General features: G+C 72.9%; 56 protein-coding genes, 3 tRNA genes and 1 pseudogene (2 of these 60 running past the window's edge). 28 read left to right on the forward strand and 32 right to left on the reverse strand.

Annotated features, from left to right (window positions below):
- The 6 genes from hutI to AC5RWQ_RS19100 form a co-directional block, all read right to left on the reverse strand.
- Nucleotides 1-730, reverse strand: partial view of an imidazolonepropionase gene (gene hutI / locus AC5RWQ_RS19075; RefSeq protein ID WP_494284057.1) — the 5' portion only. Its footprint begins 443 nt before the window's first position; only the first 730 of its 1173 coding nucleotides appear in the window; it begins with the start codon at nucleotides 728-730; its stop codon lies off the left edge, out of view.
- Nucleotides 731-788: 58 nt separating this feature from the next.
- Nucleotides 789-2141 (reverse strand): formimidoylglutamate deiminase, encoded by a 1353-nt coding sequence (locus AC5RWQ_RS19080; RefSeq protein WP_494284136.1) that lies wholly within the window; start codon nucleotides 2139-2141, stop codon nucleotides 789-791.
- A complete protein-coding gene (locus AC5RWQ_RS19085; protein ID WP_494284058.1) occupies nucleotides 2138-3337 on the reverse strand; it encodes an allantoate amidohydrolase in 1200 nt (399 codons plus the stop codon). The genes AC5RWQ_RS19080 and AC5RWQ_RS19085 overlap by 4 nt, the downstream gene beginning before the upstream one ends.
- Nucleotides 3334-4989, reverse strand: a complete 1656-nt coding sequence (gene hutU, locus AC5RWQ_RS19090) for a urocanate hydratase (RefSeq protein WP_494284059.1) — start codon at nucleotides 4987-4989, stop codon at nucleotides 3334-3336. Before hutU ends, AC5RWQ_RS19085 begins: the two co-directional genes overlap by 4 nt.
- 13 nt (nucleotides 4990-5002) lie before the next feature.
- Nucleotides 5003-5827 (reverse strand): MurR/RpiR family transcriptional regulator, encoded by an 825-nt coding sequence (locus AC5RWQ_RS19095; RefSeq protein ID WP_494284060.1) that lies wholly within the window; start codon nucleotides 5825-5827, stop codon nucleotides 5003-5005.
- A gap of 107 nt (nucleotides 5828-5934) precedes the next feature.
- The gene (locus AC5RWQ_RS19100; RefSeq protein WP_494284061.1) at nucleotides 5935-6756 is read right to left on the reverse strand and encodes a CE1 family esterase; all 822 of its coding nucleotides are present in this window, start codon (nucleotides 6754-6756) and stop codon (nucleotides 5935-5937) included.
- Nucleotides 6757-6978: 222 nt separating this feature from the next.
- Here AC5RWQ_RS19100 and AC5RWQ_RS19105 point away from each other — a divergent pair, with 222 nt between their 5' ends.
- From AC5RWQ_RS19105 to AC5RWQ_RS19130, 6 genes are all read left to right on the forward strand, one after another.
- Nucleotides 6979-8289 carry a hypothetical protein gene (locus AC5RWQ_RS19105; protein WP_494284062.1) on the forward strand — a complete coding sequence of 437 codons (1311 nt, stop codon included), beginning with the start codon at nucleotides 6979-6981 and terminating at the stop codon, nucleotides 8287-8289.
- 148 nt (nucleotides 8290-8437) lie between these two features.
- Nucleotides 8438-9433 carry a glycosyltransferase family 2 protein gene (locus AC5RWQ_RS19110; RefSeq protein ID WP_494284063.1) on the forward strand — a complete coding sequence of 332 codons (996 nt, stop codon included), beginning with the start codon at nucleotides 8438-8440 and terminating at the stop codon, nucleotides 9431-9433.
- The gene (locus AC5RWQ_RS19115) at nucleotides 9418-12135 is read left to right on the forward strand and encodes an O-antigen ligase family protein (protein ID WP_494284064.1); all 2718 of its coding nucleotides are present in this window, start codon (nucleotides 9418-9420) and stop codon (nucleotides 12133-12135) included. Before AC5RWQ_RS19110 ends, AC5RWQ_RS19115 begins: the two co-directional genes overlap by 16 nt.
- 3 nt (nucleotides 12136-12138) lie before the next feature.
- Nucleotides 12139-12996, forward strand: coding sequence for a glycosyltransferase family 2 protein (locus tag AC5RWQ_RS19120; RefSeq protein ID WP_494284065.1), 858 nt, complete (start codon nucleotides 12139-12141; stop codon nucleotides 12994-12996).
- Entirely contained in the window at nucleotides 12993-14153 is a 1161-nt protein-coding gene (locus AC5RWQ_RS19125; protein WP_494284066.1) for a glycosyltransferase, read from the forward strand. Before AC5RWQ_RS19120 ends, AC5RWQ_RS19125 begins: the two co-directional genes overlap by 4 nt.
- A gap of 114 nt (nucleotides 14154-14267) precedes the next feature.
- A complete protein-coding gene (locus AC5RWQ_RS19130) occupies nucleotides 14268-15443 on the forward strand; it encodes an acyltransferase family protein (protein WP_494284067.1) in 1176 nt (391 codons plus the stop codon).
- A gap of 379 nt (nucleotides 15444-15822) precedes the next feature.
- Here AC5RWQ_RS19130 and AC5RWQ_RS19135 read toward each other — a convergent pair whose 3' ends face one another.
- Nucleotides 15823-17298 (reverse strand): sugar transferase, encoded by a 1476-nt coding sequence (locus tag AC5RWQ_RS19135; RefSeq protein ID WP_494284068.1) that lies wholly within the window; start codon nucleotides 17296-17298, stop codon nucleotides 15823-15825.
- A 189-nt stretch (nucleotides 17299-17487) separates the two neighbouring features.
- Nucleotides 17488-18552 carry an LCP family protein gene (locus tag AC5RWQ_RS19140; protein ID WP_494284069.1) on the reverse strand — a complete coding sequence of 355 codons (1065 nt, stop codon included), beginning with the start codon at nucleotides 18550-18552 and terminating at the stop codon, nucleotides 17488-17490.
- 128 nt (nucleotides 18553-18680) lie between these two features.
- On the opposite strand from AC5RWQ_RS19140, the gene AC5RWQ_RS19145 reads away from it, so the two are divergent.
- The 3 genes from AC5RWQ_RS19145 to AC5RWQ_RS19155 all read left to right on the forward strand — a co-directional run bounded on the left by AC5RWQ_RS19145 (nucleotide 18681) and on the right by AC5RWQ_RS19155 (nucleotide 21445).
- Nucleotides 18681-19514: a class I SAM-dependent methyltransferase gene (locus AC5RWQ_RS19145; protein ID WP_494284070.1), complete on the forward strand. Its 834-nt coding sequence runs from the start codon at nucleotides 18681-18683 to the stop codon at nucleotides 19512-19514.
- Nucleotides 19515-19518: 4 nt separating this feature from the next.
- On the forward strand, nucleotides 19519-20334 hold the full coding sequence (locus AC5RWQ_RS19150) for an MOSC domain-containing protein (protein ID WP_494284071.1): 816 nt from the start codon (nucleotides 19519-19521) through the stop codon (nucleotides 20332-20334).
- Nucleotides 20335-20395: 61 nt separating this feature from the next.
- Nucleotides 20396-21445 (forward strand): expansin EXLX1 family cellulose-binding protein, encoded by a 1050-nt coding sequence (locus tag AC5RWQ_RS19155; protein ID WP_494284072.1) that lies wholly within the window; start codon nucleotides 20396-20398, stop codon nucleotides 21443-21445.
- A gap of 58 nt (nucleotides 21446-21503) precedes the next feature.
- Here the strand turns inward: AC5RWQ_RS19155 and AC5RWQ_RS19160 are convergent, their stop codons facing one another.
- The 4 genes from AC5RWQ_RS19160 to bcp form a co-directional block, all read right to left on the reverse strand.
- Entirely contained in the window at nucleotides 21504-22070 is a 567-nt protein-coding gene (locus tag AC5RWQ_RS19160) for a GNAT family N-acetyltransferase (protein ID WP_494284073.1), read from the reverse strand.
- A 66-nt stretch (nucleotides 22071-22136) separates the two neighbouring features.
- Nucleotides 22137-22222: transfer RNA gene (locus tag AC5RWQ_RS19165), tRNA-Leu, on the reverse strand.
- On the reverse strand, nucleotides 22193-22393 hold the full coding sequence (locus AC5RWQ_RS19170) for an IS3 family transposase (protein WP_494284074.1): 201 nt from the start codon (nucleotides 22391-22393) through the stop codon (nucleotides 22193-22195). The genes AC5RWQ_RS19165 and AC5RWQ_RS19170 overlap by 30 nt, the downstream gene beginning before the upstream one ends.
- Before the next feature lie 752 nt (nucleotides 22394-23145).
- Entirely contained in the window at nucleotides 23146-23622 is a 477-nt protein-coding gene (gene bcp, locus AC5RWQ_RS19175) for a thioredoxin-dependent thiol peroxidase (RefSeq protein WP_494284075.1), read from the reverse strand.
- A gap of 123 nt (nucleotides 23623-23745) precedes the next feature.
- Here bcp and AC5RWQ_RS19180 point away from each other — a divergent pair, with 123 nt between their 5' ends.
- From AC5RWQ_RS19180 to AC5RWQ_RS19195, 4 genes are read left to right on the forward strand one after another with little or no spacing between them, the layout of a single operon-like run.
- Nucleotides 23746-24462, forward strand: coding sequence for an energy-coupling factor ABC transporter permease (locus AC5RWQ_RS19180; protein WP_494284076.1), 717 nt, complete (start codon nucleotides 23746-23748; stop codon nucleotides 24460-24462).
- The gene (locus AC5RWQ_RS19185) at nucleotides 24459-24893 is read left to right on the forward strand and encodes a PDGLE domain-containing protein (protein WP_494284077.1); all 435 of its coding nucleotides are present in this window, start codon (nucleotides 24459-24461) and stop codon (nucleotides 24891-24893) included. The genes AC5RWQ_RS19180 and AC5RWQ_RS19185 overlap by 4 nt, the downstream gene beginning before the upstream one ends.
- A gap of 15 nt (nucleotides 24894-24908) precedes the next feature.
- Nucleotides 24909-25679, forward strand: coding sequence for a cobalt ECF transporter T component CbiQ (cbiQ, locus tag AC5RWQ_RS19190; protein WP_334492710.1), 771 nt, complete (start codon nucleotides 24909-24911; stop codon nucleotides 25677-25679).
- 14 nt (nucleotides 25680-25693) lie between these two features.
- Nucleotides 25694-26467 (forward strand): energy-coupling factor ABC transporter ATP-binding protein, encoded by a 774-nt coding sequence (locus AC5RWQ_RS19195; protein ID WP_494284137.1) that lies wholly within the window; start codon nucleotides 25694-25696, stop codon nucleotides 26465-26467.
- Between the two features lie 170 nt (nucleotides 26468-26637).
- Here the strand turns inward: AC5RWQ_RS19195 and AC5RWQ_RS19200 are convergent, their stop codons facing one another.
- The 4 genes from AC5RWQ_RS19200 to AC5RWQ_RS19215 are packed head-to-tail and all read right to left on the reverse strand — an operon-like array spanning nucleotide 26638 to nucleotide 29595.
- Nucleotides 26638-27741, reverse strand: a complete 1104-nt coding sequence (locus AC5RWQ_RS19200) for a hypothetical protein (protein ID WP_494284078.1) — start codon at nucleotides 27739-27741, stop codon at nucleotides 26638-26640.
- A complete protein-coding gene (locus tag AC5RWQ_RS19205) occupies nucleotides 27738-28454 on the reverse strand; it encodes a DsbA family protein (RefSeq protein WP_494284079.1) in 717 nt (238 codons plus the stop codon). The genes AC5RWQ_RS19200 and AC5RWQ_RS19205 overlap by 4 nt, the downstream gene beginning before the upstream one ends.
- Nucleotides 28447-28965, reverse strand: coding sequence for a MauE/DoxX family redox-associated membrane protein (locus tag AC5RWQ_RS19210; protein WP_494284080.1), 519 nt, complete (start codon nucleotides 28963-28965; stop codon nucleotides 28447-28449). The genes AC5RWQ_RS19205 and AC5RWQ_RS19210 overlap by 8 nt, the downstream gene beginning before the upstream one ends.
- Before the next feature lie 39 nt (nucleotides 28966-29004).
- Nucleotides 29005-29595 carry a sigma-70 family RNA polymerase sigma factor gene (locus tag AC5RWQ_RS19215; RefSeq protein WP_494284081.1) on the reverse strand — a complete coding sequence of 197 codons (591 nt, stop codon included), beginning with the start codon at nucleotides 29593-29595 and terminating at the stop codon, nucleotides 29005-29007.
- Nucleotides 29596-29703: 108 nt separating this feature from the next.
- Here AC5RWQ_RS19215 and AC5RWQ_RS19220 point away from each other — a divergent pair, with 108 nt between their 5' ends.
- The 4 genes from AC5RWQ_RS19220 (at nucleotide 29704) to AC5RWQ_RS19235 (ending at nucleotide 33887) form a co-directional block, all read left to right on the forward strand.
- Complete coding sequence (locus tag AC5RWQ_RS19220; protein ID WP_494284082.1) at nucleotides 29704-30348, forward strand: zf-HC2 domain-containing protein; 645 nt, start codon at nucleotides 29704-29706, stop codon at nucleotides 30346-30348.
- 107 nt (nucleotides 30349-30455) lie between these two features.
- Nucleotides 30456-32120 carry a copper resistance CopC/CopD family protein gene (locus AC5RWQ_RS19225; RefSeq protein WP_494284083.1) on the forward strand — a complete coding sequence of 555 codons (1665 nt, stop codon included), beginning with the start codon at nucleotides 30456-30458 and terminating at the stop codon, nucleotides 32118-32120.
- 18 nt (nucleotides 32121-32138) lie between these two features.
- Nucleotides 32139-32849 (forward strand): YcnI family copper-binding membrane protein, encoded by a 711-nt coding sequence (locus AC5RWQ_RS19230; RefSeq protein ID WP_494284084.1) that lies wholly within the window; start codon nucleotides 32139-32141, stop codon nucleotides 32847-32849.
- Nucleotides 32850-32990: 141 nt separating this feature from the next.
- Nucleotides 32991-33887, forward strand: a complete 897-nt coding sequence (locus tag AC5RWQ_RS19235) for a hypothetical protein (protein ID WP_494284085.1) — start codon at nucleotides 32991-32993, stop codon at nucleotides 33885-33887.
- A 150-nt stretch (nucleotides 33888-34037) separates the two neighbouring features.
- Here the strand turns inward: AC5RWQ_RS19235 and AC5RWQ_RS19240 are convergent, their stop codons facing one another.
- The gene (locus AC5RWQ_RS19240) at nucleotides 34038-35291 is read right to left on the reverse strand and encodes a glycosyltransferase 87 family protein (protein ID WP_494284086.1); all 1254 of its coding nucleotides are present in this window, start codon (nucleotides 35289-35291) and stop codon (nucleotides 34038-34040) included.
- A gap of 73 nt (nucleotides 35292-35364) precedes the next feature.
- On the opposite strand from AC5RWQ_RS19240, the gene orn reads away from it, so the two are divergent.
- Both orn and AC5RWQ_RS19250 read left to right on the forward strand, forming a co-directional pair.
- Nucleotides 35365-35955 (forward strand): oligoribonuclease, encoded by a 591-nt coding sequence (orn, locus tag AC5RWQ_RS19245; RefSeq protein ID WP_494284087.1) that lies wholly within the window; start codon nucleotides 35365-35367, stop codon nucleotides 35953-35955.
- Nucleotides 35956-36065: 110 nt separating this feature from the next.
- Nucleotides 36066-36141, forward strand: a tRNA-His gene (locus AC5RWQ_RS19250).
- A 51-nt stretch (nucleotides 36142-36192) separates the two neighbouring features.
- Here AC5RWQ_RS19250 and AC5RWQ_RS19255 read toward each other — a convergent pair.
- Entirely contained in the window at nucleotides 36193-37479 is a 1287-nt protein-coding gene (locus AC5RWQ_RS19255; protein ID WP_494284088.1) for a L,D-transpeptidase, read from the reverse strand.
- 187 nt (nucleotides 37480-37666) lie between these two features.
- The gene (locus tag AC5RWQ_RS19260; protein ID WP_494284089.1) at nucleotides 37667-38935 is read right to left on the reverse strand and encodes a L,D-transpeptidase; all 1269 of its coding nucleotides are present in this window, start codon (nucleotides 38933-38935) and stop codon (nucleotides 37667-37669) included.
- A gap of 187 nt (nucleotides 38936-39122) precedes the next feature.
- Here AC5RWQ_RS19260 and AC5RWQ_RS19265 point away from each other — a divergent pair.
- Nucleotides 39123-39198: transfer RNA gene (locus AC5RWQ_RS19265), tRNA-Lys, on the forward strand.
- A gap of 85 nt (nucleotides 39199-39283) precedes the next feature.
- Here the strand turns inward: AC5RWQ_RS19265 and AC5RWQ_RS19270 are convergent.
- A complete protein-coding gene (locus AC5RWQ_RS19270; RefSeq protein WP_494284090.1) occupies nucleotides 39284-39892 on the reverse strand; it encodes a hypothetical protein in 609 nt (202 codons plus the stop codon).
- Nucleotides 39893-40052: 160 nt separating this feature from the next.
- Here AC5RWQ_RS19270 and AC5RWQ_RS19275 point away from each other — a divergent pair, with 160 nt between their 5' ends.
- Nucleotides 40053-40328, forward strand: a complete 276-nt coding sequence (locus AC5RWQ_RS19275; RefSeq protein ID WP_494284091.1) for a hypothetical protein — start codon at nucleotides 40053-40055, stop codon at nucleotides 40326-40328.
- 40 nt (nucleotides 40329-40368) lie between these two features.
- Nucleotides 40369-40479 (forward strand): annotated as a pseudogene (locus AC5RWQ_RS19280) (kinase); the annotation flags it as partial.
- 87 nt (nucleotides 40480-40566) lie between these two features.
- On the opposite strand, the gene AC5RWQ_RS19285 reads toward AC5RWQ_RS19280, so the two are convergent.
- From AC5RWQ_RS19285 to AC5RWQ_RS19300, 4 genes are all read right to left on the reverse strand, one after another.
- Complete coding sequence (locus AC5RWQ_RS19285) at nucleotides 40567-41076, reverse strand: HAD domain-containing protein (protein WP_494284092.1); 510 nt, start codon at nucleotides 41074-41076, stop codon at nucleotides 40567-40569.
- Between the two features lie 189 nt (nucleotides 41077-41265).
- Nucleotides 41266-41577, reverse strand: coding sequence for an NIPSNAP family protein (locus tag AC5RWQ_RS19290; RefSeq protein WP_494284093.1), 312 nt, complete (start codon nucleotides 41575-41577; stop codon nucleotides 41266-41268).
- Between the two features lie 73 nt (nucleotides 41578-41650).
- Nucleotides 41651-42535 carry an aminoglycoside phosphotransferase family protein gene (locus AC5RWQ_RS19295; RefSeq protein ID WP_494284094.1) on the reverse strand — a complete coding sequence of 295 codons (885 nt, stop codon included), beginning with the start codon at nucleotides 42533-42535 and terminating at the stop codon, nucleotides 41651-41653.
- A gap of 29 nt (nucleotides 42536-42564) precedes the next feature.
- Entirely contained in the window at nucleotides 42565-43143 is a 579-nt protein-coding gene (locus AC5RWQ_RS19300) for a TetR/AcrR family transcriptional regulator (RefSeq protein ID WP_420884076.1), read from the reverse strand.
- Nucleotides 43144-43395: 252 nt separating this feature from the next.
- Between AC5RWQ_RS19300 and AC5RWQ_RS19305 the strand changes: the two genes are divergently transcribed.
- Nucleotides 43396-44850, forward strand: coding sequence for an MFS transporter (locus AC5RWQ_RS19305; RefSeq protein WP_494284095.1), 1455 nt, complete (start codon nucleotides 43396-43398; stop codon nucleotides 44848-44850).
- A 108-nt stretch (nucleotides 44851-44958) separates the two neighbouring features.
- Nucleotides 44959-45687, forward strand: coding sequence for a Clp protease N-terminal domain-containing protein (locus AC5RWQ_RS19310; RefSeq protein ID WP_494284096.1), 729 nt, complete (start codon nucleotides 44959-44961; stop codon nucleotides 45685-45687).
- Nucleotides 45688-45788: 101 nt separating this feature from the next.
- Here AC5RWQ_RS19310 and AC5RWQ_RS19315 read toward each other — a convergent pair whose 3' ends face one another.
- Together AC5RWQ_RS19315 and AC5RWQ_RS19320 are read right to left on the reverse strand one after the other, a co-directional pair.
- Complete coding sequence (locus AC5RWQ_RS19315; protein ID WP_494284097.1) at nucleotides 45789-46307, reverse strand: hypothetical protein; 519 nt, start codon at nucleotides 46305-46307, stop codon at nucleotides 45789-45791.
- 124 nt (nucleotides 46308-46431) lie between these two features.
- Nucleotides 46432-46632, reverse strand: a complete 201-nt coding sequence (locus AC5RWQ_RS19320; RefSeq protein ID WP_494284098.1) for a DNA repair protein — start codon at nucleotides 46630-46632, stop codon at nucleotides 46432-46434.
- 197 nt (nucleotides 46633-46829) lie between these two features.
- On the opposite strand from AC5RWQ_RS19320, the gene AC5RWQ_RS19325 reads away from it, so the two are divergent.
- Nucleotides 46830-47330: a DUF4396 domain-containing protein gene (locus AC5RWQ_RS19325; protein ID WP_494284099.1), complete on the forward strand. Its 501-nt coding sequence runs from the start codon at nucleotides 46830-46832 to the stop codon at nucleotides 47328-47330.
- An 84-nt stretch (nucleotides 47331-47414) separates the two neighbouring features.
- Nucleotides 47415-48077 carry a GNAT family N-acetyltransferase gene (locus AC5RWQ_RS19330; protein ID WP_494284100.1) on the forward strand — a complete coding sequence of 221 codons (663 nt, stop codon included), beginning with the start codon at nucleotides 47415-47417 and terminating at the stop codon, nucleotides 48075-48077.
- Between the two features lie 293 nt (nucleotides 48078-48370).
- Here AC5RWQ_RS19330 and AC5RWQ_RS19335 read toward each other — a convergent pair whose 3' ends face one another.
- From AC5RWQ_RS19335 to AC5RWQ_RS19345, 3 genes are read right to left on the reverse strand one after another with little or no spacing between them, the layout of a single operon-like run.
- Nucleotides 48371-49084, reverse strand: coding sequence for a TetR family transcriptional regulator (locus tag AC5RWQ_RS19335; protein WP_494284101.1), 714 nt, complete (start codon nucleotides 49082-49084; stop codon nucleotides 48371-48373).
- Nucleotides 49011-49529: a thiol-disulfide oxidoreductase DCC family protein gene (locus tag AC5RWQ_RS19340; protein WP_494284102.1), complete on the reverse strand. Its 519-nt coding sequence runs from the start codon at nucleotides 49527-49529 to the stop codon at nucleotides 49011-49013. The genes AC5RWQ_RS19335 and AC5RWQ_RS19340 overlap by 74 nt, the downstream gene beginning before the upstream one ends.
- Complete coding sequence (locus AC5RWQ_RS19345; protein ID WP_494284103.1) at nucleotides 49526-50044, reverse strand: hypothetical protein; 519 nt, start codon at nucleotides 50042-50044, stop codon at nucleotides 49526-49528. Before AC5RWQ_RS19345 ends, AC5RWQ_RS19340 begins: the two co-directional genes overlap by 4 nt.
- Before the next feature lie 149 nt (nucleotides 50045-50193).
- Here AC5RWQ_RS19345 and AC5RWQ_RS19350 point away from each other — a divergent pair, with 149 nt between their 5' ends.
- Nucleotides 50194-50508 carry an STAS domain-containing protein gene (locus tag AC5RWQ_RS19350; protein WP_494284104.1) on the forward strand — a complete coding sequence of 105 codons (315 nt, stop codon included), beginning with the start codon at nucleotides 50194-50196 and terminating at the stop codon, nucleotides 50506-50508.
- Nucleotides 50509-50562: 54 nt separating this feature from the next.
- Here AC5RWQ_RS19350 and AC5RWQ_RS19355 read toward each other — a convergent pair whose 3' ends face one another.
- The gene (locus tag AC5RWQ_RS19355; RefSeq protein ID WP_494284105.1) at nucleotides 50563-52014 is read right to left on the reverse strand and encodes a glycoside hydrolase family 3 N-terminal domain-containing protein; all 1452 of its coding nucleotides are present in this window, start codon (nucleotides 52012-52014) and stop codon (nucleotides 50563-50565) included.
- Nucleotides 52015-52165: 151 nt separating this feature from the next.
- Between AC5RWQ_RS19355 and AC5RWQ_RS19360 the strand changes: the two genes are divergently transcribed.
- Entirely contained in the window at nucleotides 52166-53341 is a 1176-nt protein-coding gene (locus AC5RWQ_RS19360) for an ROK family transcriptional regulator (RefSeq protein ID WP_494284106.1), read from the forward strand.
- A 123-nt stretch (nucleotides 53342-53464) separates the two neighbouring features.
- On the opposite strand, the gene AC5RWQ_RS19365 is transcribed toward AC5RWQ_RS19360, so the two are convergent.
- The gene (locus AC5RWQ_RS19365; protein WP_494284107.1) at nucleotides 53465-54481 is read right to left on the reverse strand and encodes an ABC transporter permease subunit; all 1017 of its coding nucleotides are present in this window, start codon (nucleotides 54479-54481) and stop codon (nucleotides 53465-53467) included.
- Nucleotides 54478-55012 carry the 3' portion of an ABC transporter ATP-binding protein gene (locus tag AC5RWQ_RS19370; RefSeq protein ID WP_494284108.1) on the reverse strand. 485 nt of this gene lie beyond the right edge of the window, so 535 of the gene's 1020 nt are visible here — the last part of the coding sequence; its start codon lies beyond the right edge, outside the window; it ends in the stop codon at nucleotides 54478-54480. Before AC5RWQ_RS19370 ends, AC5RWQ_RS19365 begins: the two co-directional genes overlap by 4 nt.

Consider the following 55012-nt stretch of genomic DNA (forward strand, 5'->3'; position numbering starts at 1 on the left):
CCCCGAGTTCCACCCCCAGCCGTACGCCCGGCCCGGGGCCGAGCTGGTTGGCGTGCAGCCGGGCGCCCAGCCCGGCGGCCTGCCCGCAGGAGAGGATCGCCCGGGCGTGGTCCACGTCGAACGCGCCCCGCTCGCAGAACACGTCGATCCAGCGGGCGTACGGCGCTGCGGCGGCCAGCATCGGCCCGCAGACCAGGCCGACGTAGTCGTCGGGACGGTCGGCGTACTCGGCGGGGACGACGTGCGCGCCGAGGAAGGTGGTCTCCGCGGTGACCTCGGCGGCGATTCGCAGCGAGCGGGCCTCGTCGGCGACCGTGAGGCCGTACCCACTCTTGATCTCGATGGTGGTGCTGCCCTGCCGCATCGCCTCGGCGTGCAGCCGGCGCACGGTGCCGCGCAGCACGTCGTCGGAGGCGGCCCGGGTGGCGCCGACGGTGGTGCGGATGCCGCCGCCGGTGTACGGCTCACCGGCCATCCGGGCGGCGAACTCGGCGGCCCGGTCCCCGGCGAAGACCAGGTGGGCGTGGCTGTCCACGAATCCGGGCAGCACCGCACCGCCCTCGGCGTCGATCCGCCGGTCCGCGGCCGGCGCGTCGCCCGCCGGGCCGATCCAGGCGACCCGGCCCTCCTCGACCAGCACGGCGGCGTCGCGGCGCAGGCCGAGCAGCCCGTCCCCGCCCGGCGAGTTGGTGACCAGTTCGCCGATGTTGTCGACCAGCAGGCTGCTCACCCGGTGCCCCCTTCCGTTCGCGACTGCGGGGCTCGCAAAACCGGCTCACTCCTCGCGCTCACGTGGTCACCGCCCGGATCGACGACTCCAGCTCGACCGGCACGTCCACGTCCACGTGCCGGCCCTCCCGGACCACCACCCGGCCGTCCACCACGACGTGCGCCACATCGGCGGCCGTCGCGGCGAAGAAGACCCCGACCGGCGGTACGCCGGCGGTGCGCGCGGTGTCGAGTCGTACGGTGACCAGGTCGGCCCGGCCGCCCACCGCGAGCCGGCCGGCGTCGGTCCAGCCGAGCGCGGCGTGGCCGCCGCTCGTGGCGGCGGTGAGCAGGTCGACGGCGGTGAAGTGGCCCCGCCGGCGGGTGCGCAGCCGCTCGTCCAGCTCCACGGCCCGGGCCTCCTCGAAGAGGTCGACCACCGCGTGGCTGTCGCTGCCGAGGCTGAGCGGGCTGCCCGCCTCGGCCATCCGCCGGGCCGGGCCGATCCCGTCGGCCAGGTCCCGTTCGGTGGTGGGGCAGAGGCAGACGCCGGTCCGGTGCTCCCCGAGCAGGCCCAGGTCGGCGCTGGTCGGGTGGGTGGCGTGCACGGCGGTGACGGCCGGGCCGAGCACGCCGTGCTCGGCGAGCAGCCCGGCCGGGGTACGCCCGTGCGCCGCCCGGCAGGCGTCGTTCTCGGCGGGCTGCTCCGACAGGTGGACGTGCAAAGGCGCGTCGCGGCGGTGGGCCCAACCGGCGACGGTGGCGAGCTGTTCCGCCGGCACCGCGCGCACCGAGTGGATGGCCGCGCCGACCCGCGCGTGGTCGTTCCCGGGGGTGAACGTGGTGACCCGGTCCGCCCAGCGCAGCGCGTCGCCGTCGCCGAAGCGCCGCTGCGGCCCGACCAGCGGATCGCCGGACACGCTCGCGGTCAGGTAGCAGGCGTCCAGGAGGGTGACCCGGATGCCGGCGTGCGCGGCCGCCTCGACCAGCGCGGCGGACATCACGTTCTCCTCGTCGTACGGGCGGCCGTCGGGCCCGTGGTGCAGGTAGTGGAACTCCCCGACGCAGGTGATCCCGGCCAGCGCCATCTCCGCGTACGTGGCCCGGGCCAGCGCCAGGTACGAGTCCGGGTCGAGCCGGGCGGCGACGTCGTACATGCCGTCCCGCCAGCTCCAGAAGTCGCCCCGGCCGCCGTGGGTACGCCCGCGCAGCGCCCGGTGGAAGGCGTGCGAGTGGGCGTTGGCCAGCCCGGGCAGGGTGAGCCCGGGCAGCCGGACGGCGTCGACCAGCACCTCGACGCCGGCGTCCGGCCGGCTCCCGGCGGTCAGCGGGGTGACCGCGGTGATCCGCCCGCCGTCGGTCTCGATCAGCACGTCCGGGGTGGGCTCGGCGTGCTCAGGCAGCCAGGCGTACTCGGCGAGCCAGCGGGTCAGCGGCATGTCAGCTCCTCCAGCACCCGCGCCAGGGCGGTCACCCCGGCGGCGCAGTCCGCGTCGGTGGCCGACTCGGCGGGGGAGTGCGACACCCCGCTGGGGTTACGCACGAAGAGCATCGCGGTGGGCAGGTGCGCGGCGAGCACCCCGGCGTCGTGCCCCGCCCCGGTGGGCAGCACCGGGGCGTCCAGCAGTGCCGCCAGCCGGCCGGCCAGCCCGCCGTCGAAGGCCACCAGCGGGGTCGCCGACTCCTCGGTCACGGTCAACTCGGTGCCGTCCCGGCGGGCCCGCTCGGCGGCCTTGGCCCGCACCGCCTCGACCAGGCCGTGCAGCGTCTCCGGCTCGGCCGCCCGCGCGTCCAGCCAGCCGGTCACCTTCGACGGGATCGCGTTGGTGGCGTTCGGTTCCACCGACACCCGGCCGACCGTGGCGTGCGCGCCGCGGAGCCGGGCCTCCTTGTTCGCGGCGAGGACCGTGAACGCGTACGTGAGCATCGGGTCGCGGCGGTCGGCCATCCGGGTCGTACCCGCGTGGTTGCCCTCGCCGAGCACGTCGAAGCGCCACCGGCCGTGCGGCCAGATCGCGCTGGCGACGGCGACCGGCGCGCCGGCCTCGACCAGCGCGCGGCCCTGCTCGACGTGCAGCTCCACGAAGGCCGCGAAGCGGCCGAGCAGACCCGCGTCGGCGCCCGCCGGCCGGTCGCCCAGCGCCTCGGCGAAGCTCACCCCGTTCATGTCGCGCAGCCCGGCCGCCCGGTCCACCGCGATCTCCCCGGTGAGCAGCCGGGACCCCAGGCAGGGTACGCCGAACCGGGCGCCCTCCTCCTCCACGAACGCGGCCACCACCACCGGCCGGCCGGGGGTGACCCCGGCGGCCCGCAGCTCGTCGACGGCCAGGAACGCGCTGACGATGCCGAGCGGCCCGTCGTACGCCCCGCCGTGCGGCACCGAGTCGAAGTGGCTGCCGGTGAGCACGGCGCCGCCCACCTCCGGGTCGCCCCACCAGGCGAAGAGGTTGCCGTTGCCGTCGGCGGTCACCGGCATGCCGCGCTGGTCGGCCTGCTCGCGGAACCAGTCCCGCAGCCGCAGCTCCGGCTCGGTCAGCGCGTAGCGCAGGTAGCCGCCGCTGCCGGCGTCCCGCCCGACCGGGGCGATCCCGTCCCAGAGCTGCCGGAACCGACCGGCGAGGTCGGTCACGCCGTCTTCTCCGCCATCGGCACCCGGACGCCGGTTCGCTCGGCGACCTCGCGGGCGGTGTCGTAGCCGGCGTCGACGTGCCGGATGACGCCCATCGCCGGGTCGTTGGTGAGCACCCGCTCGATCTTCTGCCCGGCCAGGGCGGTGCCGTCGGCGACGCAGACCTGCCCGGCGTGGATCGACCGGCCGATGCCCACCCCGCCGCCGTGGTGGATGGAGACCCAGCTCGCCCCGCTGGCGGTGTTGACCAGCGCGTTGAGCAGCGGCCAGTCGGCGATCGCGTCGGAGCCGTCGGCCATCGCCTCGGTCTCCCGGTAGGGGCTGGCCACGCTGCCGCAGTCCAGGTGGTCCCGGCCGATGACGACCGGCGCGCTCAGCTCGCCCGAGGCGACCATCTCGTTGAACCGCACCCCGGCCCTGTCCCGCTCGCCGTAGCCCAGCCAGCAGATCCGCGCCGGCAGGCCCTGGAAGGCGACCCGCTCACCGGCCATCCGCATCCACCGGGCCAGCGACTCGTTCTCCGGGAACAGGTCGAGGATGGCCCGGTCGGTGGCGGCGATGTCGGCCGGGTCCCCGGAGAGCGCCGCCCAGCGGAACGGGCCCTTGCCCTCGCAGAACAGCGGCCGGATGTACGCCGGCACGAAGCCGGGGAAGTCGAAGGCCCGCTCGTACCCGCCGAGCTTCGCCTCGCCACGGATCGAGTTGCCGTAGTCGAAGACCTCCGCGCCGGCGTCGAGGAAGCCCACCATCGCCTCGACGTGCTTCGCCATCGACGCCCGGGCCCGGTCGGTGAACTCGGCCGGCTTCGCTGCCGCGTAGTCCCGGGCGTCGGCCAGCTCCACCCCCTCCGGCACGTACGACAGCGGGTCGTGCGCGCTGGTCTGGTCGGTCACCACGTCGATCTCGACGCCCCGGCGCAGCAGCTCCGGGAAGACGGTGGCGGCGTTGCCGACCACGCCGACGCTCAGCGCCCGGCGCTCCCGCTTCGCGGCGAGCACCCGCGCCACCGCGTCGTCCAGGGAGTCGGCCACCTCGTCGAGGTAGCGGTCGTGCACCCGGCGGTCCAGCCGGGTCCGGTCCACGTCCACGACCAGGCAGGCGCCGCCGTTCATGGTGACCGCGAGGGGCTGCGCCCCACCCATCCCGCCGCAGCCGGCGGTCAGCGTCAGCGTCCCGGCCAGGCTGCCGCCGAACCGCTTCGCGGCGACGGCGGAGAACGTCTCGTAGGTGCCCTGGAGGATGCCCTGGGTGCCGATGTAGATCCACGAGCCGGCCGTCATCTGCCCGTACATGGTCAGCCCGAGCTGCTCCAGCCGGCGGAACTCCGGCCAGGTCGCCCAGTCGCCGACCAGGTTCGAGTTGGCCAGCAGCACCCGTGGCGCCCACTCGTGGGTCCGCATGACGCCGACCGGGCGCCCGGACTGCACCAGCATCGTCTCGTCGTCGCGCAGCTCGGTCAGCGTCCGCACCAGCGCGTGGTACGACGGCCAGTCCCGGGCGGCCTTCCCGGTGCCGCCGTAGACGACCAGGTCGTCGGGGCGTTCGGCCACCTCGGGGTCGAGGTTGTTCATCAGCATCCGCAGCGCGGCCTCCTGCGGCCACCCCTTCGCGGTGCGTGCGGTGCCGCGGGCGGCACGGACGGGCTGGTGCATGTGCGTACTCCTCTCAGCCGAGGAACAACTGGCGACGGACGGCGGACGACTCGAACGCCTCGAGGCGGGCCTGCGTGTCCGCCGGGGAGGCGTCGCAGATCGCCTGAAGGACCACCATGGCCAGGGTCATCGGGGCGGTGTGCAGGTCGAAGACGAGGTCGGTGCCGACCGCGGCGGGAAGCACCAGCTCGGCGTACTCGGTGGCGGGACTGACCGGCGAGTCGGTGATCGCGACGACGGTCAGGCCGGCGTCGCGGGCCTCCCGCAGCGCGTCGAAGGTCTCTCGCGGGTAGCGGGGCAGCACGAAGGCGAGCAGCGCGGTGGCGCCGGCCGCCGCCGCCTGTTCGAGGCGGTCGGTGAGCAGGCTGCCGCCGTCGTCCAGCACCCGCACGTCCGGGTGCACCTTGGCGGCGAAGTAGGCGAAGTACGCGGCCAGCGGCGCGGCGGCCCGCAGCCCCACCACCGGCAGGGGGCGGCTCGCCGCCAGCAGGCGCCCGGCGGTGGCGATCCGGTCCCGGTCGGCGAGCTGCCCGGCCAGCCGGTCCAGGTTCGCCATCTCGGCCCGGACCGCCCGTTGCAGCTCGTTGCCGTCGCCGTCCGCGCCGTCCGCGCCGGCGGTCACCTCACGCAGCCGGCGGCGCAGCGCCGGGTAGCCGTCGTGCCCCAGCGCGACGGCGAACCGGGTCACCGAGGGCTGGCTGACCCCGGCCAGCTCGGCCACCTCGGCGGCCGACAGGTACGCCGCGGCGGCGGCGTGCTGCACCAGGCAGTGCGCGATGCGGCGCTGGGTGGGGGTGAGGCGGACTCCCTGGACCAGGTTGAGCACCCCTTCATTCACCGGGTGAGCCTATGCATGAAACCATTCAGGGCGCAAGGTGCTCGTACCCGCTCGGACCCGGCCACCACGACGAACAGCAGCGGATGAGAGCGGTGACAGGGGAGTGGTCAGGATCGGGGCGTGCTGGCGTAGAGGAAGTCGGTGAGGGCCGGGGCGAAGACCGCGTTAAGCGTGGGCCTGTGGCTGCCACCTCGGATGTGCCACAGCTCGACCCGGGTGGCGTCGCGGCAGCCGACGGAGTAGATCGTCACCCCCGTCTCCGCCCCGGGCAGCCGGGGTTCGAGGTCCAGTCGCGGAGCCGAGGTGTCGGCCTCCGCCGAGCAGTTGTTGATCCGCCGCCAGGTGGCGAGCGTGGTGTCGACCGACGGGTACCGGTGGCCGTCGTTCGTGCCGCCGTCAAACTTGATCATCGGGTCGGCGGTGCCGTGGATCTGCAGCACGCTGACCGGGCGCTGGGGTGTGCACAGTGAACTGTCGTCGTCGACGGCGCCGGCGACGGAGACGATCGCGGTGACCCGCATCGACCGTTCGCAGGCCATCCGGTAGGCCATGAAGCCGCCGTTGGAGTGGCCGACCAGATAGACCCGTGCGGTGTCGACCGAGTACGCCGACTCCACGGCGTCAAGGAGCCGTTCGAGGTACGCCACGTCGTCCACCCCGCTGTTGTAGGAGTCGCAGCAGGCTTCGGTCGCGTTCCAGAACCTCGTGCCGTCCCGGTCGGTGGTGCCGTTCGGCATGGCGTAGAGGAAACCACGGCGGTCGGACTCGGGGGTGAGCTTGAAGTACCGCTCCTGCTGGACGCCGCTGGACCCGTAGCCGTGCAGCAGCACGACGAGGGGGACCTTCCTGGCGGGGTCGTACCCGACCGGCACATGAAGCTGGAAGGGTCGGTTGTCCAGGTCGACGGCTCCGGTGGTGCCCGGTGCCACCGGGGGGTGCCACGTGGCTGCCGGGCCCAGTGAGCCACCGCCGCCGGACGACCCGCACCCGGTCAGAAACGGAAGCATGAATGCGGCAGCCAGCCAGCGTCTCATCCTCACGGGGAGCAATCTTGACATTCCGGCGTCGGCCGAGCGGGCAGCCCCCGGTCCGCCTCCGGTCGCCGGGTGCCCCCTCGCTACTATCCACACCGTCGCTCCGGGGAGGGTGGAATGCAGCCAGGCGGTCCGTTCCAGTTGCTCGAAACCCTGGGGTCGTGCCAGGTGGGTAAGGTGTCGTCAGCCGTCGATGCCCAGGGCCGGGCGCTGACGGTTGCCATCCTCGACGCCACAGTAGCCACCGACCAGCAGTGGAGGAAGGCCTTCGCCTCCACCGCGAGCGCCCTGAGGGACCGGGACGGCAGGCCGAGCTTCCTGCACGCCGACTTCTCGGCCCCGGCGCCATGGGTCGCCTACGCGGCCGACAGCGGTGCCAAGGCCGAGCAGGTCTTCGTCGTCCTCGGCCTGGACTACCGTCCGACCTCGTCACCGGGGCAGACGCAACCCGCCGATCCGAGCACCCTCGAGCCACCCTGGGCGAAGCTGGCCATCAGCGAGCCCACCCAGGCCATGCCGATCGCCGCCAGTGGAACGTCCGCCGGCGCAGGGCAGTACCCGGCCGACGTCGTCGAGGGGCCTGGGCAGGACGACCGGCCCACCTCTGGCCCACGGGTGCCGGTATCGACGCCGCCTTCTCCCGTGTCGGTTCCTCCGTCCGACCCGGATGCGCCGTCGCCGTGGGGCCAGCCGTACTCGACCAGCTATCCACCGCTGAGGCCGGCCGTGCGGGAGCGGCCCCGGCGCACCGGCCTGTGGGTCGGCATCGCGATCGCGGTCGTCGTGGCGCTCGGCGCGGTCGTCGGCATCTTCGTGTGGCGGTCGGCCGGCGACGCACCGAGCCAGGCCGGACCGGACTCGTCCCCATCCGCGGCCGTGTTCAGCAGCCCCGAGCCGATCGCCTTCCCCACGGGCGCACCGCGCAGCCCCGGTGTTGAACCGCCCAAGCCCGGTTCCTGGCCCACGGAGCCGCAGTTCGGCGGCGCCGACCGGGTCAAGGAGGAGAGCCCCGCCGGCCTCGGCTTCACCTTCAAGGTGCCCGATTCCTGGGCCTGCGACGCGCGCCAGCGCGGCCCCGGTTTCGCCAGGTATCTCTGCGGCATCTCGCGTCCCGGTGTCCCCGAGGTCGGCGGGGAGATCATCGTCCGGAACTGCCCGAAGCCCTGTGGCGAAGAGGTGCAGGCCGCGTACCGCAGGGCCGAGGAGGCGTGGGGCCTGCAATGGGTCCAGGCCGAGAACGCGACCTTCGCCGAGGCCCCAGAGGTCGGCGGGAAGGATCGATACGGACTGGTGGTGATCGGTTGGTGGCGGAGCAGCCCCGACGGCGTGGTCGACCGCCAGATCGTCATCCGCATGACCGCGACGGGCGCGCAGGTCGGTGAGGTGCGCAAGGTGGCCAACGGCATCCGGACAACTCTGTCCCTGTGATGGCGCCGGCGGCGCTCCCGCCGGCGGAAGGGGTGCGGTCCAGGGGGCATCGCCCGAGGCCAGCGCTCTGTAATATGTGGTGCCCGCGTACGGTCAGCAGCGAGCTGAGCGCGGTTCCGTTGTAGCGCAACTGGTTTGAAAGGATCGGATGGATCCCACAGTGCCGACGCGATCCGCGACGTGGCGTCCCACAGTCAGCGTCGTCATCCCCTCAGTCGGCAAGCCGGGACTTCGCCGAGCCGTCGAATCCGTGCTCGGGCAGACGCATCCGGTCACCGAGGTCCACGTGGTGCTCAACACCGAGGCCGAGGTGGACGTTCCTGACGATCCCCGCGTTCGGCTGTTGCGCTACCTCGAGCGCCGGAATGGGAATGCCGCCCGCATGGCCGGTGTCCGGAGGTGCGTCGGAGACCTGGTCGCGTTCCTGGACGATGACGACCTCTGGCATCCGACGAAGATCGAGCGCCAGGTGCGGGACATCGCCGAGGCCGGCCTCGCCGGGTCGTCGACATGGATCTCGTCCACCAAGGTCACGGTGGACTTCGAACACGGCTCCGAGACCTGGCCCCGCGCGCCCTACGACCCCGGCCGCAGCCTGGAGAACAACCTGTTGCGGCGGCACCGGGTCCAACGCGGGCAAGCGTTCCTCCCGTCCTCCACGCTCCTCTTCCCGCGGTCGCTTCCGATGACCGTGCCCCTGGACGAGGGGCTGAGTCTGCACCAGGACCTGACCTGGCTCCTTCAACTCTCCCGAAGCCTGCCCGGGCTGGTGGTCCGGCAACTGAACGACGCCCTGACGAGGTACGACGCGATCGGTGACGGTGTTTCGCGCTCAATCTCGCTGACCCGTGAGCTCGACTGGGCGCGCGAGTACCTCAGCTCGGCAACCCCCAGGGACCGGGGTGACTACTACCTGGGATCGGCCATGGCCTATGCCCGCCGGCAAGGGGAGATGGGCGGGATGGTGCGGGTCTTCTCGGAAGGACTCCGGTTCGGGCGACCGGGCGCAGCCGCCGTGGGCTACGCGTGCGGGGCCATGGCCGCGGGCTTGGTGAAGGCCGTGGCGGCGGGTGTGCGACAGCCGCGGCGACGCCGCACGGAGACCGACGAGGGCGCGAAAGTACGCCAGTGGGTCCGACGGTAACGGTAGGGACCGGTTCGTCGGCCGCAGCCATCGCGCGTACCGAATGGCCGGTAGCCCTGAGCGCGGCCGTCTCGGTGACCTGCCTCGCCCTGCTGCCCAAGACTTTCGGCCAGGGCGGCGCGCCGTGGCACGTCGGCATCGCCATCCCGGTCTTCGCGCCATCGACCTGGATGATCGCACTCGTCGTGGCCTCCGTCGTGCTGCTGGCGACGAGCCGGCGGCGGCTGCCATGGATGTCGGTCCTGGTGTGGTGGATCGGTGTCCTGGCCTTGTTCATCGGCATCGGCATCGTGATACGCGGCGGCGCTTCCACTCGGGAGTTGGTCGGAGCGGTGCAGTATCTGTCCGCGCCGGTCGCCTATGCGGTGGGATGTCTGTTCGCCAAGCACAGGTCCGCCGTCCCGGCGCTCAGACTGACCTCCGCCGGAGTCATCGCCGCCCAGTTCGGCTGCGCGGCTCTCCAGTGGCTCGGTGTACCGCTCAACCCCATGGGGACCGTCGAAGCGGCCCGCTTCCTCGGCGACCGGACCAACGGAACGCTGAACCACCCGCTCAACCTCGCGAAGGCCATCGTGCTGGTTCTCGCCCTCTACTACCTCACGACAGGGCCGGACAGCCGCCTCGGCCTCGGCCGGCTTCAGCTCCCCGCGATCGTCGGGCGGTACGGGATTCCCGCCACCGCGCTCGCGACGACCGCCCTGACCGGCAGCCGGACCGGGCTGCTGGCGGTCCTGATGCTGATCGTGATGGGCGAGTTGATGCTGCGCAGGCTGGGCGCGGCAGCGGTCGGTACCGGCCGCAGAAGCCGGCAGTCCGTCATCGGGTTCATCCTGCTCGGCATCGGCGTGCTCGCGGTGGCCCCCGTCTTCATCGTCCGGATGATCGCCGACCCGGCCGGCGGCGCCAGGGCGCAGATCATGTCGAGCGCACTGGAGTTCCTGGCCGGCAGACCGTGGTGGGGCATCGGCCCCAACAACTACGTGGAGGTCGTCGGCCGGATAGATCCCCTCGTGGGGAACGGGGTGCCGGTGCACAACGGGGTCCTGCTCGCCGCCGTCGAACTGGGCATACCGGGCGCGGTCATCCTCTTGATGCCGGCTTCGGCGTTGGCCGTGCTGTGCGTCTGGAAGGGTGTCTTCCGGCCGACCCTCCTTCCGGCGTTCTGCCTCACCTTCACGGTGGCCTATTTCGGGATCGCGGCCACCACGTACGGCGTCATGGCCGAGTCCATGCTGCCGCTGTGGTTCCTCGTTCTGGGAGTGGCGACCGTGTGGCTGGTGGAGGACCACCAGCACCAGGACCAACGACGCGGAGACCGGGGAGGCGATACCCCGACGCGCCAAGGCCACGGGAGCGCGGACCAGGGGGGCGGGGCCCCCGAGGGTGGGGAGGAGAAGCGACACGGCCCGGCCACCTCGGGCATCCCGGTGCCGGCGGGTCCGTCCCGGCGGCCGAACGTGCGCGGGGTGGTGGGCGGCGCCTCGGCTCTGGCCGCCTCCCGCATCGCCGGCAGCGGGCTGCAGGCCGTCGCGATGGTTCTGCTGGCACGGCAGGTGGACCCGCAAGGCTTCGGCGCCTTCGGCGGGTACTTCGGCGCGGTGGCCTTCCTGGCCGTCGTGGCCGACGCGGGCGTCTCGACCGCCCTCCTGCGTTGGCGGGCACTCGGGCGCGACACCGCGGTCAGCGCGGGCCTGCGCCTGAACGTCCTCACCACGATCGGTGGGCTGGTCATCGCCGCGGCGATCGGCCTGAGCCTCACCGCCGGCACCATGGCGCCGTGGATCGCCGTGCTCCTCGCGGCCGGCTGGATGCTGGACAAGAACGTCGAGACGATGTTGTCGCTCGCGATCGCCGACGGCCGGATGGGGCACGCGGTCGTGTCGATCCTGGGCCGGAAAGCCGTGCAGGTCGCGATCTTCGTGACCGCCGTCGAACTTGGCGGCGAACCCTTCGCCTCGCTCGCGTACGGCTTGGTGGTCGCGTCGGTGCTGGGGCAGGTCCACGTGCGTTTCGCGGTCCGGATCTCCGGCTCGGCCGCCGCCGCCGACGTGTGGCGAGCGGTGCTGGACTCGCGGGCGTACCTGGTCAGCAACGTTTCAGCACAGGCGCGGGTCCTGGACGCGACGGTCGTCTCCCTCGTCGCGCCGGGTGCCGGCGCGGGACTGTACGCCGCCGCGTCTCGCATCTTCTCACCGTTCGTATCGATCCCGTCCGCACTCAGCACCGTGCTGGTGCCGCATTCGGCGACCGCGGGGGCCGACGAGGCACGGCGGCTCTTCTGGCGGATGAACCTCGCCGTGGTACTCGTGGTCGGCGCGATCAGCGCCGCCGGGATGGCCGCCGCGCCGTGGTTGGCGGAGCTGTTGTTCGGCGAGATCTATTCGCAGGCCGGTGTCGTCATCGCCGTGATGCTCGCGGGCGTGCCCTCGTTCTGCGCGAGTTCGCCCTGCGGCGCCGTGCTGCAAGGCGTGGGTCGGGGGGCGCTGGTGGCGAAGATCGGCGTGGTGAGCGCCGCCGCGCTGCTCGTCACGGTGGCCGGCGGCGCGGCGCTGTTCGGTGCGGTCGGCGCAGCCGCAGCGGTCTCCCTGATGTATCTCTTCAAGCACGCATCGCTGCTCGTCGTGGGTGATGCCGTGCTGCGGAGCGACCGGGCGATGCCGGTCGTGCCGCACACGGCCGGGCACTCGACGTCGGCGGCGTGACCGATGAACTCCCAGGATCGCGAGCGAAGTGTGAAAACAGTAGCCGTCGTCGTGTCCCACAACTCCGCCCGAGACCTGCCCATGAGCCTGGGCAGCCTGCGTGAACTACCCATCGCCGACGTTGTGGTGGTGGACAACGCGTCGTCCGACGACAGTGTCGAGGTGGCGGCGCAGTACACCCCGCACGTCATCCGTTCGTCCAATGTGGGGTTCGGTAAGGCGATCAACGCGGCGGTGGAGCAATTTCCCGGCGCCGACGCCTACCTGTTGCTGAACCCGGACGCCGCGCTCACGCCCGACTCGTACGCGGAACTCTCGCGGGTGCTCCAGGACGACGCGAAGATCGGAGTTGTCGCGCCTCAGATGCGGTACGCGGACGGCGAGCCCGGCATCTCGGCGGGTCCGGACGTGAGCCTGGCCAAGGAATGGCTCGCCGCGTTGCGCGTGGACCACGTGGTTCCCGGCCGCGTGAAGCGGGAACTCGCCAGGTCGCAGCTGCTCCGCAGCCGGCTCCCCATGCTGGACTACCTCGACAAGAGTGCGTCGGCAGCGGCGGCGGACGTCGCCTGGGTGTCCGGATTCTGCATGCTGGTCCGGGCCACCGCGTTCCGCGACATCAATGGGTTCGACCCTTCCTTCTTCCTCTACTTCGAGGATGTCGACCTCTGCAGACGTCTGCGCGGTGCCGGCTGGCGCGTCGTGTCGGTCGGGACCGCATGGGCCATGCATCGGGAGAGCACGAGCACCGGTGCGGTCGGCAAGAACCGGCTGTACCGCTCGGGCCTGGTTACATACTGCGACAAGTACGGCACCGCGATGGACAGGTTCTCGGCCCGCGCCCTCAGGAGACTTCCGCTATGAAGATTCTTTTCGTCGCTCCCTGGATTCCCTCGAAGATCCGCCCGCGGAGCCTGGCCCTGCTCGAGATTCTCGCCAAGGATCACCAGATCCGTTTCCTCGGCTTGACCAGTTCGGACGAGGAGATGCGGCAGGCCCAGGAACTGCCCGTGGAGTCCACCGTGCTGGTGCCGCGTAACCGGATCACGTCGATGCTCCGTTGTGCCACGGCGCTGCCGACCGGCACGTCGCTCCAGCAGGCATACGCCGACGTGCCCCAGCTGGCGACCGCGCTCGCCAGCGAGCTCCGGCAGTGGCGGCCGGACGTCGTGCATCTCAACGTCTTTCGTACGGTGCACCTCGTGGAGCGGTGCGCGCCGGTGCCGGTGATCGTCGACCTCGATGAGTTCCGCAGCGAGTACTACAGCCAGCTCGCCCAGACCGCCGGCCCGAAGTGGAAGCTGGTGGGCAGGATCGAGGCGCCCCGCATGCAGGCGCGGGAGGACGCCCTGGTGGCTCACAATGTGCCGCTGATGGTGTCGGCGCCCTTCGATCCGGGCGAGGAGCGGCCGAACACGTACGTCGTTCGGAGCCCGTACGACCACCCGGAGGACACGACCCCGCGGGCGACGGAGCCGCGTGTGCTCTTCGTTGGGAGGCTGACCTACGAGGCGAACGTCGACGGGTTGCTGTGGTTCCTCAAGAACTGCTGGCCCGAGGTGCAGAAGCGGGTCCCGAACGCCGTACTCGACATCGTCGGGACCAACCCGCCCGCCGCTGTCCAAGCCTTCCGTGGCAACGGCGTCGAGATCCACGCCAACGTTCCCGACGTCGCCCCCTACTACCCGCGGGCCTCAGCGGCCATCGTTCCGATCTGGCGTGGTACGGGTGTGCAGATGAAGCTGATTCAGGCCCTGGCGGCGGGTGTTCCCACCGTGACCACGCCCGAGGTTGCCCGCAGATCGGGGGTACGGCACGATCACGAGGTCGTGGTGGGAGCGGACGCGCAGGCATGGGTGAGCGAGTTGAGCAATGTGCTCACCGATCAGGCCAGAGGCCAGCGGCTCGCTGCCGCCGGCAAGCGGTGGGCGCTGGACTTCCACAGCTCGAACGCGGTCCGTGAGCAGCTCGCCGCGGCGTACGCAGCCGTGTGGCCGGGCGCTGAGCAGTCTCGTCGGTAGCCTGCCGCGCCGCATCTTCAGCGCTCGTCGCCGACCGGCGGGCCGCTCGACCTAGTGAGGAAGACCATGGAGTCTCACGGTGCCGTCCGGCGCGGCGGGCACGATCGCCTCGTCGTGCTCGACGGTCTGCGCCTGCTCTCTGCGCTGATGGTCGTCGTGTACCACCTCCTGCACGGGGAGGGCGTGCGCGACGACGCCTGGGGGGTTCCGACCGATCAGCTCTTCCCCGGGCTGGCCGGCGCGGCGGCGTACGGCTGGCTCGGGGTGCAGATGTTCTTCCTCATCAGCGGCTTCGTCATCTGCATGAGCAGTTGGGGCCGCACCGTGGGGGAGTTCGCGGTCGCGCGCGTGGTGCGGCTCTACCCCGCGTACTGGTTCGCTGTCGTGGCGACCACCACGGTCCTCGTCCTGTTCCCGGTCTTCGCCACGCACCGGGACTGGACCCACGTCCTGGTCAACATGACCATGCTGCAGTCGCTCATGGGTGTCCCCGACGTCGAGCAGGCCTACTGGACGCTCTCCGTGGAGCTGCTGTTCTACGTGCTGTTCGCCCTCGTGGTGGTGGCGCGCGGGGTGACCGTCCGACGCGTGGTGACGTTCTGTGCGCTGTGGACGCTGGCGTCGCTGGCCGCCCCGTGGTTCAACAACGCCGGGGTCCTCATGTTCCTCGGACGCGGATACGCCCAGTACTTCATCGCCGGAATCGCCTTCTACCTGATGTACCGGTTCGGGGCGAACGCCTTGCTCTGGGCCATTGTCGGGTGCTCGTGGATCATCGCCATCTCCCGCCTGTGGTCCGAGATCGAGACGCACGACACGAGCGAGTTTCCGCCCGCGGCCGCCTGCGTCACGGCCTTCTTCGTCGTCATGGCGCTCATCGCCAACGGTAAGGCCGACCGCATCCGGTGGCGATGGCTGACCACCGCCGGCGCCCTCACCTACCCGCTGTACCTGCTGCATGCGCAGATCGGCCTGACCGTCATCGCCGCGGCCCGGCCGTACCTTCCCGCCTGGGTGTTGCTGGGGGCGACGATCGCCGGGCTGCTGCTGCTCGCGTACCTCGTCCACCGGCTGGTCGAACGCCCGGCCGCGAGGCGGCTCCGGCGGGCCCTCCTCCAGTCGCTCGACAGCATGCGCGCGGCCGACGCCGTGCCCGTCGTGCCCGCCACACGCGCGCCTGCGCCGCTCGTGGCCGAGCCTGCGCTGCCATCCACCGACGAGCCGAGTGACGACGAGATCGCCAACCTCTACCGAGGCACACTTCAGGGATCGCCCGCAGCGCGACTGTGAGATCCTGGCGCGGATGTGGCAGCGGCAGCTGCTGCGTACCTCCGTCACCGACCTGGCAAGCAGCCCCGACTCGCGTGCCTCTTCAAGACTCGGTGCGGCGGCGTGCCGGGCCGACAACGGCGGCCCCGACCCTGACTGCATCCGACCGACGACCAGCGACCGCTTCCCCCGCCCGGCAGCCCGTCCGAGCTAGAGGGTCCTTGCCCACGACCGCCGGGCCGCCGCGAAGCTGCGGCCGCTGGCGGACTGACTGGCGGACTGGCGGACTGGCGGTTGAGCCTGGCCGAGGCGCTGGCCAGCGACGCCCGATAGGCGACCCCTGCGGCCCGGCGGACGGGCGGCAGGGGGTGTCGCGTCCACTACGGGCGGCGGGGCGGGCTCAGCGACCACCACCGCGGAAGACCTCCGCGAGGGTGCGCTGCAGGATCTTGATGTCGAGCCAGAGCGACCAGTTCTCGACGTAGAAGTTGTCGAACCTCGCCCGGTCGGAGATCGGCGTGTCGCCTCGCAGGCCACTGACCTGCGCGAGCCCGGTGAGACCGACGGGGACCCGATGGCGCATCGCGTAGTTGGGGTACTCGACCGAGAACTTTTCGACGAAGTACGGCCGTTCCGGCCGCGGCCCCACCACGCTCATGTCACCCCGCAGGATGTTCCAGAGCTGGGGCAGCTCGTCCAGCGACGTCCGGCGCATGAAGCGCCCGATCGGCCCCACCCGCCGGTCGTTTGCGATGGACCAGTTCGTCTGCGACTCGTGCTCGTCGACCGGGCGCATCGAGCGGAACTTGATGACCTTGAACGGTTCGCCGTACCGACCGATCCGCTCCTGGTAGAAGAAGATGCCGCGGCCGCCGTCGAGGAACGTCGCGATCGCGCAGAGCAGGAGCACCGGGCTCAGCACGATCAACGCCAGCGCGGCGAAGAGCACGTCGGAGGCCCGCTTGATTTTCCACCGCGGACCGGTGAGCGAGGTGTCGCCGATCTTGACGATGGGGATCGCCCCGACGTGGTCGGGGTAGCCGCCCTGGGACCGGGAACCCCAGAGGCGCTGCGCGACCCAGAGGTCGCAGCGCGAACTGGCGGGCCGCAGCAGGATCTCCATCAGGGTGGACTCCGGGCAGTCCGGGTCGGCGACGACCAGGACCTCGCAGTTCAGCAGCCTGGTGAGTTGTTCGAGTTCGTCGAGGGTGCCGATCAGTGGAAGCGACCCGACACCCTGCCGTGACGAGGCGTCGACACAGCCGACGAACCGCAGTCCGTACTGCGGGTAGCGCCGGAGCAGCCGGGCGAGCTCGCCGCCGATCGGACCGCTGCCGATGACGATGGCGTTGTGCTCCACCCACCGACGCTTACGCGCGATGATGAGGAAGTTCCGGCTGAACGCACGGCCGACGATCACCAGGCCGGCGGAGAGCGCCACGTCCTGCATGAACCCGCTGACGTACGGCACCGAGTCGTGACGCTCGGCCGCGATGATGGCCACCACGGCGCCGGATGCCAGGAGCCGCCCGCCGAGGCTCGGCAGCTCGTCCAGGATGCTGACGTGACGGCGGGCCCGGTAGAGCCCGCCGGCTGCGAAGAGGGCCACCGTGAGGCCGGCGTTGACCAGGGTCCCGCGCCAGTAGTTCTGGGTCACCAGCAGTGGCGCGAGCAGCGCGACGACGTCGATGGGCGCCGTCATCATCCAGGCCCGGAGCCCGCGCGTGCGCTTCGAGGCCCGGGAGCTGGCGTAAGGCAGCACCGTGGTCGTGTCGAGACCGGTGGACGTCTCCGCCTCGGCCAGCGTCTCCTTCGGCGACCGGACGGCGGGGATCACCACAGTGATCCCCGCACCGCCGGTCGTGTCGTCCTGCATTGCCACTGGCTGCTGCGATGCTCCGTCGAGGTCCGATCTGGATGCAGCAGGGTGACTAAACGCCGGTAGGCGTGACATGGTTGGTCCTTCCCCCGTGAGAACCCCTGGCCAGGTGTGCAACGCCGGGGGCGATCGAAGGATACGAACCAACCTGCCGCGCCACCAGAGCCGGCAAGGCAGTCCGGAATCCTACTTTCCGGCAGCCACGATGTCGGGGACCGAGTCGCGGCGGACCGCGTCGAAGAGCGTCCTGGCCTTCGACTTGTCTGCGAACACGACGCTCTCGGTGCCGACCCGGCCCGTCCCCGTCACCGGGCAGGTGACGAACGCGAGGTTGCCGCTCCGCAGGCCACGCAGCTCCATCGCCAGGTCCAAGACGGACAGTGACTTGTCCACCGCCACCGCGTTCGACGTGGCCTTCACGAACGAGTTCAGCTTGCCGGGGTTGGCCAGCAGGCCGCCGGAGGCCGCCTTGTCCAGGATCGCCCGGATCACCTGCTGCTGGTGCCGGATGCGCGCGAAGTCCCCGTCGGCGAACTGCTTGCGCTGCCGCGAGTAGTCCAGCGCCGCCTCGCCGTCCATCCGCTGTTGGCCCGGACTGAAGGTGCGGAACGGGGGGTGGATCGAGGTGAAGCTCTTTTCCACGTCGACATCGATCCCGCCCAGGGCGTCGACGATCTCCTTGAAGCCGCCGAAGTCGACCATCGCCACGTGGTCGACGCGGACCCCGGTGAACTTCTCCACCGTCTGCACCATCAGCGGCACACCGCCCCACGCGTAGGCTGCGTTGATCTTGGCGTCGCGGCCGCCTCGGCCCTGGTCGGAGCGCGGGACGTGCGTCCAGGTGTCCCGCGGGATCGAGATGAGCTGGGCGCTCGACCGGTCCTTCGGCAGGTGGGCCAGGATGATTGTGTCGGTCCGCGAACCCCCGGTGTTCTCCGGGTCGCGCGAGTCGCTGCCCAGAATCATGATGTTCATCGCGCCCTTGGCGACCACCTGCGGCCGGGACTCCTCGGGCACCCCGGTGAACGCGTCGACCCGGTCGATGGAGGAGTTGACCGAGCGGTAGTACAGCCCACCCGCGAGGACACCGCCGCCGGCCAGCAGCGCCAGCACCAGCAGCACGATCAGGGCGATACGCCGGCCGCGACGGCGACGTGGAGCCGGAGCGGACGGCTGGCCCGTACCGTCGACATCCTCTTCGGACGCGGAGAGGCGCGGTTCGGAGTCGGCGAGCTGCTGGCGATCTGACATGGCCGCGATGCTACTGACTTCCCTTTGCCTCCGGGGACCCTCGTCCGGACGGTCAGCCCCGGCCACCCGGTCGGGGAATCCAAGACTTTCTTCGCCACTCTTCGCCCCTCACCTGGTACAACCTCGGCGTGGACGCAACGACGCTTCGCCGGGCCATCGCCCGCACCCGCCTCGCGCCGGTCGCCGCCTTCCCAAAGCGGCTCGGCCGCGTCGCCCGGCACGACGCCAGGGTCATCCGCACCTCCGCCCGCTGGCTGTTCACCTCCCGCGAGCACCACAACTACACCTACGAGCTGACCAAGCTGAGCCGCCAGCACCTGACCTGGTTCGTCAGCGTCGTCTGCGACACCCCCGTCAAGCAGGTCCGCGCGTACGTCGAGGAGATCGAGTCCGACGACACGCTGCGCGGCCACATCGAGCGGGCCACCGCCGGCGCCGCCCGCCGCGGCCTGGCCGACAAGCAGGTCCGGTACGCCCGGCGCGTCGGCTGGTACGCCATCGTCCGCGCCATCCGGCCCGGCCACGTCGTCGAGACCGGCGTCGACAAGGGGCTGGGCAGCTGCGTGCTCGCCGCCGCATTGCTGCGCAACGCCGCCGACGGGCACCCCGGGCGGCTCACCTCGCTGGACATCAACCCCGAGGCCGGCTACCTCGCCCGTACCGCACCCTGGTCCGACGTGGTCGACCTGGTCATCGGCGACTCCATCGCCTCCATCGCCGCACTGGACCGGCCCGTCGACCTGTTCCTGCACGACAGCGACCACAGCCGGGCCCACGAGAAGCGCGAATTCGACGCGGTCGAGCCGAAGCTCGCCCCCGGCGCGATGCTGCTCACCGACAACGTCACCCACACCGACGTGCTCGCCGCTCACGCCGAACGCACCGGCCGGCGCTTCCTCGCCTACCGGGAGACGCCGGTCGATCACTGGTACCCCGGCGACGGCATCGGCGTGGCATGGTAGGCCGGTGCGGCTGAGCGCGATTCACACGTACCCCGTCAAGGGTTGTCACCGGCTCGACCACGACGCGGCGCGCGTCGAACCCTGGGGCCTGGCCGGCGACCGGCGCTGGATGGTGGTCGACGCCGACGGCGTCGGCGTCACCCAGCGGGAGGCCACCGACCTGGTCCGGCTGCGGGCCACCCCGCGCGACGGCGGCCTGCTGCTCGCCGCGGCCGGCCACCCCGACCTGGACGTCGCCGAGCCGGCCGGCGACGACGCCGTCGGCGTCCGGGTCTTCCGCAGCCGGCTCGCGGTCGACGCGGTACCCGCCGGCGAGGCCGCCGACCGCTGGCTCACCGCCCTGCTCGGCCGGCCGGTCCGCCTGGTCCACCTGCGGCACCCGACCCGGCACGTCGTCCCCGGCGAGCGCGAGCACGACACCGGTGACCAGGTGAGCTTCGCCGACGAGTACCCGCTGCTGCTGGCGGGTGCCGCCTCGCTCGACGCGCTCAACGACCGGCTTGCCGAGGCCGGCGAGGAGCCGGTGCCGATGACCCGGTTCCGCCCCAACCTGGTTGTCGCCGGGACGCCCGCCTGGGCCGAGGACGACTGGGCCGGCCGCCGGCTCCGCGTCGGCACCACGGTCCTCCGCGCCGCCGGGCCGTGCGACCGCTGCGTGGTGACCACCACCGACCAGGAGACCGGGGTACGCGGCCACGAGCCGCTGCGCACCCTCGCCCGGCACCGCAACATCGGCAGGAAGCTGCTCTTCGGCCTGCACCTGGTGCCGGAAGGCCCCGGCGCCGTGGCGGTCGGTGACCAGGTCACGGTCGAGGAGTGACCCTTAGCTCTGTCTTAGTCGGCTTGCCCCGGGTCGGTCGGGTCCGGCAGCATCGACCGGCGTGACCGACGGTAGCGCTCCCGGCGACATCGCTTCCCGCCCCGCGCCCGGCCGCCGCCGGGCACCCCACCCGGCCCGCACCCGGTGGCTGGCCGCGGGCGGCGTCGCCGCGCTCGCCACCGTGCTCGGGCTGAGCCTCGCGCTGCGCTCCGGGGCCGCCCCCGCCTGCGCCGCCCCGCCGGCCCTCGCCCCGGTCGGCCTCACCGGGCCGCTCGACCGGGCCGCACCACCCCTCGGCGGTGCCGTCCACACCGGAAAGGCCACCTTCTACGACTCGAAGGGGGCCGGCGGGAACTGCTCCTACCCGTCCGCGCCGGCCGACCGGCTCTACGTGGCGCTCGGCCCGAGCGAGTACGGCGCGGGCGCCGCCTGCGGCGGCCACCTCGACGTCACCGGTCCGAAGGGGACCATCCGGGTGCTCGTCATGGACCAGTGCCCGGAGTGCGAGCCCGGCCACCTCGACATGTCCCGGGAGGCATTCGCCCGGATCGCCGACCCGGTCCAGGGCATCGTCGGGGTCAGCTACCGCGCGGTCGTCGACCCGCCGCTGCCCGGCCCGCTCACCTTCCGGATCAAGGAGGGCGACTCGCAGTGGTGGTTCGCCGTGCTGGTCGGCGACCACGGCAACCCGCTGCGCTCCGTCGAGGTGCGGCAGGGCTCCGCCGGCACCTGGCGCGCCAGCGCCCGGCAGGACTACAACTACTGGCTGATCGACTCCGGTGCCGGCCCCGGCCCGTACGGGATCCGGGTCACCGACGTGTACGGCCACCGGGTCACCGCCACCGGCATCCGGATGGCGCCCGGCCAGCAGCAACGCTCCACCGTGCGGATGTACGGCGGATCGCCGTCGTCCACCGCACGCGCGGCCGCGCCCACCCGGTCGGCGCCGGCGTGGCCGAGCGCCCGGCCGTCCGCCACCGCCTCGCCCAGCCCGTCGCGCGCCGCCCCGGCCGGTCCGACGGCCACCGCCTCGGCTCCGGCCGTGCTGGACGCGGTGGCCGCGCCCGTGGTGCCGGCGGGGGACGCCCGCCCGGCCGGCTGCGGCGGCTGACCCGCCGCCGTTCGCCGTCGGTCCGTGGGGCCGTCCGCCCCGTCGGTGGCGCCGGCGATCAGTCGGTGGCGCAGGATGTCCGGTGGGTGTCGCCGCCGCCGTCGGGCCGGTCCAGGTCGAGCCACATGAGGATCTCGTCGCGGTCGTCGCCGGGGGCCACCCGGAGCGCGCCGGGCAGGCGGCCGACCTCCCGGTAACCGAGCCGCTCGTAGAACGCCTCCAGCCCGAGGCCGCCGCGCACCGTCACCTGGATCGCCCGCCAGCCGAGTTCCGGGGCGCGGCGCGCCGCCTCCCGCATCAGGTCGAGGCCGTACCCCCGGCCCTGGGTGTCGGGGTGGACCATCACCCGCTTGAGGATCCCCCAGTGCGCCTTCAGGCGGAACCGGTTGTCGGCGAAGATCAGCACCGCGACCGGGCGGTCGCCGTCGTACCCGATCATGAGCCGGTCCGGCCCGTGGGTGACGGCGGCGAGGGTGGCGTCGGCGACCGGTCGGACCTCGGCGGCGGTGACCGGCGCGACGAAGCCCACCGCGCCGCCGGCGTTGGTGACGTCCACCCAGAGCGCGAGGATGTGCTCGCGCAGCTCAGGGGTGAGGTCGGGATCGAGGACGAAGCGCAGGCTCACGCCGGCCATCCTGCGGGAGCGGTGCCGCGGTGAGCCAAAGATCGTGACGCGCCTGACACGGCTGCCTGGTGCGGGAGAGGGGATTCGAACCCCCACGTCCTTTCGGACAATAGGACCTAAACCTACCGCGTCTGCCGTTCCGCCACTCCCGCCGACCCGCTGAGTCTAGAGCGTCGCTCCGTCGCGGTGGTGAGGCCGGCTTCCTTCAATATCGCCAGTACGGTTCGGTGGCTGACCGCCACCCCGCCGCCTGACGACTCCGCCAGGCCCCGCGCGATCCGGCGCGACCCGTACTCGGGATGGTCGAGCGCGTACCGGATCACGGGTTCGGCGAAGCGCCGTGGCCCCGGACGGGCCCGGACGCGGAGCGGAGGCGTGACGGCGCCGGTCTGCCTCAGCCGGCGCCGGAGCCTGCCGACATGGTCCCGCGTGCAACCGAGGCGTCGGGCGGCCTCCGTCGTGGTCAGCTCGCCTACGTCGACGCGCCGGATCAGTGTGAGCAGCTCTTCGCCCCCCCAGTTGTCGCTGGTCGGTCGTGGCCCGATCGGCGGGGGCGAGCGGCCCGGCGGTCGACGGGCCCTGGCTGCTGCGACCCGCGTAGGTGGGCGTCTGGCTGTGACAGTTCGGGCAGAGCAGCCGCAGGTTCGGTGGACGGTTGTCGAGGAAGTCGCCGTTGACGTGGTCAACGTGCAGCACGAGCGGGGCGCCCTGCCAGGTCGAGCCGACGCCGCAGATCTCGCACTGTTGGGGAACGCCGATGGAGGCCAGTGCGCGCCTCAGCCGGAACCCCGGGGTCCGGTAGGCGCCCGGCGCCAGCCTGACCAGTACTTCCGATGAATCGAGGCGCGGACCGGGACGACCCCGGTTGTGCGCGCCGCCCGTGAAGTGGGACGTGTCGACGCCGAACCGTTTCAACTGTCGGCTGATGTGCGCGTGCGACCCACCGCTGAGGCGGATCCCCAGCAGGCGCATCACCCCGGCTGTCGAGTGCGCGGCGGCGGCCGCCTCGGCGAGCGCCTCGGGCGTGTATTTGTACCGGACCACGTACGCACCGTAGTGGCCGGGTCTGACACGCTCAGTCGAGCCCGAGGTCCCGGCGCAGCTTGGCGACGTGCCCGGTGGCCTTGACGTTGTAGAACGCGTGCTCGACCTTCCCGTCCGGGTCGATGACGAACGTCGAGCGGATCACCCCGGTCACGGTCTTGCCGTACATCTGCTTCTCGCCGTACGCCCCGTACGCGGTGAGTACCGCCTTGTCGGTGTCGGCGACCAGCGGGAAGGTGATCGCGTCGCGTTCGCGGAACTTGGCCAGCTTCTCGGGCTTGTCCGGGGAGATGCCGACGACCTCGTAGCCGGCGGACTGGAGCGAGGCGAGCGAGTCGCGGAAGTCGCAGGCCTGCTTGGTGCAGCCGGGGGTCATCGCGGCCGGGTAGGCGTACAGGATGACCCGGCGGCCGCGCAGGTCGGCCAGGGAGAGCGTGTCGCCGGTGTCGGTCGGGAGCGTGAAGTCGGGGGCGGGGTCGCCGGGGGCGAGGCGGTCGGGCGCGGTCATGGCGGTGACCATACCGCCGGCGGGTGACGGTCCGGATGACGCGCGCCGGGACCGGCGGTGATCAACACCATGCCTTGTTGCCACTTCTCGGCAACAAGGAGGTCGTGGAAATAAGCTGAGCCGGTGGACACCCTGGCGATGCACATCTCGAACGGGATCATCAACGGTCCCGTGGCGGGGATCTTCGCGGCCGTCGCGCTCGCCGCGCTGGCGGTCTGCGTGCTGCGCGGCCGGCGCGACCTCGACGACCGGCTCGCGCCGATGGCGGGGCTGGTCGCCGCCTTCATCTTCGCCGTGCAGATGATCAACTTCCCGATCTTCACCGCCGGGGTCAGCGGCCACCTGCTCGGCGGCGCGCTCGCCGCGCTGCTGGTCGGGCCCTGGGTGGGCGCGCTCTGCGTGGCGGTCGTGCTGATCGTGCAGGCCCTGGTCTTCGGCGACGGCGGGGTGGCGATGCTCGGCCTGAACGTGACCAACATGGCGCTGCTCGGCACCGCGGCGGCGTACCTGTTGATCGCGGGTCTGCTCCGGGTGCTGCCGCGCACCCCCGCCGGGCTCGGCGTCACCGCGTTCGTCTCCGCGCTGGTCAGCGTGCTGGTCGCCAGCCAGGGCTTCGTCTTCCAGTACTGGCTGGGTGGCACCACCGACCTGGGCGGCAACATCACCGGCCTGGCCGGCACGATCGCCGGTGTCCACCTGCTCATCGGCATCGGGGAGGGCCTGATCACCGCGACCACGGTGGTCACCGTGGCCAAGGTCCGCCCCGACCTGGTCTACGCCCTACGCAACCTGCGGCCGGCCAGGCCGGCCCCCGTCCCGACCGTGGAGAGTGTCCGGTGAGGACGCGTACCCGGGGGTTCGTCGCGGTCGGCCTGCTGGTCGCCCTGCTGCTCGCCGGCGTGCTGAGCAACTACGCCTCGTCGCACCCGGACGGGCTGGATTCCTCCCTGCTCAGGGGCTGCACGGTGAACGCCGACGGAGAGATCACCGGCGGTTCCTGCCCGGCCCAGCAGTCCAGGGACCACGAGCTGGCCGACGGCCCGCTGGCCGGCTACGGCATCCGCGGCGTCGACAACCGGTTCCTCTCCACCGGCCTCTCCGGGGTGCTCGGCGTCCTGCTGACCTTCGCCATCGGTGGCGGCGCCTTCTGGCTGCTCCGCCGCCGCGGCCCGGCGACCCCCGAGGCCGGTGACCGCCCCGCCGACGACCGCCCCGAGGCCGGCGTCCGGGCCGCCGACGAGGGCCGGCAGCCGACCGGCACCGCCGGCTGAGCGGGGGTACGCGGCATGGGCGCGGGACACGCGCACGTCCTCTACCGGGAGTCGACCTCGCCGGTGCACCGGCTGGCCCCCGAGGTGAAGATCGCGGCGATGGTGCTCTTCACCGTCGCCGTGGTGGCCACCCCGCGCGAGGCGTTCTGGGCCTTCGGCGGGTACGCCCTGCTGGTCGCCGCGGTGGCCGCGCTGGCCCGGGTCGGTCCCCGCTGGCTGCTCACGCGCGCGACGATCGAGCTGCCGTTCGTCCTCTTCGCCGTCGCGCTGCCCTTCCTCGGCGCGGGAGAGCGGACCGAGGTGGCGGGGCTCAGCCTCTCGGTGGACGGCCTGCACGGCGCGTGGAACATCGTCGCCAAGGGCACCCTGGGCGTCCTCGCCTCGCTGCTGCTGGCCGCGACCACCACCACCCGGGACCTCATCCTCGGGCTGGACCGGCTGCGCTGCCCGCAGATCCTCACCCAGATCGCCACGTTCATGCTGCGCTACCTGGACGTGCTGGTCGGCGAGGCCCGCCGGATGCGGGTGGCCCGGGTCTCCCGGGGCGACGACCCGCGTTTCCTCTGGCAGCTACGCGGGTTCGCCGCCGGGGTGGGCGCGCTCTTCCTGCGCGCCTTCGAGCGCGGCGAGCGGGTCTACCTGGCGATGGTGTCGCGCGGCTACACGGGTCGGATGCCGGCCGTGTGGCAGGGCGCGGGGGCAGCCACCACGGGGCAGTGGCTGGCCGGCGCGAGCGTCCCGCTGGTCGCCGTCGGCATCGCCGCGACCGCCGCCGTGCTGTCATGATCGGGCGGGCTGACATCATCGGGGATGTGCAGACCACCGCCTCCCTCGACGTCCGTGGCGTCCGGTACGCGTACCCGGACGGTCACGTGGCCCTGCACGGGGTGGACCTGACCGTGCCGCGCGGCGAGCGGCTGGCGCTGCTCGGGCCGAACGGTGCCGGCAAGACCACGCTGGTGCTGCACCTCAACGGCATCCTCACCCCGACCGAGGGGTCGGTCAGCGTGGGCGGCATGGCGGTGACGAAGGACCGGGGCGACCTGGCCGAGATCCGCCGCCGGGTCGGCATCGTCTTCCAGGATCCGGACGACCAGCTCTTCCTGCCCACCGTGGCGGAGGACGTGGCGTTCGGCCCGGCCAACCTGGGGTTGCGCGGCGCGGAGCTGGCGCAGCGGGTGGACGAGGCCCTCGCCGCCGTCGGGATGAGCGCGCATCGGGACCGGGCGCCGCACCACCTCTCCTTCGGGCAGCGCCGCCGGGTGGCGGTGGCCACCGTGCTCGCCATGCGCCCGGAGGTCCTGGTGCTCGACGAACCGTCGTCCAACCTCGACCCGGCCGCCCGGCGGGAGCTGGCGGAGATCCTGCGGGGCCTGCCGGTGACCCTGCTGATGGTCACCCACGACCTGCCGTACGCGGCGGAGCTGTGCGAACGGTCGGTCATCCTCGACGCCGGCCGGATCGTCGCCGACGCCCCCACCCCCGACATCCTCACCGACGCGGACCTGCTGGCCCGCCACCGCCTGGAACTCCCGTACGGCTTCGACCCCCGCACCGCCCCCCACCGCCCCTGACGGGCCCGGCCGCCCGAGAGGCGGCCACCCGCCACCAACGGGGCCCAAGATCGCACTCTTTCCAGAAGGAGTGGCTTCCCGAGCCGTGGAGGCCACTCTTTCCAGGAAGTTGCGCGGATCTGGCGACGCGGGCGCGGCGGCGGGCGGGCGGGCGCGGCGGGGTTGGGGGGTCAGGTCGTGGGGGTGGCGGGCTCGGGGGCGGCGGCGGGGTCAGGCGCCAGCCGGGACGCGGCGTGCAGGCGGAGGACGCCGACGGCGACGGCGCCCGCGCCGGTGGCGATCACCAGGGTGACCAGCACCCGGGCGGTGGTGCCGGGCCAGGGGAGCGGGGCGACCGCGCGGGCGAGCACGGCGGCGTTGGTGACGCCGGCGAAGAGCGCCAGGCAGGCCCCGGCCAGCGCCAGCGCGAAGTCCGCGGCGGGCCGGCGGGCGAGCGCGTAGAGGCCGGCCGTGATCGCGCCGAGCCCGGTGACCAGCGGCCAGATCTGCCCGGCGAGCAGTCCGGCGAGGACCCCGCCGAGCCCCTCCGCCCCGGCGTCCAGCTCGCGGCCGACGGCGAGGACGACGGCGGCCGCGCCGCCGAGCGCCAGCAGCCCGCCGACCGCGCGCAGCGCCCGCGCCCCGTCGGCCGAGCCGGCCGACAGCAGCCCGGCCGCGCCGATCGCCAGCGCGCCGAGCGCGGCGGCGACCCACCAGGGGTACGGGTCCGGGGGTGGCACCCAGTCCAGCGTGCCCCGGATCTCCAGCGGCTCGGCGCCGTCGCGGACCGGCACCGTCCAGTCCCGGACCCGGTGTTCCCGGCCGGGGTCGGCGGCCACCTGCGCCGGCACCCCGGACTCCCGCCACTGGGCCCGCTGGTCGTGCCAGCGCACCCGGGAGTCGTCGGAGATCCGCCGCCAGGCCGGGGCCGCGGCGGGGTCGGCCTCCGGCGGCAGCGCGGTCCGGCCGGCCAGGGTCCGGTTGAGGTACGTGGCGGGGGAGCGGCTGTTCTCGAACGCCCCGTCCGGGCCGACCCGCAGGTACGGCTCGCCGGAGTAGCCGATCACCTCGACGTCCCGGCCGGTGTGGTTGACCAGTTCCAGCCGGGCGCCCGCCTCGACGACCCGTACCGTCAGGCCCGGCCGGGCCGGGGTGAGGCCGGTGGCCTCGGCGCGGTAGTCGGTGCCGGCGGGCGCGTCGGCGCCGTGCGCGTACGCCGGGGTGGCGAGGGTGACCAGGGCGGTGAGCGCGGCGGCGAGCAGCAGGCCGGTCCGCCGCAGCGGGCTGGGGATCACTTGCCGGCCGCCTCCACGGCCGCGGTGATCCCCGCCGGGGTGCGGTCCTCCACGACCGTGCCGTTGACCTTGATGGTCGGGGTGCCGGTGACGCCGGCCTTGCTGGCGTCGTCGGTCACGTGTTCGGTCCACGCCTTGTACGTGCCGTCCTTGACGCACGAGCCGAAGTCGTCCTTGTTCAGGCCCACGCCCGCGCCGATGTCGATCAGCTCGTCGTTGCTCAGGCCGGCGCTGCCCTCGGCGGGCTGCCGTTCGAACAGCGCGTCGGTGAACTCCTTGAACTTCCCGCCCTTGGCGGCGCAGCCGGAGGCGGCCGAGGAGCGGGTCGAGTACTCGGTGGTGGAGAAGCGGTTGAGGTAGGCCACCGGGTGGAAGACGACCTTGGCCTTGCCGTCGGCGACCAGCTGGTTGATCGTCGCCCCGCTGGTCTGCTGGAACTGCCGACAGGCCGGGCAGAGGTAGTCCTCGTAGAGGTCGAGGGTGACCGGACCGTCGCCGATCACGATGCCGGTGCCGGGCGGGTTCGCGCCGGGCGGGGTGGTGAAGGTGTCCGACTTCTGGCTACGGAAGACGCTCCAGCCGATCAGCCCGGCGATCACCAGCACCACGACCGCGGCGACCGACGTCCAGAGGGTCCGCTTGCGCCGTTTCTCCCGGGCGATCTGTTCCCGGACCACCCGTGCCGCGTCCCGTTGTCCCTTGCGACTACTCATCCTCGTCCTCCACGGGTGGTTCGCCCGCCAGCCAGCCGTCCACGGAGACGGGGGTGCGGGGCCAGCTCAGCAGGAATCCGGCCAGCGCCAGGAATCCCAGGTCCCGGAGGATCTCCGGGAGGTAGCTCGGGGCCTGCCCGGCGGCGAGCTGCCCACCGCTGCCGAAGCAGCCGCAGTCGATGGCCAGGCCGCGGCTCCAGGCCGAGGCGATGCCGGCGACGAAGACCACCAGCAGCGCGGCGGAGACGCCGGCGGCGAGCCGGGTGGCCAGGCCGAGCAGCAGGATCACGCCGAGCGCCAGCTCCACGAAGGGCAGCGCCGCGCCGATCACCGTCGCCGCCTCGTACGGCATCACCTGGTACGCGTTGACGGCTCGGCCCGAGGCGGCCAGGTCACCGACCTTGGCCCCGCCGGCGATCAGCCAGACGGCGGCCAGGCCGAGTCGGGCGGCGACGCCGAGCCAGGGGCGGATGGCGGGCCAGCGGCCGGCCCGGGTGCGCGCTGCGGTCACGATCATTGGTCGTTCCGCCCCCTCGATAAGTTCCACGGCTCAGCCGGCGAGCGCGTCGCCGACGGCGTCGACCAGGTCGGTGCGGGCCCGGGCCACCCGGGACCGGATGGTGCCCACGGGTACCCCCTCCACGGCGGCGGCCTCCGCGTACGACAGCCCGAGCAGTTGGGTGAGCACGAACGCGCCGCGGCGTTCGGCGGGCAGCCGGCGGACCAGGTCGACGGCGCCGAGCTGGCCGGCGGGGTCGGGGTGCGGGTGGCCGGTGTGCGCGTGGGCGGCGAGCCGCTCGTCGAGGCGCCGGCGGCGGACCACCGTGCGCAGGTGGTCGGCGCAGGCCCGCCGGGCGATGCCGAGCAGCCAGGTCCGGGCGCTCGAGCGCCCCTGGAAGGAGGGCAGGGCGCGGAACGCCCGCAGGTAGGTCTCCTGGGTGAGGTCGTCGGCGCTGTCCGCATCGACCAGCGCGGCGGCGAAGCGCCACACCTCGGCCTGGGTGGCGCGGACGAACGCGGCCTGGGCCACCGGGTCGCCGTCGCGGGCGGCGAGCGCCCAGCCCGTCGCCGACTCCCGCCCAGCGCCGTGGTCCACACCGGTACGGCCGGCGGCGGCGGTGTCGCGCGGGGCAGGGATCACGACAGACGAGGTTACGCGGCGTGGCGGTGGTGGGCAGGGCCCTTCGGCCCTTTCCATGGCCCCGCTCACGTCGGGAACTTTTCCCCGCCCCCGCCCGACTACCTGCTCATGAAGTGCGACGACGTACGGGTGGCGCTGTCGGCGCGGCTGGACGGCGAGGACCCGCAGGCCCCGGCGGAGGTGCTGAACGCCCACACCGAGGGCTGCCCCGGCTGCCGTAGCTGGCTGGACCGGGCCGAGCGGGTGACCCGGCTCACCCGGGTCCGGTCGGTGCGGGTGCCCGACCTGACCGCCGAGGTGCTGGCCGCGGTCGCCGCCGACCCGGTGCTGGCCCGGCGCTCCCCGGCGGCCGTCCGGGCGGCCCGCCGGCAGGTGCTGCGCATCGCCGTGGCGGTGGCCGCGGTGGCTCAGCTCGCCGTCGCGCTGCCGCTGCTGCTGGCCGGGCTCGGGGTGGCGGCCGACCCGCACGCCAGCCGGGAGATGGCCTCCTTCGACGTCGCCCTGGCCGTCGGGTTCGCGCTGGCCGCCTGGCGGCCGGAGCGGGCCCGGGCGTTCCTGCCGGTGGCGCTGGTGCTGGCGGTCTGCCTGGCCGGCACCAGCGTGGTCGACATCGCCAACTCGACCACCGCGCTGGTGCACGAGGCCGGTCACCTGGCCGCCGTGGCGCAGGCCGGACTGCTCTGGGCGCTGGGGCGGACCAGCGGCGACACCGGCCGGCCGTGGCGCGCCTCGGTCGTGGCGGGACGCGGGTGAGCCCGGCCGGGACCAGCGCCGGAAGTGCGGTCACGTCCGGGGCCGGGGCTGGCGGTGCGGCGCGGCGGGCGGGGCCGGGTGGTCGACCCCGCGCCCGGTCGGCGAGCATGGCCGGCATGAACCCTGTCGATCGTCGCCGGTACGCGCGGCTGGGCGCCGCCGCCGGCCTGCTGGTCACCCTGGTCGCGCTGCTGCTCGCCCCGGCGTCCCCGGCGAGCGCCCACGCCGTGCTGGCCAGCAGCAGCCCGCAGGCGTCGGCGGTGGTGCCGAGCGGCCCCGCCGAGGTGGTGCTCACCTTCAGCGAGTCGGTCCGCAGGGTGCCCGGCAAGATCCGGGTGATCGCCCCGGACGGCTCCCGCGCCGACCGGGGGGAGCCGTCCTTCAAGGGGTCGGTGGTGACGGTGCCCGTCGACCCGTCCGGGCCGCGCGGCACCTATCTGGTCAGCTACCGGGTGATCTCCGCCGACAGCCACCCGGTCTCCGGTGCGTTCACCTACTCGGTCGGGGCGCCCTCACCGCCGCCCACCGACTCGGGGTCGGACAACCGTGCCGACCCGGTGGTGGGCGCGGCGGTGAAGGTCGGCAAGTACCTCAGCTACGTGGGGCTGCTGCTGGTGGTCGGCCCGGCGCTGGTGCTCGCCGCGCTCTGGCCGTACCGCCTCTCCCGGCGCGGTCCGGCCCGGCTGCTCTGGGCCGGCGTCGGCCTGCTGGCGGTGGCCACCGTGGCCGAGATGTGGTTGCAGGTGCCGTACACCGCCGGTGGGGGACTGTTCGACGTCACCGGTGCGGGCGTCGCCGAGGTGTTCGGCAGCGCGTACGGGGCCGCGCACCTGGTCCGGCTGGGCCTGCTGGCGGCGGCGGTGTTCCTGCTGCGCCCGCTGACCGCCGGGCCGCCGGGCCGCACCGACGGGATCATCCTGGGCGTGCTCGGGGTGGCGGCCCTGTTCACCTGGTCGCTGGCCGGGCACCCGGCGGCCTCCCCGGCGCCGGCGGTGTCGGTGGCGGTCGACGCGGTGCACCTGGGCAGCATGGCGGTCTGGCTGGGCGGGCTGGTGATGCTCGCGGTCTTCCTGCTGCGCCGGGCCGACGAGCGGGAACTGGGGGCGATCCTGCCGATCTGGTCCCGCTGGGCGGCGCTGGCGGTGGCGGCGCTGCTGCTCGCCGGCACCGTGCAGGGGCTGATCGAGGTGGCCACCCCGCGCGCGCTGGTGGACACCGCGTACGGGCGGCTGCTGCTCGCCAAGATCATCCTGTTCGGGCTCGTGATCGGGGTGGCCGCGTACTCCCGGCAGTTGGTGCGGCGGCGGACCGCCGCGGCCCGGCCGGTGCCGGTGCGCCGGGCCATCTGGGTGGAGCTGGCGGTCACCGCGACCGTGCTCGGCCTGTCGGCGACGCTGGTGCAGACCACCCCGGCCCGGACCGTGGCCGCCGAGTCCGGCGGCACCTCCAGCGGCCTGTACTCCGCCATGCTCACCAGCCCGCTCTACCAGTTGCAGGTGGACATCGACCCGGCCGAGAAGGGCAGCAACTCGATGCACCTGTACGCCTACGGCAAGGACAGCAAGCCGCTGCCGGTGGTCGAGTGGAAGGCAACCGCCGCGCTGCCGTCGGCCGGAATCGAGCCGATCGACGTCCCGCTGCTGCCGCTGACCGACAACCACGCGACCGGCGAGATCAGCCTCCCGGCGGCCGGTGACTGGCAGTTCCGCCTCACCGTCCGCATCTCCGACATCGACCAGGCCACGGTGACCGCCACCGTGCCGATCAGGTAACCGAAAGGCGCTCACGCAATGATCCGTCTCCGGCGTCCCGCAACCGCCGCCGCGCTCACCCTCGCCGCCCTCGCCACGGCCGTGTTCGGGCTGGCCGGGCCCGCCTCCGCGCACGTCTCGGTGGACCCGAAGCAGGCGACCCAGGGCGGCTACGGCCGCTTCGCCTTCCGGGTGCCGAACGAGAGCGACACCGCCGCCACCACGAAGGTGGAGGTGGTGCTGCCGGAGAACGCCCCGGTCGGCTCCGTCTCCACCCTGCCGGTGCCGGGCTGGACGGTGGCCGTGGAGAAGCGCAAGGTCGACCCGCCGGTCGAGGTGCACGGCAGCCAGCTCACCGAGGCGGTGTCGAAACTGACCTGGACGGCCACCGGTGACGCCGGGATCAAGCCGGGCCAGTTCCAGGAGTTCCCCGTGTCGATGGGGCCGCTGCCGCAGGTCGACACGATGGTCTTCAAGACCTTGCAGACGTACTCCGACGGCAACGTGCAGCGCTGGATCGAGGAGCCCACCGGCGGCACCGAGTCGGAGAACCCTGCCCCGGTGCTCACCCTGACCGCCGCGTCGGGGTCGCCCACGGCGGCACCGGCGGCGCCGGCCGACGCCGCCGACGAGGACGGTGGCGCGTCCACCGGGCTGGCCGTCGCCGGTCTGGTGGCGGGGCTGGCCGGGCTGGTCCTCGGCGGCCTCGCGCTGGCCCGTACCCGCCGTCCGGCGGCGCCGAAGGCCTGAGCCGCGTTCCCGACCGGCCCGGCGGAGCACCTCCGCCGGGCCGGTCGTCGCATCCACGCCGTCCCCGCTGATATCCGCAGATCACGGCGCTCCCGTCGGTAAGGTCTGCCGGGTACCCGGTCACCGAAGGAGACGAAACGGATGCGGTTCGTGCGCGCGCTCGCCGGAATGCTGCTGTTGGTCGTCGGGATTCCGGCGTTGCTGCTCGGGGGCGGGTTGTGGACGGTCGCCCGGCACGCCGCCTCGGACGGCACCTTCGGCGCCCGCGTCGAGCCGGTGCGCACCGCCGGCCGGGCGGTGGTGGTGGCCGACGTCGACGCGCTGCTGCGCGAGCAGGCGCCGTTCACCCGGCTCGGTCCGGCCCGGCTGCGGCTGACCGCCCGGACCGTGGACGGCCCCGCATTCCTCGGCCTGGCCCCCGCCGCCGAGGTGCGCCGCTGGCTCGCGCCGACCCCGTACGTCACGGTCGACCGGGTGGCGCCGGCCCGCGGTCCGCTGCCGGTCCGGCTCACCGACGCGACGCCCGCCGCCCCCGCCGGGGCCGTCGGCGCGCCCGCGGCCGGCCCGCTCGGTCGGCCCTTCTGGGTACGCGAGGGGATCGGCGTGATCGAGTGGAGCCCCGCCGAACTGGCCGGCCGGGGCCTGAGCCTGGTGATCATGCGGCCGGACGGGCGGGCCGAGCTCGCCCTGGAGTCGCGCGCGGAGCTGCGGGTCGGCTGGCTCGACCCGGCCGCCTGGGCGCTGCTGGCCGGTGGCCTGCTGCTGATCGGCCTGGCCGCCCTGGTGCTGCTGCGCCCGGTACGCCCGCGCGAGGTGGTCTTCGTGGTGGAGCCGGACCAGGTGCCGGTCCTGGCCGGCCGGCTCGGGGTCAGCTCGCTGAGCGGCCTCGGCGTGCCGGAGCCGGAGCCGGAGCGGCAGCTCGTGTCGGTGGGCTCGGGGGTGCCGGCGATCGGCGCGGCGCCGGCCCGCCCGACCACGCTGGCGGACCTGCCGGCGTGGCCGCCGCACGCCCCGGAGAGCGACGCCGGCCGGGACTGACCGGCGGGACGCCGGACGGCCCTCCGCGCTGCCGACGCGGAGGGCCGTCCATCACCGGGGGATCGGTGCTACCCGAGAGACGCCTGGGGTAGGTGTTGCCAGATTAACCCCGGTACGCCGTGGATGGGAACGTCTGTCCATTTGGCGCAACTATCCCCGGGCGGGTGTGGGCCGGGCCTCCCGCCGCACCGGGAGCGTCACCAGCAGCAGCAGCGCGAGCAGCACGTACTCGTTGCGGAACACGAATTCGCCGGGCGAGTCGGTGGGCACCGCCGCGATGCCCCAGTCCTGGAAGGACACCACGCCGTAGATGATCACGGCGGAGGTGCCGACGGCGAGTGCGAGCAGCCCCCAGCGCCGCCGCTGTTCGTCGGTGCCGCGGCCGGTGCGCAGCGCCGCGTCCACCAGCACCACCACGGCGGGGATGAACCAGTAGATGTGGTGGGTCCAGGTGATCGGGCTGACCAGCCCGCCGACCAGGCCGGTCAGGGTCAGGCCGGTGAGTTCGTCACCGGCCCGGGCGGCCCGCGCCGCACGCCACAGGCCGAACCCGGTGACCACCAGCACCAGGGCCAGCCAGACCAGCTGGGGCGGCTTCGCCGGGGCGTCGAGCCGGCTCAGCAGCCCGAAGAGCGACTGGTTGCCGGTGTAGTCGGTGCGGCCGACGCGGTCGGTCGCCCAGAGCTCGTGCGTCCAGAACCGCCACGAGTCCCTCGGTGCCAGCGCCGCCGCCAGCAGGGTCGCCGCCGTCGCGGTCACCCCCGCGACCACCGCAGCCCGCCAGCGCCGGCTGATCAGCAGGTAGAGCAGGAAGATCCCCGGGAAGAGCTTGAGCGCTGCGGCCAGGCCGACGCCCACCCCGGCCCAGGGCCGCCCCCGGGGTACGGCGAAGAGCAGGTCGGCCAGGATCAGCACCACCAGCAGCATGTTGATCTGGCCGAACGTGATCGTCTCCCGGGTGCTCTCCACCGCAAAGACCAGCAGCACCGCCACCGTGAGGGTGAACAGCCGGGGCAGCCCGTACCGGGCGATCAGCGGGGCGACCAGCCAGCGGGTCGTCACGACCACGCCGATGCCGGTGAGGGCCGTGAAGATCGCGATGGTGAGGCCGAGGGGGAGCGCCGCGAACGGCCGGAGCAGCAGCGCGCTGAACGGCGGGTAGGTGAAGTAGAGCTCACCCTGCACCCGGTCCGGCTGGACGTAGTCGTAGAGCGGGTGCCCGGCCGCCCACCAGTCCATCGCCCGCATGTAGATCTTCAGGTCGAAGAAGTCGTGCACCAGGCCCGGCAGATAGAGCGCCGGCAGCACGGCCGCCAGTGCCAGCACCGTGACGATCCGGCGGAGCGTACGGCCGCGCTGGTCGTCCGGGGCGACGGCCGGTGGCGCGACGGATTCGGCTGGCACGGGGAAACCCTAGCGGTCCCGTCGGCCACCGGTGCCGAGGCGCGGAGAGGTGGGCTGCGCGTAGTCTGTCCCGGTGGCTGACCTTCTCGTCTGGATCGACTGTGAGATGACCGGGTTGGATCTCGGTGCCGACGCGCTGATCGAGGTCGCTGCGCTCGTCACCGACCGCGACCTCAACGTGCTCGGCGAGGGCGTGGACGTGGTGATCCACGCCGACGAGGCGGCCCTGGAGGCGATGCCGGAGATCGTCCGCACCATGCACGCCAAGTCCGGGCTGACCGAGGAGGTCCGCCGCTCGACGGTGACCCTGGCCGAGGCCGAGGACATGGTGCTGGAGTACGTGACCAGTCACGTGAAGGATCCGCGCAGCGCGCCGCTCTGCGGCAACTCGATCGCCACCGACCGCGGCTTCATCGCCCGGGACATGCCCCGGCTCGACGCCCACCTGCACTACCGCATGATCGACGTCTCCTCCCTCAAGGAGCTGACCCGCCGCTGGTATCCGCGGGTGTACTTCGGCCAGCCGCAGAAGGGGCTCGCGCACCGGGCCCTGGCGGACGTCCGGGAGAGCATCCGGGAGCTGGAGTACTACCGGCGGACGATCTTCGTACCCCTGCCGGGGCCGGACGTGGAGACGGCCAAGGGGATCGCCGCGCAGCTCTGAGCGGCGTGGCGACCCGCCGGCACGGCGGTGCGGAACCCGCTGGACGGGCCCGCCGGTGGTGTGGCTATTATTAGTCCGCACCCGCCCGGGTCACCGGCGCGGAAGGCATGGTGGCTGTAGCTCAGTTGGCAGAGCACCGGGTTGTGGTCCCGGTTGTCGTGGGTTCAATTCCCATCAGTCACCCCAGACACGGAAGCCCCCTCCTCGCGGAGGGGGCTTCCGTCGTTGCGGGGCCGGTCAGGGGGTCGCCTCGACCGTGGCCTGGACGGTCGGCTCGTCGCCCGCGCCGGCGCTCTGCTCGGCCGCCGGCTGGTACGGCAGGGCGCTGCCCTTGACGTACTCGTCCCAGCTCATGTTCCAGTCGGTCCAGCCGTTGCCGTTCTGGAGCTTGCGCTCGGTGCCCTTGACGGTGATCGGGTCACCCATCCGGGTGTTGGCGAAGAGCCAGGCGCCGTCGGCCATCGAGACGTTGACGCAGCCGTGCGAGACGTTGACGCTGCCCTGCTTCCCCTCGGACCAGGGCGCGGCGTGGATGAACTCGCCGCCCCAGGTGATCCGCTGGGCGAAGTCGATGTCCGTCCGGTAGCCCTCCTGCGGGCCGAGCTCGGCGCGGGTGTCGAAGACCGTCTTGCGCAGCTTCTCGATCACCACCATGGTGCCGCTGGACGACGGGGTGGTCGGCTTGCCGAGGCTGACCAGGATGGTCTTGACGACCGTGCCGTCCTTGGTGACGGTCATCCGCTTGGTCCTGTTGTCCACCTGCATGACCAGCGACGGCCCGATCTTGACGTCCACGGTCAGGTCGGAGCGCCCGTACCAGCCGTCGCCGAGCGGGAGCCCGGCGGCCCGGATCTTGTACGACACGGTGCTGCCCGACCGCCAGAACTCCTTGGGCCGGTAGCGGACCTCGGTGGGGCTGACCCAGTGCCAGATCCCCTCCTGCGCCGGGGTGGAGGTGACCGTCATCCGGCGCTGGAGGTCGTCGCGGTAGTCCCGGGGGATGGCCCGGCCGAACTTGACGATCAGCGGCATGCCGACACCGACCACCTGGCCGTCACCGAGGAAGCTGGTGACCCGGATCTGCTTGTCGGGCTCGGCCATCACGGTGAAGGCGCTGGTCGCCGTGGCCGGCCTGCCGTCGTCACCGGTCGCCGTGACGGTGGCGGTGTACTTCTGGCCGTACTTCAGGGTGTCGGTGGGCAGCCAGGTCTTCCCGTCCGCGGCGAGCGCGCCCTCGACGGCCTCGCCGGCGTCGTCCTTCAGCTCGACGGTGGTCTCCTCGGCCTCCGTCGTGGTGAAGGTGATGCCGGTGGTGGCCGGGACGTCGGTCGCGTCGGCCTTCGGCGCGGTGATGGTGGCCGCGGCCTTCGGGGGTGTCTCGTTCGCACCCTGCCAGCTCGACGGCTTGTCGCCGTCGGAGCCGGTGCAGCCGGCGGTGAGCGTCAGCGCCGCGGCGAGCAGCCCCGCGGCGAGCGCGCGGCGGCGGCCGACGCGCCGGGACAGCTGATCCTGGACAGCTCGCATGATTCCCTCGCAGTCGTGGTCCCCGATGCCCCATCGTCTCTTACTGACGTGGGAAAGCGCCGGCCGGTTGCCGCCCGTGAACTGGAACACGCCGATCGTTGTGTACGAATGACGGTAAAATGAGCGGCTTTGGTGAGGCTGGCTCGTGCTCGCGGGGCCGGCGCGACGGCCGACCCCGCGATGTCGCTCAGAGCAGCGGGCCGGACCCGCCCCTGGGCACCGGCAGGGCGCTGCCCTCGACGAACTCCGACCAGCTCAGGCTCCACGCCGTCCAGCCGTTGCCCGGGTCGACCTTCCGCTCGGTGCCCTTCACGGTGATCGGGTCACCGATCCTGGTCCGCTCGAAGAGCCAGCGGGCGGCCGCCATCGAGACGTTGACGCACCCGTGCGAGACGTTCTGCCGGCCCTGCACCCCCTCTGACCAGGGAGCCGCGTGGATGTACTCGCCGCCCCAGGTCAGCCGCTGGGCGAAGTCGATCTCCGTGCGGTAGCGGTTCGCCGGGTCGGGATCGTCCATGGTGTCGAAGACGGTCTTCTCCTTCTTCTCCATCACCACCATGGTGCCGCTGGAGGAGGGAGTGCTCTTCTTGCCCAGGCTGACCGGGAAGGTGCGGGTCAGCTTGCCGTCCTCGTAGACGTCCATCTTCTTGGTCGCGTTGTCGACCTTCATCACGAAGGAGCGGCCGATCTTCGCGGTCGCCGACCGGTCGACGTTGCCGTACCGGCCGTTGCTCAGCGGCATGCCGGCCAGCGCGATCCGGACGTCGACCGTGGTGCCCGGCTGCCAGTACTCCGGCGCGCGGTAGTAGGCCTGGGTGCCGTTGTAGACCCAGTGCCAGGCGCCCGGCTGCGGCGGGTCGGTCTTCACGAACATCCGCTTCTGCACCGCCGCGCGGTCCTTCTTCGGGATGCCCGGGTGGAACTCGACGACCACCGGCATGGCCACCCCGTACGACTTGTCGTCGAAGAGGTAGAGGCCGGAGTTGATCATCGACTTCGGCTTGCTCATCGTGGTGAACGTGCTGGTGCCCCGGTGCGTCTCGCCGCCGGAGCCGGTGCCGGTCACCGTGGCGGTGTAGCTCGTGCCGTACGCCAGCGGCGTCGACGGCACCCAGGAGGTGCCGTCCCGGCGCATCCGCCCCTCGACCCGGTCGCCGTCCGCCGAGACGAGAGTGACCGAGGACACCTCGCCCCCGCCGGGGATCTTCGCGCTGATCTCGGTGCTGACCGGCTTGTTCGCCGCGCCGTCGGCCGGGGTGACCGACAGGCTGGGGAGCGCCGGTGCGGTGGTCGCCCCGGGGTCGTCGGACGCCGGCGCGCTGGTGCCCGGGGTGGCAGCGCCACCGCCGACGAACGCGGCACCCTTCTTGTCGTCGTCGCCGCACCCTGTCAGTGCCAGCGACGCCACCAGGACCAGAGCGCCCACCATCGCCCCGCCCCGCGTGAACCTGCCCATTCCCACCTCTGTTCTCGCGTGCCTGGCGGACATCGTGCCGTATCCGGAGCCCGACCTTGGTCCCCGAAGCCGCGCGCCAGGGCCTTTAGTGATCTTTTGCCCGGTAAGCTCGACCGAAGAGCGGAGTCGGGTATCGGATTGGAACCCGGCTCAGGGGCCGTGCTAGTGTTCTCTCCGTTGCCAACGAGCGCCGCTAGCTCAACTGGCAGAGCAGCGGACTCTTAATCCGCGGGTTCGGGGTTCGAGTCCCTGGCGGCGCACCAGCAATCATCTGGGCATTCACCCTCACGGGTGGGTGCCCAGATGTCGTTTCGGGGGGTCCCGACAGCAACGGGCCCGGGGTAACCCCTACCCGGGCTGGGAGATCGACTCGCGGTTGATGTAGACGACCTCGGCGGCGAAGGCCAGCAGAGCCAGCACGGTGCCGACGCCGATCGCGAACCCGGACGACAGCCCCGCGAGCCCGGCCAGCAGCGTGACCACGAGCCCCACCAACAGCCCGTTCACCGCGCCCACCATCGCCGCCGTAGTCAGCAACAGCTGCGCCCGCCGGGGTGCGTTACCGACCGCCGCCCAGGTCGCCCGCATGATGCCCTCGCCCTGCACCGCGTCGACGAAGAAGTCGTGGTCGCCGGCCAGCCGGCGATGGTAGTACGCCCGGATGCGCTGGATCCGCGCGAGATCCAGCTCGTTCTCCACCATGTTCTGCACCAGCCGCAGGAATGTGAGCAGCCCGGTGATCACCAGCGTCGGCAGCACCGCCCCGAGGTACGGCCGGACGAACGCGGCGTTGCTGGCGACGAAGCCGAGCCCGATCAGCGCGGCAGAGAGCATGGACAGGAAGACGGTCGCCCGACCAACCGACTCGGTGACGGTCGTGCTGCGGGAGGTCTGAAGCACGAAATGCTCGGTGGTCAGGGCGGTGAGCAGCGCCTGCTCGCGTTCTCCGTCGTCCATGCACCTCACCGTCCGTGGGTTGACCAGGGGTCATCCGTGGCTCAACTCGCCAGCCGCCCGCTCGGTCACGCGGCTCATCGGAGGAACGCGGGTCAGCCCTTGGTGGCAGAACCTCACTCCCGGCCCGAGGAATGAGGCTCGTGGCTGGTCTAGTAGGAGAATGAGCGACCAGAACGAGACAGGCACGGGGCGCCTGGCTGAAGAAGATCTCAAGGTGCTGATCGGTGTAGCTGCGCACCTGGAATTGATCTTCCTGGTGGACGAAGGTCCGCAAGAGGTCTTCGCTGCCCTGCTCGCTCGGCTGCGGCACGACATCGTGCAATGTGGCCTCATCGCCAATGATTCGAAGGCAGACGTGCGTGCCGGTATCCAAGGGCTCAACGTGCGGCTGCGGCGCGCGCTAGGAGAGGACCTTCCGCCCAAGGGCACCACCTGAAGCGGCAGCTCGGCGTCTGCGAATTCGCTCTCCTGTGTAGGGCATGGCGCACACCAGCCGCTACCGGACCATGCTGACGCGCCTCCGCGATGGTCATCGAGGGCGGTCCCTGTCCTGCTACCTCGGCGTGTCACGGCCCGAGACCCGGCGCGACTGTCTGTTGTGTTCATGACGAGGCGAGTCGATCCCCACCGTCGCTGATCATCAAGGCGGCGGCGGGCGGGTGAAGCTCGTGGCGTTACACCTGTTCGAGCCAGTCTTTGATGACAGTGAAGTCGCGTTCGGTCAGGCCGTGACGAGGGTCGACCCGATGCAGCAGGGCCAGGCCGTGGTGATGGGCGGACACCCAGACGCGATCGATAGGGGAGATCTCGTCATCTACCCACACGAAGGGACGCCCCTGCGCCCACTCGACCAGGCCGCGGGTCTTCCAGTGCAGGGCGCCGTCCTCGTCTGAGTCGGGCCAGTCCACGACCGGCAGGGCCGGCAGTCCGAGCAGCGGAGCCAGTACGTCGTTCGCGTCACTCATCCACGTCGTCGCCCACACGAGATCACAGGACAGGGCGGACAGCAGGCGGCCGTGTTCCGGCTCGACCCTGTGCAGCAACGGATGGGCGTCGTCCGGTGGAACCTGTAGGTGGGTTTGGTGGCGCGGCGTGCCCGGCGGTGCCGCCGGTGGCGTTCCGAACGGGATGAGGGTGCCGTCCACGTCAAGGAACAGCAGCGGACGCTGCACGGGGGCGGACATGGCCCAGAGATTAGCCCTCGACCCGTGACCGAGAACCCCCGCGCACTTCCACTAGATCAACGGCGGGCGCCAACTCGTCGGTTCGGTCATCGGCTGACGGCACGGACGGTGGGGAGTGTGGTCGGCGCGCCGGGCCCGGCCACACTCACCTCGGCGTGACCGTGCTCATGGCGGCAGAAAAGTGCGCGTTCAATTGGTCGGCAGGAGCGGTCGCATGAACGTGCGCTCGTACCGCAGGACGCAACCGGAGTCGTCACGGATGTGGTCGGCCGCGACGAACTCCGGGTCGTTGCCGAACTGTGCCCGGTAACGCTCGTAGGCTGCCAGGCTTTCGAAGCTGAACAGCGCTTCGGCCTGGTCGCTGGCTCCCTCGGCGGGCAGGAAGTAGCCGTGGTGCACACCACCGTGCTTGGCCACCAGCCGCATCCACGCGCGGGCGAAGCGTTCGAACGCCTCGATCTGCGCGGGGTCGATGGTGTAATGCACGACGCAGGTGATCACGGCACCACCATACGGGTCGATGTCCGCTGATCCCGGCAGGACCGGGCGTCGAGTGCCACCGCCGCCCGGTGTCTCAGTCGTGCCACTGCTCGGCGAGGACGCGGGCCCGCCGACGGACGCGGGCGACTCCCACCGAGCTGTTGAGCGCCGCGAACGGCGGCCACAGGAAGACGAGGATGGCGAGTTCCTCCGCCAGGAGCGCGCGTTCCAGCACGGGGCGGTCGACCTGCCGAGCATCCAGGTACGCGTCGACCAGCACCGGGGGAACCATGGTGCCGTGGGGTGTGGCCCGGACGCTGGGAAAGGCGAGGTCCGCGGTGGGCCTGCCGATGCCGGCCGCCTGCCAGTCGCAGAACACCAGTGAGCCGGCGGAGTGCAGGAGGTTGCCCGGGTGGCAGTCGCCGTGGACGAGGACCGGCGGCAGCGCGTCGAGCTGCTCGGCGAACTCGACGCGCCGATCGAGGAGCGCGGCGAGCTGAGGGAGCGTGGGAGCCCAGAAGGCGGTGATCCGGTCCGTGTCCGGGTCGGTGAGCGCCGTCCGCAACGCGTCGGGGCGACTCCAGTCGCCACCCGTCGGCAACGGCATGTCGTGCAGGCCGGCCAGCCCCGCGCCGAGGTCCGCCCACATCCGCGCCGTCCACGTCGCAGCGTCCACGGTGTCGCCCGCCGCTTCGAACAGCGCGGCCACACCGTCTTCGGCGTCCAGGCGGTTCAGGAGCCGCGGCGTGCGTACCGGCGCGAGCGGCGCGAGGTCCTGGTAGAAGCGCAGTTCCCGCCGGGCGGCCGCGATCGCCTGCGGCCCCAGCGTGGCCGGCGTGACCTTGAGGTACGCCGTCCGCCCGTCGATCGTGCCCACCACGTGGACGCCGGCGCCGGAGCGGGACTCGAGCGGGGTACTCGACCTCTGGTGGGACACCCGGAACGCATGTCGGACCGTTGCGGTGAAATCGTTCGGCATGCGGGCGACCTCGGGGGCGTCGGGCCGCGTCAGCGTGAGGTCGGGGGGCGCAGCCCGTCGAGGGCGATGCCGAGCACCCGGTCGCGCTGCTCCGGCTGTGGGAACTGGGCCATGGTGAGGCCGCTGAGCAGCCGGACCACGTCGTCGAAGCTGATGTCGTCGCGGACCGCCCCGGCCGCCTGGGCGCGGCGCATCATCGGCTCGCCCGCGGTGTAGATCTCGGTCCGGCAGCTGCGGAAGACCTCGGAGTCGTGCACCAGCTCCTCGGCGAGGGCCCGCTTGGTGGCGACGTAGCCGATGAAGCGGTGCAGCCAGGCGACGAGGGCGTCCCACGGGGGCAGGTCGCCCAGGTCGGCGGCGGACCGGCTGAGCTCCCGGACCTCCTCGACGTAGAGGGCCTCGAAGAGGTCCCTCCGGGTGGGGAAGTTCCGGTAGAGGGTGCCGATGCCCACCCCGGCGCGGCGGGCCACCTCCTCCAGCGAGGCGGCGGCGCCGGCCTCGGCGAACACCTCGCGGGCCGCCGCGATCAGGGCCTCGTAGTTGCGTCGGGCGTCGGCCCGCTTGGGCCGTCGCGCGAAGACGTCGGAAGCCTGCCCCGCGCCGGTCATGACGTACGTCACCTCACCTCGGTTGCAAACGGAGGCAACCCTCCGCTAGCTTAGTGGAGGCACCCCTCCGGAACTGACCGGAGCCTTGCCTCCGGATAGCTTACCCCGGGATTCCGCGCCGTCGACGCCGCGCAGGCGACCGGCCCCACCCGCCCCGACCGAGGAGCCCTCATGCCCGACGTCGCCCAGACCTCCGCTCGACCGTCGTCCGCGACGACCCGCTCACCCGTACCTGATATTGGAGTTCCTGCTGTGACAGAGAGCGTCCGACGCGGCTCGCGCCGGCTCACCTTCCTCGTGCTGGCCGCCGGGGCCGGGTCCTTCTCGCTGCTCCAGTCGTTGATCACCCCGGTACTGCCGACCATCCAGCACGACCTGCACACCTCCCAGAACACCGTCACCTGGGTGCTGACCGCATACCTGCTCTCCGCGTCGATCTTCACGCCGATCCTGGGCCGGGTGGGCGACATGGTCGGCAAGGAGCGGATGCTGGTCGTCTCCCTCGCCGCGCTCGCCTTCGGCTGTCTGCTGGCCGCCGTGGCGCCGAGCATCGGCGTGCTGATCGCCGCCCGGGTGGTCCAGGGCGTTGGCGGCGCCGTCTTCCCGCTCTCGTTCGGGATCATCCGCGACGAGTTCCCCGCCGCGCGGGTCTCCTCCGCGGTCGCCGCCATCTCGGCGATCGTCGCCGCCGGCGGCGGGCTGGGCGTCGTGCTCGCCGGCCCGATCGTCACCGCCCTCGACTACCGCTGGCTGTTCTGGATCCCGATGGCCGTCGTCGGCCTGACCGCCGTCGCCGCGCACCTCTTCGTGCCCGAGTCGCCCGTGCGCACCGCCGGACGCATCGACTGGCGGGCCACCCTGCTGCTCTCCGGCTGGCTGGTCGCCCTGCTGCTGCCGATCAGCAAGGGTGCCGCCTGGGGCTGGAGCTCGGGCCGGGTGCTCGGCCTGCTGGCGCTGGCCGCGGTGCTCTTCGCCGGCTGGCTGGTCACCGAGGTCCGCTCCCGCAACCCGCTGATCGACATGCGGATGATGCGGCTGCCCGGCGTCTGGACGACGAACCTGGTCGCCCTGCTCTACGGCGCGTCGATGTTCTCCGTCTACGCGTTCCTGCCCCAGTTCGTGCAGACCCCGACCGTGGCCGGCTACGGCTTCGGCGCCAGCATCACCCAGGCCGGCCTGCTCATGCTGCCGATGCTGGTCGCGATGTTCGTCGCCGGTCTCCTCGCCGGCCGGCTGGAGTCGGGCTTCAGCCCGAAGGCGCAGCTCGCCACGGGAGCCGCCTTCAACGTGCTCGCCGCCGCGATGCTGACTGTGGCGCACGACACCCGCTGGGAGGTCGGGATCGCCGGCGCCCTGGTCGGCCTCGGTATCGGGCTGGCCTTCGCCTCGATGGCCAACCTGATCGTGGGCAACGTGCCGGCCGGGCAGACCGGCGTGGCGACCGGCATGAACGCGAACATCCGCACCATCGGCGGCGCGATCGGCGCGGCCGTGGTGAGCGGCGTGATCACCGCGCACCCGCAGGCGAACGGGCTGCCCCGGGAGGCCGGCTTCACCCTGGGCTTCCTGGTGCTGACCGGGCTCGCCCTGGCCGCCCTGCTGGCGGCGCTGGTCGTGCCGTCGCCGCGCCGCCCGGTGAACCGTCGTCGGCCGGCACCCGCCCGCGAGGCCGCCCGGGAACTGGTGGCGGTTCCGGCGGGACGCTGACCGTTCCGACCACGCGGCCGCGTGTCCCCGACAGCCGGGGACGCGCGGCCGCGCCGTGATCGTCAACCGGTGGTTGACGCACGGCGACCGTCAACCTATGGTTGACGCATGACGGAGCCAATCCAGGTGACCAATCCCGTGCGTCTCGACGATCTGATCGGGGCGATCAAGAAGGCACACACCGACGCACTCGACCAGCTCACCGACGCGGTGATCGCGGCCGACCACCTCGGCGAACTCGCCGACCACCTGATCGGCCACTTCGTCGACCAGGCCCGACGGTCCGGGGCCTCCTGGACGGAGATCGGCAACAGCATGGGGGTCAGCAAGCAGGCCGCCCAGAAGCGCTCCGCCGCCAAGGCCGATGCGGCGGCCACCCTCGACCCGAGCGCCGGCTTCAGCCGCTTCACCCCCCGGGCCCGCAACGTGGTCATAGCCGCGCAGAACGAGGCCCGGAGCGGCAGTCAGGCCGAGATCCGCCCCGAACACCTGGTGCTCGGGCTGCTCGCCGAGCCGGAGGCCCTCGCCGCCCGGGCGATCGTCGCCGAGGGCGTACCGCTGGAGCGGGTGCGGGAGGCGGCCAGTGCCGCCCTGCCACCGCCGGCCGAGCAGGTGCCCGCCCTGATCCCGTTCGACGCGCAGGCCAAGAAGGCCCTGGAGCTCACCTTCCGGGAGGCGCTGCGGCTCGGGCACAACTACGTCGGCACCGAGCACGTCCTGCTCGCGCTGCTGGAGCAGGAGGACGGCTCGGGCGTGCTCTCCGGACTGGGCCTGGGGAAGTCGGCGGTGGAGGACTGGATCGTCGCCACCCTCGCCGCGATCACGATTCAGCGCTGACCCGACGCCGACGGCCACGATCCACCGCCCACGCGACGAACCGCCGGCGACCGGGACGCCCGGTCACCGGCGGTGTCGTGTCGGCCTGACCGTGGGACGGGTCAGGCGGTGGTGGGGAAGCCGTACCGGGCGGCGTGCTCCGGGTCGGCCGGGTCGACCTGCCGGATGCCCGCGTCGGCGAGGCGCTTGTTGACCTCGTCGAGCCGCTCCCGGACCAGCCGGGCCTCCTCCTCGGTGACCCGGCCCCGGTGCGGCCGACCCGCGTGCTCGATGGTGCCGTAGTCGACCTTCTCCGCGTTCTTGCGTGCCTTGGGCGGGCGGACCCGCTCGGCCGTCCTCAGTAGTTGCGCCATCGGCACGTCGGTGGCCATCGCGTCGAACTCGCTGGCGGTGAGCACCACCCGGCGCGGTTCGCCGTGACCGTGGCGGTCGTGGATCTCCACCACCGCCACGTCGAGGGCCGCGTCGTCGATGGCCTCCACCTCGACCGGGGTGGCGTCCAGCTGTACGGGCCCGGCCACCAGGTCGGGGTGCTCCAGCACGACGACCTTGACCACCTCGTCGTCGGGTCGCAGCACCTCGCCGCTGAAGTCGGAGACGTGGATCGTCTTCTTGCCCATGCGCTGAGCTTCTCCTGTCGGTGGACCGGGTTTCGGACCACAAGACGCTACCCGACAGGTGTGCGAATGCCCCGGTGGGACGGTCCCGGTGTGTCGCCGCCTTCCCGTGCGGCGTCCCGTCGGGTCAGCGGGCGGTCAGGCCGCGCCGGGACGAGGTGCCGGCCGGCAGGCTGTTGAGGTCGCTCCAGGAGAGCGGCGCGTTGGTGGCCCGTCCGGCCCGGGCTTCGCGGTACCGCGGCTGGGCCGGGAACCGCCCGGCGGCCTCGGCCACCCGCCAGGCCCGTTCGGTGTCCTGCTGGTACCGGTCGTTCGGCTGATTCGGCATGCCCTTACCGTCCCAAAGAAACTTGTACATGTATGGAAATAGATATGACGCACGATCGATGCCTCTGGTTCCGGTGTCCAGTCGGCCGTTCGGGTCGACCCATCGGTGTTCTTCGGTACGCCTACCCGCCGTACCGGCATCCCAACCCCTCCGGCGGTCCCCTTGGCTGATACCCCTAGGGGGTATACGGTGGCGACATGGAGAACGTGAATCTGACCCGACTGGCGGTCGCGGCGACCCTGCACTGCCTCACTGGCTGCGCGATCGGCGAGGTGCTCGGCATGGTGATCGGCACCGCGCTGGGCTGGTCCACCCTGCCCACCGTCGTGCTGGCGGTGGCCCTGGCCTTCGTCTTTGGCTACTCGCTCACCATCCGGCCGGTGCTCCGCTCCGGCGTGCCGCTGCGCGCGGCCGTCGGGGTGGCGCTGGCCGCCGACACGGTGAGCATCACGGTGATGGAGGTGGTCGACAACGCCATCGTCCTCGCCATCCCCGGCGCGATGGAGGCGGGCCTGACCAGTCCGCTCTTCTGGATCAGCCTGGTGCTGGCGCTCGCGGTGGCCTTCCTGGTGACCGTGCCCGTCAACCGGGCGTTGATCGGCCGCGGCCGGGGCCACGCGGTGGTGCACCGCTACCACCACGACCCTGCGGCGCACGGCGCGGCCGAGGTGCCCGAAGGCGACGCCGTGCACCACTGAAGGGTGCACCGCGCGCTCCGGTCCGGCGTACGGTGATCATGTCGTGAGAGCCGTGCCCCGGGCGGGCGGAGGAGGTGTGATCCGGTGCTGGACCGGCGTCTCTACCTGCACCTGGTCACCTGGTTGGGCCAGTGGCCGGCCGGGCCCGGGCTGCACGTCGTCAGCTCCCGGCGGCGCGGGCGACCGGCCTGGGACGGGCGGCTCCGCCCGGCGATCGCGGTCCGGGCCGGCGGCAGCACGGTGCTCTCGGTGCCGCCGGAGCGGGTCGAGGCGATCCGGGCGCTGAGCCGGCGGCCGGAGCCCGAGCTGCTCGCCGGGCTCCCGGCCGCCGTCGGCCAGCCGGAGTGGGCGCTGCACCGGGACACGTTCCGGTGGTGTCTCGCCCCGGCTCCGCTGCCTGACGTGGGGGAGTGGACCGCGCCGACCGATCCCGGGTTCCCGGGCTGGCTGCACCTGTTCGACCGGGAGGTGCTGGTGGTCCGGGACAACAACGGCGGCTACCTGGCCGGGGTGGGGATCAAGCGGCACGACGCCTACGGGCACGAGCTGGCGGTCGGGACGGTGCCGGGAGCACGCGGCCGGGGATTGGGTCGCCGGCTGGTCGCCCAGGCGGCCCGCCGGGTGCTCGACGAGGGCGCCGTGCCGACCTACCGGAACGACCCGGGCAACGTCGCGTCCGCCCGGGTGGCGGAGGCGGCCGGCTTCCCCGACCGTGGCTGGTGGTCGTACGGGGTGTACCCGCCGTGACCGGCCATGCGGATGCGGCGGATTCGCCTCGAAGGGCGCAGCGCTGAACCACCGCCGTCCCGGGGCCGCCTGGCGCGGCCCGGGACGGCGGGCGCGGACCGTGGATCCCGGGCCGGATACCACGGTCCGCAGCCTTCCCCAGGCCCCTCCGTGAGCCGGCGCTCCCGCCGGCCAGTCCTGATGGTCGTCACGCTACGTACGGACGGACTTGCGAGCAAGGGTTCAACGGTTGTTTCTGCTTGTCCGGTAGTGGACTTGAGCTGCGGCGGAGCAACTCGGCACCCTTCGTGGGCTCAGTGACGCAGCGTGCGGATCAGGGTGAGCACCTGACCGGTGACCGGGCGCAGCACGCGCAGCCGGGTGAGCCCCACCAGCCGGTCCACGAGCGGCACCGCCCCGTCGATCAGCTGTCGCGTCCGGGCCTGCCCCGGCGACCGGTCGTGCACCCAGTAGAGGACCACTCCCATGTACGCCAGCCAGAGCAGCTCCGGCAGCTCGGCGCGCAGGTCCGGGTCGACCCGGGCGGTGGAGCCCTCCAGCACCTCGCGGAACAGCGCGATCGACGCGTGCCGCGGCGAGGACGACTCGGTGGAGAAGGGGCTCAGCGGCGACTCCGGGTCGGCCGCGGTCTTGAAGAAGGTCCCGGCGAACTCGTGGTACGGGGTGAGCACGTCGACGCCGGCGTGCAGCACCCCGCCCAGCCGCCCGGCGAAGCCACGCTCCCGGTCGAGCACCGCCGCGGCGGCGGCGCGGTGCTCGACCTGGGTCTCCGCGTAGAACTCCTGGATCAGGTGGTCCTTCGAGCCGAAGTAGTAGTAGGCGTTACCCACCGCCACGCCGGCCTCCTGGGCGATGGCGCGCATGGTGGTCCGGGCGTACCCGCGCTCCCGGAACAACCGCAGCGCGGTGTCCAGGATCAGCTGGCGGGTCTGCTCACCACGCAGGGTCGCCGTCTCGCCGGTCGTCGGGGCGCCGGCACCGGTCGTCGGCGCAGTCTGCTCGCTCATCGTCGTCACCGTATCCCGGGTCGGGCCAGGGTTCGCGGACCAGTTCACGGACCGAGGAGGCGGCCGACACCACCCGCCGGGCGAGCGGCAGCAGGTGCGGTCGGGCCAACCGCTCGGCCCGGGCCCGGTGGTCGGCCAGCGCCCAGAGGCAGGCCAGCCAGGCGCCGTCCCCGGCGTACACCTCGCCGGTGTCGGCCACCACGGTCAGATCCCGCAGCGTCGCGTCGTGGTTTAGGCCGGGGAAGCGCCGCCGGGCCGCGGCGGAACCGGCCGGCACGAACTCCAGGGGTACGAGCTGCGGCCGGCCGGCTAGCCAGCGCCGGGCGGCCCGGCAGAGCGGGCAGTGCGCGTCGTAGAGGACGGTGAACCCGCGGACCCCACCGGCCCCGTGCCCGGTGGGGTCCGCGAGGGCTTCCCCCGCGCCGCCGGTCGGCGGGACGCTCATCGCGCCGGCGTCGGCGGGGCCGGGCGGGCCGGTCCCGCGCCGGGTCCGCTCGGCTGCGGGCCGGGGCCGGCGAACTCGGGACCGGCGTACGCGGGGCCGGGCGGCACCGGCAGCCGACCGGCCGGGGCGAGCGGCGGGTGGGTGGCGAACTGGCGGAGTCGGCTGCGGCGGTACCGGTTGAGGGCGAAGACGTTGAAGAAGTGCAGCGCGCCGAGGACCAGCAGCACCAGGCCGATCTTGAGGGAGAGCTCCTCCATCGCCTGGCTCGCCGATGCCACCGGCTCCTCGTGCTTCATCGCCACCGTGACGTAGCCGAGGTTGAGCAGGTAGAAGCCGACGACCAGGAGGCTGTTCACCGCGTTGGCCAGCCGCGGTTCGGCGAAGACGTCCTCCAGGAAGACCAGCCCGTTGCGGGACAGGGCCCGGGCGACCCAGATCGTCAGCCCGATGCTGACGACCAGGTAGGCCAGGTACATCCAGACCTTCACGTCCATCTCGACGCCTCTCTTGAACACGTTCAAATCAAGGACAAGCTCAGCGTAGGGTAGAAGTTGAACGCGTTCAAGAGTGGGCGGCCGGTCGGCGCTGGCCGACGCCGGCGCGGCCCCGGTATGGTCGGGCCGCGGCGATCGGCGCCGTGAACCTTTCAGCGGTGGGGACGGCCATGCAGATGCGGACCTCGCACGCGGAGCCCGGCCGGGCGGTGCTCCGGCCCGTGGGCGAGCTCGAGATGGCCAGCGTCGGCGTCCTGGAGCGGGCCCTCGACGACGTCCTCGACCGGCCCGACCTGGTCGAGATCGTGGTCGACCTCGCCGGCGTCACGTTCATCGACTCCACCGGCGTGGCCGCCCTGCTGGGCGGCGCGGCCGAGGCGGTCGGCCGGGGTGCCAGCCTCCGCATCGCCGACCCGCAACCGGTGGTGGCGCGGGTGCTGCGGATCACCGCCGTCGACGCCCTGCTCGGACTTTCCCCACGGTGACCCGGACGGGACCGCCCCGGGCGGCCCCTGCCGGCGCCCCTGACCGCGCCCGGGTCAGCGGGTGAGCCCGAGCGCCTCCGCGGCGGCCCGCCCGTTGGCGTGGCTCGCGCCGAACGTCGTCACGAAGGCCCGCGCCCCGGTCGGCCGCCACCGGCCCGGCCAGCCCATCTCCACCACTGTCACCGGGTACGCCGCGGCCAGCGCGTCGACCAGCTCGGCGCCGCCCGGCAGCCGGTGCAGGTGCCGTCCGACCAGCACGATCGGGCGCCCGGCGGCGAGTTGACCCAGCGCGATCGGGTCGGTCTCGGCGGCGATCACCCGGACCTCCTCGGCGGCCGCGAGGTGCGGGCCCAGGCCCCACGGCACCCGGCCCTCGGCGATGGTGGAGGCGGTGTGCAACTGCACCACCAGTGCCCGGCCCAGCCCGGTGATGTCGCCCTCCACCCGCAGGGCCCGGCGGGCGGCGTCGTACCCGAGGCCGTCGGGGCCCGGGGCGGGTGGCTCGGCGGCCCGGGTCGAAGCGGCGAGCGCGGCGGCCCGGCCGGCCGCCTCCTCCACCCGGGACCGGTCCAGCCGGCCGCCCGAGATCGCCTCGACGATCTCGGCGGCCACCCGCTCGACCAGCGTGGCGTCCACCTTGGCGCCAACGCAGAGCAGGTCGGCGCCGGCGGCCAGCGCGCGGACCGCGGCCGGCCCCACCCCGCCGGCGGCCAGCGCGGCGCCCTTCATCTCCAGCGCGTCGGTGATCACCGTGCCGGTGAAGCCGTACTCGTCGCGCAGCAGGTCGACCAGGACGGCTCGGCTGAACGTGGCCGGCCCCTCCCCGGTGAGCGCCGGCACCCGGATGTGCGCCGTCATGATCGCCCGGGTGCCGGCCTCGATCACCGCGGCGAAGGGGGGCAGGTCCCGCTCGCGCAGCAGGGCCGGCGACACGTCCACGGTGGGCAGCTCGTGATGGGAGTCGGCGACGGTGGCGCCGTGCCCCGGAAAGTGTTTGGCGCAGGCGGCGACCCCGACGGACTGGAGGCCCCGCACGGCGGCGGCCGAGTGCGCGGCCACCCGGGCCGGATCGGCGCCGAACGAGCGGGTGCCGATCACCGGGTTCTCGTCGGCGGTGTTGACGTCGACCGTCGGGGCCAGATTGACGGTGACGCCGAGCGCGGCCAGTTCGGCGCCGATGGCGGCGTAGACCGCGCGGGTGAGCGCCGGGTCGTCGACCGCGCCGAGCGCGGCGTTGCCGGGGTACGGGCTGCCGGTGGCGTGCGCCAACCGGGTGACGTCGCCGCCCTCCTCGTCGATCGCGACCAGCACGTCGGATCGGCCGGCCCGTAGCGCGGCGGTGCTCGCCGCCACCTGGGCCGGATCGTGGACGTTGGTGCCGAACAGGGTGTGCCCGGCCAGTCCCTCGGCCACCAGCGCGACCGCCCAGTCCGGCGGCACCGGTCCCGGGTACGCGGCGAGCAGCGTGCCGAGCGCGAGCCGGCGCAGTCCTGGATCCAGGCCCACGTGAGTCCCCCTTTCGGTGCCGGACGGCACGAGTGTCGCATCGCGGTGGACGGGTCGTCCGAGTTCCGCGTGGCGGGGTGGCCGATACGCTACGGGCACCCCTTACCAGAGCTATGTGGTCAAGAAGTCGACGGAAACCAGAGGACGTGTCATGAGTGCGACCCGGCTGCCCGGCACCCCCCGCCTGTTGCGGGCGCTCAACGACCGCGCCGCCCTGGAGCTGCTGCTCGAACGCGGTCCGCTGACCCGCGCCCGGCTCGGTGAGCTGACCGGGCTGTCCAAGGTCACCGCCTCGCAGCTGGTGGAGCGGCTGGAGGAGCGCGGCCTGGTCGCCCGGGTCGGCGAGCAGGCCGGCGGGCGGGGCCCGAACGCTCAGCTCTACGCCGTACGGCCGGGCAGCGCGCACGTCGTCGGCGTGGACGTGGGGGCGGAGCGGGTGGTCGCCGCGTGCGCCGACATCACCGGGGCGGTCATCGGCCGGGTCGAGCAGTCCACCCGCGACACCGACGACCCGGTGGGCGTGGTGCACAACGCGGTGGTGCAGGCGGCCAGCAGCGCCGGCGCGCAGCTGGCCAGCGTACGACGGGTGGTGCTGGGCACCCCCGGCCTGGTGGACCCGGCCAGTGGCGACATCACGTTCGCCTTCAACCTGCCCCGCTGGCACCGCGGCCTGCTCGCCGCCCTCCGGGAGGACCTGCACACCCCGGTCGTCTTCGAGAACGACGTCAACCTGGCCGCCGTCGCCGAGGCGCAGTCCGGCGCGGCGCAGGGCGTGGCCGACTTCGTTCTGGTCTGGGTGGGCGCCGGCGTGGGCCTGGCGATCATGCTGGGTGGCCGGCTGCACCACGGCAGCAGCGGCGCGGCCGGCGAGATCGGCTACCTGCCGGTGCCCGGGGTGCCGATCCCGCGGGACGTCTCCCGCCGGGCCAAGCCCGCGTTCCAGCAGCTCGCCGGCGCGGACGCGGTCCGGGCGGTGGCCCGGGAGCACGGGTTCGAGCACGAGGACGCCGCCGGGGCGGTACGGGCGGCCATCGCCGCCGGGACCGCCGGCGAGCCGGTCCTCGACGAGCTGGCCCGGCGACTCGCCCTCGGGGTGGCCAGCACCTGTGTGGTGCTGGACCCGCCGCTGGTGGTGCTGGCCGGCGATGTCGGCCAGGCCGGCGGCGTGGCCCTGGCGGAGCGGGTGCAGCACGAGGTCGCCGCGATCACCCTGGTCCGTCCCCGGGTGGTGCCGACCGGCCTCACCGAGGAGCCGATCCTGCGTGGCGCGCTGCGGACCGCCCTGGACGCCGTCCGGGACGAGGTCTTCGGGTCGACCGTCGGCTGACCGGCCGGCGCGGAGTGCCGTTGCTCCGCCGTCCGCCATGTGAAGGAATTCTTCACTACCCGCCCGGGCGCGGCAAGATCTTGTCGCACCCGGGCGGGTGGCCGGCTCCCCGGCACGGCACTGTCAGACCAGGTCGCGCCGGCGGAACACGGCGAACGCGGCGGCGGTGACCGCGCCGGTCAGCGCCAGCAGCACCAGCAGCGCCGGCCCCGCCGTGATGGCGTAGCTGCCGCCGGCGCAGAACGGGGTGCCGTCGCCGCAGTTCGCCGAGTCGTCCCAGAACATCATCCGACCCCTCAGCCACACCATCAGGTAGCTGGAGAGCAGCAACTGCTCCGGGCGGGGGGTGCCGACGATCTCCATCACCAGCCGCGCGCCCAGCTCCCAGAGCACCGTGTACGCGGCCACCACCCCGAGCGCCGCCGAGGTGTGCCGGCCCAGCGTGGCGACCGCGAAGCCACCCGCGGCGGCGAGCAGCACCACCACCAAGCCCCGGCCCCAGATCGCCCCGAGCGACTGCCAGAACTCCCCGTCCAGCCGGCCCGGCAGGCCGGCCGTCTGCGCGATCGTCCAGAACGTGGCGAGGTAGACCGCCGTCGCCACCACCGACAGCAGCGCCACCACGCCGAGCAGCGTGCCCAGCTTCGCGCCGAGCACGGCGAGCCGGCGCGGCCGCCACAGCAGCAGGTTGACCACCCCGCCGGAGTTCAGGTCGGCGCCGATGTAGGAGGCACCGACCAGGAATCCGAACAGCGCCAGGAACGCGATCAGGAAGTAGAGCAGCCCCCGGGCCTGCTGGGCGAAGACGAAGACGTTGATGAGGTAGTCGGCGGTCACCGGCAGCCGATCCCGCAGCGCCGGGTCCAGTTCGCTGCAGTCCGCCGGCAGGTAGCCGGTGTCCTCGCCGACCGGGATCTCCCCGCTCTTGATCCTCAGGCAGCGCTCGTGGTCCGCCTCCATGCCGCGGATCGTCTCGGCGGCCTGCGACCGGGCGGAGGCCAGCTCGCCCGGCGTCGGTTGGTGCGAACCGGCCAGCGTGGTCGCCGTGGTCACGGCGAAGGCCAGCGCCAACAGCACCACCATGAGCTGGACGAAGCGGCGGGCGGCCAGCCGCTCCAACTCGGCGCGGATCAGGTTCACGCGTCCACCCCCCGGGCGGTCGGCACGTCGAGGTCGATCATCGGCTCGTCGGGTCCCTCCCCGGGCAGCACGGGACCGCCCGGCTGCCTCGGCAGTGTCGGATGCGGCGCGGCGCCGGTCAGTTCCAGGAAGACGCTCTCCAGGTCCGGCCGGATCGGGGTCAGCTCGCGCAGCCACAGCCCCTGCTCGCCCAGCGTGCGGCTGATCAGCTCCGGCTCGTCCGCGCCGCCGACCACCAGCAGACCATCGCGCTCGGCGACCGCCAGGCCGGCCGCCCGCAGCAGCTCGCCGGCCCGCGCCGGCTCGGCCACCCGGATCTGCCACTCGTGCTGGTCGTAGCCCGCCAGCACGTCGTCCACCCGGCCGGCCGCCACCCGACGGCCCCGCGAGATGATCGTCACGTGGTCGCAGATCAGCTGGATCTCGGCCAGGATGTGGCTGGAGACCAGCACCGTCACCCCGGCCTCGGCCAGCGAGCGCATCAGGTCGCGCATCTCCCGGATGCCGGCCGGGTCCAGGCCGTTCGCCGGC

The organism is Micromonospora sp. BS32 (assembly GCF_059089345.1).

Bases quoted from the DNA above. Each gene is read 5' to 3' on its own strand.
- AC5RWQ_RS19235 (WP_494284085.1), top strand. From the start codon at position 32,991: ATGCGGTTCGTGCGCGCGCTCGCCGGAATGCTGCTGTTGGTCGTCGGG.
- hutU (WP_494284059.1), bottom strand. From the start codon at position 4,989: ATGCACCAGCCCGTCCGTGCCGCCCGCGGCACCGCACGCACCGCGAAG.
- AC5RWQ_RS19120 (WP_494284065.1), top strand. From the start codon at position 12,139: ATGAACTCCCAGGATCGCGAGCGAAGTGTGAAAACAGTAGCCGTCGTC.
- AC5RWQ_RS19260 (WP_494284089.1), bottom strand. From the start codon at position 38,935: ATGGGCAGGTTCACGCGGGGCGGGGCGATGGTGGGCGCTCTGGTCCTG.
- AC5RWQ_RS19310 (WP_494284096.1), top strand. From the start codon at position 44,959: ATGACGGAGCCAATCCAGGTGACCAATCCCGTGCGTCTCGACGATCTG.
- bcp (WP_494284075.1), bottom strand. From the start codon at position 23,622: ATGACCGCGCCCGACCGCCTCGCCCCCGGCGACCCCGCCCCCGACTTC.
- AC5RWQ_RS19275 (WP_494284091.1), top strand. From the start codon at position 40,053: ATGAGCGACCAGAACGAGACAGGCACGGGGCGCCTGGCTGAAGAAGAT.
- AC5RWQ_RS19285 (WP_494284092.1), bottom strand. From the start codon at position 41,076: ATGTCCGCCCCCGTGCAGCGTCCGCTGCTGTTCCTTGACGTGGACGGC.
- AC5RWQ_RS19325 (WP_494284099.1), top strand. From the start codon at position 46,830: ATGGAGAACGTGAATCTGACCCGACTGGCGGTCGCGGCGACCCTGCAC.
- AC5RWQ_RS19225 (WP_494284083.1), top strand. From the start codon at position 30,456: ATGGCCGGCATGAACCCTGTCGATCGTCGCCGGTACGCGCGGCTGGGC.
- AC5RWQ_RS19300 (WP_420884076.1), bottom strand. From the start codon at position 43,143: ATGACCGGCGCGGGGCAGGCTTCCGACGTCTTCGCGCGACGGCCCAAG.
- AC5RWQ_RS19340 (WP_494284102.1), bottom strand. From the start codon at position 49,529: ATGAGCGTCCCGCCGACCGGCGGCGCGGGGGAAGCCCTCGCGGACCCC.
- AC5RWQ_RS19135 (WP_494284068.1), bottom strand. From the start codon at position 17,298: ATGCAGGACGACACGACCGGCGGTGCGGGGATCACTGTGGTGATCCCC.
- AC5RWQ_RS19220 (WP_494284082.1), top strand. From the start codon at position 29,704: ATGAAGTGCGACGACGTACGGGTGGCGCTGTCGGCGCGGCTGGACGGC.
- AC5RWQ_RS19295 (WP_494284094.1), bottom strand. From the start codon at position 42,535: ATGCCGAACGATTTCACCGCAACGGTCCGACATGCGTTCCGGGTGTCC.
- AC5RWQ_RS19110 (WP_494284063.1), top strand. From the start codon at position 8,438: ATGGATCCCACAGTGCCGACGCGATCCGCGACGTGGCGTCCCACAGTC.
- AC5RWQ_RS19270 (WP_494284090.1), bottom strand. From the start codon at position 39,892: ATGGACGACGGAGAACGCGAGCAGGCGCTGCTCACCGCCCTGACCACC.
- AC5RWQ_RS19335 (WP_494284101.1), bottom strand. From the start codon at position 49,084: ATGAGCGAGCAGACTGCGCCGACGACCGGTGCCGGCGCCCCGACGACC.
- AC5RWQ_RS19205 (WP_494284079.1), bottom strand. From the start codon at position 28,454: ATGAGTAGTCGCAAGGGACAACGGGACGCGGCACGGGTGGTCCGGGAA.
- AC5RWQ_RS19315 (WP_494284097.1), bottom strand. From the start codon at position 46,307: ATGGGCAAGAAGACGATCCACGTCTCCGACTTCAGCGGCGAGGTGCTG.
- AC5RWQ_RS19125 (WP_494284066.1), top strand. From the start codon at position 12,993: ATGAAGATTCTTTTCGTCGCTCCCTGGATTCCCTCGAAGATCCGCCCG.
- AC5RWQ_RS19230 (WP_494284084.1), top strand. From the start codon at position 32,139: ATGATCCGTCTCCGGCGTCCCGCAACCGCCGCCGCGCTCACCCTCGCC.
- AC5RWQ_RS19320 (WP_494284098.1), bottom strand. From the start codon at position 46,632: ATGCCGAATCAGCCGAACGACCGGTACCAGCAGGACACCGAACGGGCC.
- AC5RWQ_RS19360 (WP_494284106.1), top strand. From the start codon at position 52,166: ATGAGTGCGACCCGGCTGCCCGGCACCCCCCGCCTGTTGCGGGCGCTC.
- AC5RWQ_RS19140 (WP_494284069.1), bottom strand. From the start codon at position 18,552: ATGTCAGATCGCCAGCAGCTCGCCGACTCCGAACCGCGCCTCTCCGCG.
- AC5RWQ_RS19105 (WP_494284062.1), top strand. From the start codon at position 6,979: ATGCAGCCAGGCGGTCCGTTCCAGTTGCTCGAAACCCTGGGGTCGTGC.
- cbiQ (WP_334492710.1), top strand. From the start codon at position 24,909: ATGGGCGCGGGACACGCGCACGTCCTCTACCGGGAGTCGACCTCGCCG.
- AC5RWQ_RS19255 (WP_494284088.1), bottom strand. From the start codon at position 37,479: ATGCGAGCTGTCCAGGATCAGCTGTCCCGGCGCGTCGGCCGCCGCCGC.
- AC5RWQ_RS19350 (WP_494284104.1), top strand. From the start codon at position 50,194: ATGCAGATGCGGACCTCGCACGCGGAGCCCGGCCGGGCGGTGCTCCGG.